Genomic DNA, 46,680 nt, shown 5'->3' with positions numbered 1-46,680 from the left:
GTCACACCTGTTCCCATGCCGAACACAGAAGTTAAGCTCTTGAACGCCGATGGTAGTTGGGACTTTGTCCCTGTGAGAGTAGGACGTTGCCAGGCTTATCATATCGCGGGGTGGAGCAGTCTGGTAGCTCGTCGGGCTCATAACCCGAAGGTCGTAGGTTCAAATCCTGCCCCCGCAACCAAAGGTCCCGTGGTGTAGCGGTTAACATGCCTGCCTGTCACGCAGGAGATCGCGGGTTCGATTCCCGTCGGGACCGCCATTTATAACATGTAGTATTGATTCGAAACAGACAGAATTGTTTCGTTTTTTTATTTATAGAGCACAAATTTATCCTTAGGAATAGCATCCTAAGGTCTTTTTTTTGTACAATGAAACTTAGGGCATCCTATAAGGGTATCTAAAACTTTATTAAAGCGAGGATCAATGATGAATAATATTGGAGAAGAAGTTTTCCACATCACTACTGAAACACCCGAGCAAACAATGAAGCTTGCTGAGAATCTTGCTCATTATCTTCAAGAGGGAAACTTAATTTTACTTGAAGGAGATCTTGGGGCTGGAAAAACGACTTTCACAAAGGGACTAGCAAAAGGGCTTGGCGTTACTCGCAACGTGAACAGCCCAACGTTTACAATCATTAAAGAGTATCAAGGAGAGAAGCTTCCCTTGTATCATATGGATGTTTATCGCCTAGGTGAAAGTATGGAAGACTTAGGGTTTGATGAATATTTTGAAGGCAATGGTGTAACTGTTGTAGAATGGGCTCATTTAATTGAAGATCAGCTTCCTCTTTCGCGTCTAGAGATAGAATTGTATCATAGAGAAGGAGATAAGCGAGAGATTTGTTTAAAAGCTAAGGGATCCCAATATATCGATCTCTGTAAGGAGTTTATAAAAGATGAAAACATTAGCAATTGATACATCAACAGATACGCTTGGAGTAGCCCTTGTTGATGAAGATAAAGTGATTGGTGAAATCATTACAAATGTAAAGAAAAATCATTCTGTACGAGCAATGCCAGCAGTAGAAACACTTTTAAAAGATTGTGGGATGAAACCTAAAGATTTAGAAAGGATTGTAGTAGCAAAGGGTCCTGGTTCTTACACAGGCGTGAGAATAGGAGTTACAATTGCAAAAACTCTCTCATGGTCTTTGAATATTCCTCTTGTCGGAGTTTCGAGCCTTGAAGTTCTTGCTGCAAATGGTCGTTTCTTTGATGGCTACATTTCTCCACTTTTCGATGCAAGACGTCAACAAGTTTACACAGGGTTATACAAATATGAAGATAAACTTTTGGAAGTAAAAGCAGATGTGAACATTTTAAATGAAGCATGGGCAACTCAATTAAAAGAATTAAATCAAAAGATTCTTTTTATAGGAAACGATGTTCCTCTACATCGTGAGGTTCTTACACATATCCTAGGAGAGAAGGCTTATTTTAGTGAAATTGTAACCCATAATCCTCGTCCAAGTGAACTTGCATTAATCGGAATGAACAAACAACCTGAAGAAGCTCATAGTCTTGTGCCAAACTACATTCGTTTAGCAGAGGCTGAAGCAAACTGGTTAGCTTCTCAAAATAAAATGAGCGAACGTTAAATGGACGTACATATTCGCTTAGCTTCTGTAGAAGATGTAAAAGCTCTTCACGAGATTGAGCTACATTCTTTCACTCTTCCATGGAGTGAAGAAGCTCTTCATAATGAATTATCTAAGAATAGGTTTGCTCATTATACGATTATTGAATACGAGGGAGAAATTGTTGGCTATTGTGGAGTGTGGATTATTGTAGATGAAGCACACATAACAAATATCGCAATTTTACCGGAATATAGAGGAAAAGGTCTAGGGGAAAAGCTTCTTCGGGCGGTTATGCAACTCGCACGTCAGTCAGGTGCATTGACAATGACCCTTGAAGTTCGGTTATCAAACGAGCCTGCTCGTTTCTTATATGAGAAGCTAGGTTTTGAACCTGGTGGAGTTCGAAAAAATTATTATGCAGACAATCAAGAGGATGCATTAGTAATGTGGGTGAAACTATGAAAAAAGAATTGATTTTAGCAATTGAAACAAGCTGTGATGAGACGGCTGTAGCCATTATTCAAGATGGAAAAGAAATTATCGCTAACGTTGTGGCATCTCAAATTGAGAGTCATAAAAGATTTGGCGGAGTGGTCCCTGAGGTAGCATCACGTCATCATGTAGAACAAATGACCATTGTGATAGAAGAAGCTCTTCAGCAAGCAAAGCTGACAATGGACGATATCGATGCTGTAGCAGTGACAGAAGGACCTGGACTTGTCGGTGCACTCCTTATTGGAGTGAATGCAGCCAAAGCACTTGCTTTTGCTCATAATAAGCCATTGATTGGTGTCCATCATATTGCAGGACACATTTATGCAAACCGTCTTGTGAAGGAAATGCAGTTTCCTCTTCTTGCTCTTGTTGTTTCAGGAGGCCATACGGAACTTGTTTATATGGAGGACCATATTACATTTGAAGTAATTGGAGAAACAAGAGATGATGCAGTTGGAGAAGCTTATGATAAGGTTGCGAGAACAATAGGTTTGCCATATCCAGGTGGCCCCCATATTGATCGCCTAGCACATGAAGGAGAGCCAACATTAGATCTTCCGAGGGCGTGGCTTGAAAAAGATTCGTTTGATTTTAGCTTTAGTGGCTTAAAATCGGCAGTTATCAACACTCTTCACAATGCAAAACAGCGAGGAGAAGAGATTAAACCCGAAGACTTAGCTGCAAGCTTCCAGGCGAGTGTTATTGATGTTCTTGTAGGGAAGACACTTAAAGCAGCTGAAAAATACAACGTAAAGCAAGTATTGTTAGCAGGAGGAGTAGCTGCAAATAGAGGGCTTAGAGAAGAACTTCAAAAAACATTTGAGCCTTTTGATAAACAGCTGGAACTTATTATTCCCCCACTTCCTCTTTGTACAGACAACGCAGCAATGATTGGTGCTGCCGCAAGCGAGCTTTACAAAAGTGGAAAAAGAGCTGCAATGGACTTAAATGCAAACCCTGGATTAATGCTATAATTCTATCCACAGTGTTATCCAGAGTGTGTGAATAGGGTAAGGTTCTTTTTTTCATTCTCTGTGAGTTTGTGAATAAAAACTGTGGATAGAATGGTTATCCACAATAAAAAAGCTCGTACAAATGTACGAGCTTTTTTTAGTCTTCAATTTGAAGTTGAAGTTCTTCCCATTCTTCCATAAGAGAGAGGAGCTCTTCATTAAGCTTGTTATTTTCTTCTGTTAAAGCATAAGCTTTTTCATGATCTTCATAAACTTCTGGTTGAAGAAGTAAATTTTCGTTTTCAGCAATTTTCTCTTCTGCTTGTGAGATGGAAGCTTCAATTTCTTCAATGCGGCGTTTATATTGACGAAGCTTCTTTTTAGCTTCTTTCTCTTGTTCATATGTTAACCTATCATTTTTTATAGGTGCTTCTACACTTTTTTGATTTTCTGAAGCTTCCATTTCTTTTAGCTCTAGCTCTTCAGCTTTCTTCTCTAAATAATAGTCGTAGTCTCCTAAAAATTCCTGAACATTAACACGTGAAAGTTCAAGCACTTTTGTAGCAATACGATTAATAAAATAACGGTCATGGGAAACAAATAAAATTGTTCCTGGATAATCAACAAGCGCGTTTTCAAGGACTTGTTTACTATCTAAATCAAGGTGGTTTGTTGGCTCGTCAAGAATAAGAAAATTGGCTTTTTTCATCATTAGTTTTGCAAGAGCAAGACGAGCTTTTTGGCCTCCACTAAGCGTGTTAACAGGCTTTAATACGTCATCTCCGCTAAACAGAAAACTTCCAAGGAGCGTGCGGATTTCTTTTTCAGGTATTGATGGATAGTCATCCCAGAGCTCATTAATAACAGTTTTAGAAGAAGTTAATGTTGCTTGTTCTTGGTCATAATAACCAACACTAACATTTGAACCAAACATTGTGTTTCCCTTTAAAAGAGGGAGACGATTGACAATGCTTTTTAAAAGAGTTGATTTTCCAATTCCGTTTGGACCAACAAGAGCCACACTTTCGCCACGTGTAATTCGAATATTTAAGTTATCCACAAGTGGATAACTTTTTTCATATCCAATTGCTCCATCTTTAAGCTGGAATACTTCATTTCCACTTTGTTTATCAATGGAGAAAGAAAATGAAGCCGATTTTTCGTCACCTGATGGTCTATCTAGCTTTTCCATCCGTTGCAGCTGCTTTTGTCTGCTTTGCGCTCTTTTTGTTGTGGAGGCTCTAGCAATATTGCGTTGAACAAAGTCTTGAAGTTTTTCAATTTCATCCTGCTGTTTCTCGTATTGCTTTATCTCTTGGTCATATTGTTCTCTTTTTTGAACGAGATAGGAAGAATAGTTTCCAACATAGCGCTTAATTTGTCGACGTGAAATTTCGTAAACGCGGTTGACTACTTTATCAAGAAAATAGCGGTCATGTGAAACAATTAAAATGGCGCCTGCATATCCTTGTAAAAATTGCTCAAGCCATGAAAGTGTTTCAATATCAAGGTGGTTTGTTGGTTCATCAAGTATGAGTAAATCTGGTTTTGTTAACAATAATTTTGCAAGTGAAAGACGTGTTTTTTGCCCTCCACTAAGTGTTGAGATAGATACGGAGTGATCTTTAAAGCGAAATCCGTGTAAAATAGAACGAGTTTCCGCCTCATACTGATATCCACCTTTATCTTTAAAAGCTGCTTGAAGAATGTCGTACTCTTGAAGGAGCTTTTCATATTTGGTAGAATCGTTTAAAAAGGTAGGATCACCCATTTTTTCTTCCAGCGAACGAATTTTCTTCTCCATTTCTTTTAGCGGTGAGAATACTGTCATCATTTCATCCCAAATGCTTAAGTCTGATTCAAGCATTGTATCTTGTCCCATATAGCCAAGTTCTACATCTTTTGGTTTTATAATTTCCCCACCGTCATAGGAGATTGCACCTGAAATAATTTTAAGCAGAGTGGATTTTCCAGCTCCATTTCGGCCAACAAGGCCAATTCGGTCGTTTGATTGTACTTCCATTTTAATATTCGATAAAATAATATCAGCACCAAAATACTTCGTGATATTATTTAGTTGTAATAAAATCATTTTTTCACCTCAGTTAATCCTTTACAATAAAGGGGAAGAGCTCAGGCAGCTATTCTAGAGCTTTCCTTAGTTAAATAATTCACATTATGTTGAAAAAAAGGCTGCTATAGGTATTCTACCATACCTATAAAGGAGAGTTAAAAAGGAACATTCATATAGGTAGAAAGTGCAAAGACAGATGACTAAAAATAGTGTATAGTCAAATATAAGGAGGAACTAAAGTGGGGTTTACTCATTTTAATGAACAAGGTCGCGCGAATATGGTCGACATCTCAGAGAAAGCTGAAACAACAAGGGTTGCAACAGCTGCTTCAAGCATTGAAGTAAACAAAGAAACATACGATAAGATTACATCACAAGAAATTGGAAAAGGTGATGTATTAGCTGTTTCTCAAATAGCAGGCATCATGGCGGCCAAAAAAACGTCTGATCTTATTCCAATGTGTCATCCTTTATTTATAAAAGGAGTAAATATTGAATTTAATTGGGCCGAAAAAGAAGGAAAATATCGCTTGCTTATTGAAGCTACTGTAAAGACAAAGGGGAGTACAGGAGTAGAAATGGAAGCGCTAACGGCAGCGTCCGTATGTGCTTTGACCGCTTACGATATGTGCAAAGCCATCGACAAAGGGATGGTTATCGGTCCAACGTATTTGCTTACAAAAACAGGTGGGAAAAGTGGAGATTTTACAAGGGAACAAGGGTTAACAGATTGGGGGGTATAGTGTGAGTACAGAACAATTAAAAATACCGCAGGCAACAGCCAAACGCTTGCCTTTATACTATCGTTTTCTTAAGAATTTACATTCCTCAGGAAAACAGCGAGTATCTTCAGCAGAACTAAGCGAAGCGGTCAAAGTAGATTCAGCAACAATTCGTCGTGACTTCTCTTATTTTGGAGCTTTAGGAAAAAAGGGATATGGTTATAACGTAAACTATTTACTTACATTTTTTAGAAAAACGCTAGACCAAGATGAATTAACAAAAATTGCGCTAATTGGTGTTGGTAATCTTGGAACGGCATTATTGAACTATAATTTTATTAAAAATAATAATACAAAAATTGAAATGGCTTTTGATGTTGACGAAAGCCGAGTAGGCCAAAAAGTTAGTAACGTGCCTATTTACCATCTTAACGATTTAGAAGAAAAGCTAGGTAACGATATAAGCGTTGTTATTTTAACAGTGCCTGCAATAGCGGCTCAAGGTATAACGGACAGATTAGAGCATACTAGTGTAAAAGGGATATTAAATTTCACACCAGCGCGCATCAATGTGCCAGATTCAATTCGCATTCATCATATTGATTTAGCTGTTGAGCTTCAAGCGCTCATTTATTTTTTACGCAACTATCCAACAGAGTTAGTCAACTGAGGGAACGTGTAACACATTCCATTTAGAGGAGGTGGGAGAAGATGCTTGGCACGGGAAGTATTATTCTCATTGTCTTTGCAGCTCTCTTAATATTCGGTCCTAAAAAACTGCCTGAGTTAGGAAAGGCGGTTGGAAAAACACTGCGTGAATTTAAGCAAGGTGCACAAGGAATTGCAGATGATGAAGGGAAAGAAAAAGCAAAAGCGGATCATACTGATGTTAAATAATGCAAGGGTGAAGCGATATGAATGAACAGAACATGTCGATTTATGAGCATATTGGAGAGCTTAGGAGAAGAGTTTTAATTGTTGCGGCCGTTTTTTTAGGTGCGACAATAGCAGGCTTTTTTCTTGCCGACAGTCTTATTGTCTATTTACAAGGTGCAGATGAAGTGAAAGACCTTGAGATGAATACATTTCGTCTGACAGATCCAGTGAAGATTTATATGCAGTTTGCCTTTATTATTGGATGTGTTCTTTCTTCACCTGTGATTCTTTATCATGTATGGGCATTTGTAAGTCCTGGATTACTTGAAAAAGAACGAAAGGTAACATTAAGCTATATACCATTCTCGGTGCTATTGTTCTTAGCGGGGGTATCATTTTCTTATTTTGTTCTCTTTCCATTTGTCGTTAAGTTTATGACAAGCTTAACAGAGCGTTTAGATGTAAATCAAGTGATTGGAGTTAATGAGTACTTTGAATTTCTTTTTCAATTTACATTACCATTTGGGATTTTGTTTCAAATGCCTGTTGTTGTCATGTTTCTCACTCGTTTAGGCATTATTACACCAATGACATTAGTGAGCATCCGCAAGTACGCATATTTTGTATTGCTTGTCATCGCAGCGATTATTACACCTCCAGAGCTTTTGTCTCATCTAATGGTGACGTTACCGTTGCTCGTTCTATATGAAATCAGTATTGGAATCTCTTATTTTTCTTACAAAAAGAGTATGAAAGTGCAAGAAGAAGAGGAAAAATTCCATGTACAATAGAATATAAAATAAAGACAGCCTCTCATAGCTAAAGCTTGTGAAAGGCTGTCTTTATCTTCTACTGCTTCTTTTTCATCTTTTTGATGCGAAAGTGAAGGATAAATGCTCTAATGGCAACTCCAATCTCTAGCGTTGCAAAAATGGTGAATACAATCGTCATAAAGTTAAAGATTGTTTCATGCGCATTTCGAATCGCAAGAAACGTAAAGATAATTCCTAAAAATGCATACATAATTCCCAAGTTGAGGGGAGTAGTTCTCATAGATGAAAGCCTCCGAAAATTTGTTGAAGTTTCTCCTGTTGTTCGATGTATTTTTCAATATCGTCTTTAAAAACGTACTGCATCATCACAACGAATGTATTCATTGAAACATGTGCGAAGATGGGAACGAGAATAGACGATGTTTTGATATAGAGAAAAGCAAATGTTAGTCCCATCGACATATAAACGAGAAGGTGTGAAAAATCTTGATGAACAAGAGCGAAGATAAAGGAACTAATAATTGCTGCGATAAAGAAGTTAGATCGCTCGTAAAGCGAACCAAAAATGATTTTACGGAATACTACTTCTTCTAAAATAGGACCTATTATAGAGACAACAGCAATTAGTAACGGAACAACCTCTACTAAGCTCATAATATTCTGGGTATTTTCTGATTCAGGGTTAACGCCGAATACTTTTGTTTCGATATTAGATGCAATTCCTTGCGCTAAAAGCGCCATAAAAACACCTAGAATTGCCCAAGATATAATTTTAGACCAGTTGTATTTCTTACGCATGTTCATATCTGGTCTTAATAAGAGAAGCGTAATGATTAAGGCAAGGATAAAGCTAATGATTGTCCAATAAATGTTGGCCGTGACAAGCTCAGATCTTGTAGAAAATACATTCATCTTCACTAGGGCATACAAAACTGGATATCCAGAAAGCTGCATTAATACGTACGTCAAAATGACATACCAGTAACGTTTAGTCAAGAAATGAAAACCCCTTTACAATATATTTGAAGGTAAAACTTATGTACATTGCAAAACAATTCACCTTAGCTATTGTAACATATGATCGAAATGAGCTAACACTAAACGCAATCAGCGGTTTATCTATTTTACGCTCTGTAGTGAACAGAAATACATAGAATATCTTGTCATGTGCGCTTGAAGTCCGCTATAAAAAGAAAACCCTTACTAAAATTTTCGGATTGAGCAAAAGTGTTTTAAATTTTTCGTACTTTTTACTTGCAAAAGATACCCAATTTATTTAATATAATAATTGTGTTAGCACTCATAGAGGTTGAGTGCTAATAAATAAAACTTACACATTATTGAGGAGGTTGTTTTACTTGTTAAAGCCATTAGGTGATCGCGTAATAGTTGAACTTGTAGAAGCTGAGGAAAAAACATCAAGTGGTATCGTATTACCAGATACTGCAAAAGAAAAGCCACAGGAAGGTAAAGTGGTAGCTGTTGGTACAGGCCGAGTATTAGAGAGCGGTGAGCGTGTAGCGCTTGAAGTTTCTGAGAGCGATCGTATCATCTTCTCAAAATATGCAGGTACTGAAGTTAAATATGAAGGAACAGAATACTTAATTTTGCGTGAAAGCGACATTTTAGCTGTTATCGGCTAAGCACGTAATTTACTTTTAAATATCATAACGTACAATACATGAATAAATACTAGGAGGTTTTTAACATGGCGAAAGATATTAAATTTAGCGAAGACGCACGTCGCTCAATGCTACGTGGTGTGGATGTTCTTGCAGACGCAGTAAAAGTAACGCTTGGACCAAAAGGACGTAACGTTGTTCTTGAGAAAAAATTTGGTTCTCCACTAATCACAAACGATGGTGTAACAATTGCAAAAGAAATCGAACTTGAAGATGCATTCGAAAACATGGGTGCAAAACTTGTTGCTGAAGTAGCAAGCAAAACAAACGATATTGCTGGGGACGGAACAACTACAGCAACTGTTTTAGCTCAAGCAATGATTCGTGAAGGTCTTAAAAACGTAACATCTGGTGCTAATCCAGTTGGCGTACGTAAAGGGATTGAAAAAGCAGTTGCAACAGCTGTTGCTGAACTTAAAGGTATTTCTAAACAAATTGAAGGCAAAGAGTCTATCGCTCAAGTAGCGGCAATCTCTGCAGCTGACGAAGAAGTTGGCCAACTAATTGCTGAAGCAATGGAGCGCGTTGGTAACGACGGCGTTATCACAATTGAAGAGTCTAAAGGATTCTCAACAGAGCTTGAAGTTGTAGAAGGTATGCAATTTGACCGTGGATATGCTTCTCCATACATGGTAACAGACCAAGATAAAATGGAAGCAGTTCTTGAAGATCCATATCTTTTAATCACAGATAAAAAGATTACAAACATTCAAGAAATCCTTCCAGTACTAGAGCAAGTAGTACAACAAGGTAAACCACTACTATTAATCGCTGAAGATGTTGAAGGGGAAGCTCTTGCAACACTAGTAGTGAACAAACTTCGCGGTACATTCAACGCTGTAGCTGTTAAAGCACCAGGCTTTGGCGACCGTCGTAAAGCAATGCTTGAAGACATCGCTACTTTAACTGGCGCAGAAGTTATTACTGAAGATCTTGGTTTAGATCTTAAATCTGCAAACATTACTCAACTAGGCCGTGCGTCTAAAGTTGTTGTAACAAAAGACAACACAACAGTTGTTGAAGGTTCTGGAGATTCTCAACAAATCGCAGCTCGCGTAAGCCAAATCCGTGCTCAATTAGAAGAAACTACTTCTGAATTTGACCGTGAAAAATTACAAGAGCGTCTTGCTAAACTAGCTGGCGGCGTTGCCGTTGTTAAAGTTGGTGCAGCAACTGAAACAGAATTAAAAGAGCGTAAACTTCGCATCGAAGACGCCCTAAACTCTACTCGTGCAGCAGTAGAAGAAGGAATCGTTGCTGGTGGTGGTACAGCTCTAGTTAACGTATATAACAAAGTAGCTGCTCTAAGTGAAGAAGGCGACGTTCAAACAGGTATCAACATCGTACTTCGTGCGCTAGAAGAGCCAGTACGTCAAATCGCACACAACGCTGGTCTTGAAGGATCAATTATCGTTGAGCGTCTTAAAAAAGAAGATGTTGGCACTGGTTACAATGCAGCAACTGGTGAGTGGGTAAACATGGTTGAAGCTGGTATCGTTGACCCAACGAAAGTAACTCGTTCAGCTCTTCAAAACGCAGCATCTGTAGCAGCTATGTTCCTAACAACTGAAGCTGTTGTAGCTGACAAGCCAGAAGAAAACGCTGGCGGCGGAATGCCTGACATGAGCGGCATGGGTGGAATGGGCGGCATGATGTAATTCATGCCTTCTACCCCTTAATATAGACGGCTTATAAAAGCTATCTGTGAGAGAAGGTCTCTCATCAGTTTACAAAACTGGTGGGAGGCCTTTTCTTTTTTTAGATTGATTTCTAACATAAAACAATTATTTTATATGGAGTTGTTTGAGCTGGAATGCTTTTAGTTGCAGCCCCATAAATAACAACTAGATCTCGGTTTACAGGTATTCTTGAAAAAAATTGTCCGTTTGTTAATAGTATTTGAGTATAGGATGCTATATTTATTTGTAATTGTCCATCACTACTCACTAACTGGCTATTAAAGTAATCTACTTTCACATTTTGACCTGTACTCTCTTTTACAATAACAAGTGCCTGGTATTGTGGTGGATAAATAAGAGGAACAGGGGCATCTCCGTCATAATATCCAGTTATATAATCTCCTACTGATACTGCAACATGATCCACAAAGTAAGTTGAAGGTCCTGCTACAAAATTTACGACCGCTCCTAATTCATTTTCTACTGAAATTAACTTGTAACACCCTGCATTGCCCTCATTCTCTCCTACATTCAAATCCGAAATCATCTTAATGACCCCATTAAAAAAATAAAAATTTGTCATCTCTATCCCTCCATTATTACACGAATGCACCGATTATTTTCTGATGTACCATATGCAAACTTATGCCTACATGACACTTATAAAGAAAATGATGGGGATGGATAAAACGCTAAAAAGACTATTCCGTCCATAAAATTTGCAACAATAATTATGATATGTAGGTAAAGGCCCATTTCTTAGCGAACAAGTTGATAGGCAAACAACCAAAGAATATGATGCAATAAGATTTGAAAATAAAGGAGTTTAATATGATGTACCCTTATCATAAAAACGTGGGTTATGACTATTTAAATCATCAACAAACACCTTCTCATTTAGACCAAAGAGGCTTTGATGCAAGACAATTCAGTGGTTTTTTTCCTTCTACACTACCTACACCCCCGCCACTGGGACCACCTGGACCTCCTAGCCAAGGCCCTACTTCCGGCCCACCAACTGCTCCACCACCAACTTTTGTTCCTCAACAACAAGTAGAAACATTTGCGGTTGATCCAGGTGGGATTGCAAGATGTTTATTCAATTATACGTATGTATGGTTAAGAGGAGCTGAACAGTTCTGGTTCTACCCAATATTTGTTGGTCGAACTTCTGTTGCAGGATATCGTTGGACTGGATTTAACTGGGTTTATTTTGGAATTGACCTGCGTCAAATTCAATCGTTTACTTGCTTTTAAACAGATATGGTCTACCATGATTTAATAAAGGTTTGTTAATAATAACAGAGGTGAAAGCTTGATATAAAAAAGTTGTTCTAAGGAAAATTAACCTTTTGGGCAGCTTTTTTTATTGTGATAAATTGAGAGTAATAAGGGGGAGTGCTCATGAATTTTATACACGATCTCACTGCAGAGTCTAAAGTTGCTACAGGTTTAATAATTGCTGAAAAACTGTTTTACATAATAAAATCTAATGAGCCTGGATATCAAACAGGCAGAGGGGCTCTTGATGACTGTTGGAAATGGCTTACAGGAGAAAATGTAACTGGAGATGATCTTTATAACTACATAGACAGTGGGGATTACATTGATATAACTGAATTTGCCAACGATGAAGAAGATAGATCAAAACAACACGCATGGTATGCCGTTTTAGATGCAGTTTCCTATACAATTTATCAAGCATATCAAAAGGAAAACGTAAAAATTGTTCCTCAAGCAATGGAAAGTATTAATGATGATGCATTGAAAACGTTAGGAGAAAATGCAATAGAATCAGGTTTATTTAATTTTGAAAGTATTCATAATATCAAAACATATATATTAGAAAATTATTCTTCAGGTTCAAAATTAAAAAGACCAACTTCTTTAATACTAAAGCAGTTATAGGTAATAAATGTTGATAGCAGTACGATGCCCGTATATAGGTTTATTAGTAGTAAGATAGAAAGAAATACTTACACTTTACTAACAAATAAAAGGATGCTCAAAAGGTTAATTAACTTTTGAGCATCCTTTTTTATTGATCTTCCTAATATTGTTCTAATAAAAAGGCTTCCTATATTACTCACTTTATTTAAGTTATCAAAAAAGAGTATAAAGGAATGGAATAAATTTATAAATATTCAATTTACAAGCAATACCTCAAACCTATATAATAAAAACCAACTAATATCACAAAAAACCATAAAATATCAACAAACTATTAACAATGTATTAATAATCACTTTACAATCGTTTTTTATAATTTGAGTAGAAAGAAAAGGAGAATGAATGATGTCTTTATTAGCTGAAGAAAGAAAGAAGAGAATTATAGAGATAGTAAATAATGAAGGACAGGTGAAGGTAAATAATCTTGCAAAGATTTTTAAAGTATCAACAGAAACTATTCGTCGTCATCTAGAAGAATTAGAAAGTGAACAAAAAATTAGAAAAGTTCACGGTGGAGCAGTAAGAGTTGAAGAAGATTCTAATGAATTGTCTATGTTTAAGAGAAGAATCCTCCATATTGATCAAAAAATTATCATTGGTCTAAAAGCTGCATCTTTTGTGGAAGATGGAGAGGTTATTTTTATTGATGAAGGAAGTACGACGTTACAAATGGCTTCTTCTATCAAACGAAAGAAAGATGTGACGGTTATTACGAACTCATTTCCTTTTGCAGCTAAGCTAATGGAATATGAGGATAATGAACATCCGTTTAAAGGAGAAATGATTTTCCTTGGAGGGCATGTAAAAGGTGATCATTTTCGTACTTCTGGTTCTTTAGCAGAGAAAATGGCTAAGGAGCTCTTTGTAGATAAAGCCTTTATTTCTATTGATGGGCTTGATTATCATGCAGGTATCACAAGTTACGATTTAGATAAATGTATGCTTTCTAATATCTTTATGGCTAATGCTAAGCAATCTTATATCTTAAGTGACTCTTCAAAGATTGGTAATATTGCTAATTACAAAATACAAGATCTAAGTGAAGTGAACTATATTATTACGAATGTACCATATGTTAAAGACTTTGGAATAAATGATTCTAAGTGGATTCAAGCTGATTAGGAGACTAAGATTGAGAGCATTTCAGCTCAATTACCTCCTAAGACATCTATAAATATTTGCGTTTAACTTTAAAGGTGGAGGTGAGTTGTTTGCTAAAGCTAGAGCAAATTAGTAAACAGTATGATAACAAGGTAGTGCTTGATAACATTAGTTTGGAAATTAATAAAGGCGAGATTGTTTCGTTACTTGGACAAAGTGGAAGCGGGAAAACAACGCTATTAAATATTATTTTAGGTCTAACAAAAATGGATAAAGGGAGAATTATTTTTGACAATGAGAATTTGACGAATGTAAAGATGAAGGATCGAGGATTTAATATTGTATTTCAAGATTATGCCCTTTTTCCTCATTTGAATGCCTATGACAACATTGTATATGGGCTGAAGAATAAACGAGGGTTAGTGACTGAAGAAGAATTAAAAGAGTATATTAATTTCCTTGAGCTAAAGCCTCATCTAAATAAAAAAATTAGTGAATTATCTGGAGGACAAAAACAGAGGGTAGCACTAGCTAGAACTTTAGTGATGAAGCCAAAACTTCTTCTCCTTGATGAACCATTAAGTGCCCTTGATGGAGTTATTAAGGAATCAATTAAAGAAAGAATTAAATCAATTGCAAAGGAATTTCAGCTCACAACTATTATTGTAACCCATGATCCAGAAGAAGCATTAACTTTATCTGATAAGATTCTTATTATTAATCAAGGGAGTATCTCTCAATTTGGGACACCTCATGAAATTATTCACCAACCAAAGAATGAATTTGTGAAAGGATTTATATTAAAACAATTACAGATTAAAAGACAAAATATCTTTCATTTATTTGGTGAGCAATATGCTTAATGTACGTACAGAAATGAGAGTGATATATGGGATAATCTTAATGATTTTCTTCTTGTTCTTGATATTACCGCTTGGAATACTTGTTGTCCGTTCCTTCGAAGGCAGTCAAGGGTTTGATATATATAATTACGTAAACATTCTGTCTAATAGTGAACTAATGACAGCTTTTGCAAACAGTATCAAGATTTCTAGTATTACAGCAGCTATTACAACTATTCTTGCTTTCTTAATAGCGTACGCGTTTCATTTTACTAATATCTTTAAGCCTTTAAAAAGTGCGATAAAAATAGGTATTTTAATTCCAATGTTGCTGCCGACCATTACATATGGGTTTGCCATCATGTACTCTTTTGGTAATCAAGGTCTTATTACACAAATATTAGGAGAACCATTATTTAATATCTATGGATTTAATGGTTTGCTGTTAGGATACGTTATTTACACATTGCCTTCAGCATTTCTCTTAATTAATAACTCATTTTCGTATATCGATAAGAAGTTTATGATTGTTAGTACATTAATGATGGATAGTTCAATAAGAAGTTTTTACAATACAATTTTAAGACCAATGCTTGGTACACTAGGAGGCGCATTTGTTCTTTCCTTTATCCTAAGTTTTACAGATTACGGAATACCAGCTTCACTTGGAGGAACATATTCTGTTGTAGCGACGCACTTATATCAAGTTATGTTAGGAACGATACCAAACTTTAGTGATGGGGCAGTTATTGCTGTATTCATGCTTTTACCAGCATTATTTGCTATTATTTTGCTCAAGTACTTAGAGCGTTTCAATTTTCACTATGATAAATTTACTCCTATTGATATTATTCAAAATCGAGTTCGAGATAGTGTTCTAGGAATCATATCTATTGGGGTAGTAGTGGGGATGTTTTCTATCTTTCTCGTCATGTTTATTGCACCATTTTTAACGAACTTCCCTTACAATTTAACATTCACATTTCAGCATTTTGTTAATGTATTTACAACGAGTGGTTTAAGCATGGTTTATAAAAATTCTGTCATTGTGGCCATTTTTACAACGGTTATAGGGATTGTAATTGCCTATTGCTCAGCTATTTTAAATACGAGGACAAGCTTAAAAGGAAGAGGGACTTTTGATCTTGTATCTATGGTTACAAATACGTTACCTGGTATGGTACTTGGTCTTTCTTATCTCTTATTATTCAATGAAAGTACCCTAAAAGGAACTTTCATTATCATAATATTCTGTAATATTGTTCACTATTTTACGACACCTTATTTAATGGCAAAAAACTCTCTGTCTAAAATGAATCCTACGTGGGAGACAACAGGTGGTCTGCTTGGTGATAGCTGGTTTAAAACAATTTATCGTGTTATTCTGCCGAACTCGGCTTCCACTGTTACCGAGATGTTCAGTTACTATTTTATTAATTCTATGGTAACTGTAAGCGGAATTATCTTTCTAGTATCTGCACAAACATCTCTTGTATCAAGTGAAATTAAGGAACTCCAGCATTTTGCTAAGTTCAACGAGATTTTCGTACTATCTTTACTCATATTTTGTACAAACATTGTAGTTAAACTCATTTGTGATTTTATACAGAAGAGGCAATTTCAAAAAACTTAATGAAGTGAGGGACAATAAATGAGGATGAAGAAAAGGCTACTTATTATATTAATTGGACTTGTCGTCATCATGGCAGGATGTGGAGCAAAATCAGCAAACAGTGGCGATGACAAAGTTGTGATTTATTCCAATGGAGATGAAGAAGCAATAGCAGCAATGGAGAAATCGTTAAAAGATGCTGGGTATGAAGGGAAATATATCATTCAATCTCTTGGTACATCTGAATTAGGAGGAAAACTAATGGCTGAAGGAGAGCAGATAGAGGCTGACTTAGTCACTATGAGTTCTTATTTTCTAGAAAGTGCCGAAGAGCAGCATTCAATGTTTAAAGATTTAACGTTTGAAACGAAAACAATTGATAAGTATCCAGCTTTTTATACTCCCATCTTAGCTAATACAGGCGCTGTATTTTTTAATACAGAAATGATGAAACAAAAAGGGGTGGATATACCCAAGTCCATTAAAGATTTAGCAAGTCCGGAATATAAGGGAATGGTTTCTATTCCTAATATTATGGATTCCTCTACAGGATGGATGTTGATCCAAGCCATCATCAGTGAATATGGGGAAGAAGAAGGAAAGAAAGTAATGGCAGGAATTGTAGAGAATGCAGGGCCCCATTTAGAAAGCTCTGGTTCAGGTTCAATTAAAAAGGTACAGGCTGGAGAAGTTGCTGTAGGGTTTGGTCTTCGTCATCAGGCAGTGGAAGTGAAGCAGTCAGGAGCACCTATAGACTTCATTGACCCTGTTGAAGGGAATTTCTCTAATACAGAATCATTAGCAGTAATCAATAAAAAAGATAAGAAGACAGAACTGGCAATGGATATGGCAAAGGTTATTGTAGAAGATGCAAGAGCTGAACTTATTAACTATTACCCTGTTCCTTTGTATGAAGGAGAGACCGTAGATGAAGAAAATAAAGCTGCTAATAATAAAGTGTTTAAAGAACCATTGACAGTTGAGCTTCTCGAAAAACATCAAGCATTTTTTAATTCTTCAAAATAAAAGGGGACGAGGATTATGAAACAATATAAACTTTTAACTCCGGGACCATTGACAACAACAGAAAACGTGAAAAAAGAGATGCTTTTTGATCGTTGTACATGGGATGATGATTATAAAATCATCACTCAGAAAATTAGAAGAGAACTTTTGGAGTTAGCCCACGCAACAAGTGAACACTATACTGTTGTATTAATGCAAGGGAGCGGTTCTTTCGCAGTAGAATCTGTTATGACAACGGCATTAACGAAACAGGACAAGGTACTAATCATTACGAATGGAGCGTATGGGGAGCGTATCGTCAAAATGGCAACATACCTAGGACTGAATTTCGTGGAGTTGGCAACAAAATATGACGAACATCCAGATGAGCAGAAAATTAGAAACCTACTGGAAGAAGATAAGAGCTTCACTCATATTGTCATGGTTCATTGTGAAACAACAACCGGGATTTTAAATCCAATTGAGATGATTTCACGTGTGGCAAAAGATTTTAATAAAAAGCTAATTATTGATGCGATGAGTAGCTTTGGAGGTATGGATATTAATGTTCCCGCATTAGGGATTGACTTTTTGATCAGTAGTGCAAATAAATGTATTCAAGGAGTTCCAGGGTTTGGGTTTGTGATAGCTAAGATTGATAGTTTAGAAGTTTGTGAGGGGAATTCTAGGAGTTTATCGCTAGATTTATATGATCAGTGGAGAGAAATGAATAAGGATGGGAAATGGCGATTTACTTCCCCTACTCATGTGGTGGCAGCCTTCTCTAAGGCTATAGATGAGCTCGCGGAAGAAGGTGGCATTTCTGCACGATATAATCGGTACGTCAACAATAATAAGCTTCTTTGTAAAAGAATGAAGGAGATGGGATTTGAATCGTACATTGGGGAAGCAAAGCAGTCTCCTATTATTACCTCATTCCTATATCCAAACGAACACTTTAGTTTTGAACCTTTTTATAGATACATGAAGGAAAGAGGGTTTGTCATTTATCCGGGCAAGTTAACAGACATAGATACATTTAGAATTGGTAACATTGGTGAAGTTTATGAAGAGGATATCCACCAGTTATGTAATATTATAAATGAATTCATGGGAGTGAAGGCGTAATGAGTAAAATAGAAGGTGTTATTTTTGATTGGGCAGGAACGACTGTAGATTTTGGATGCTTTGCACCAGTAAATGTATTTGTAGATATTTTCAAGCAAGCTGGAATCGACGTTACGATAGCTGAAGCACGTAAGCCGATGGGAATGTTGAAGATCGATCATATAAGGACTATGCTGTCCATGCCGAGAATCTCTAAGCTTTGGGAAGAGCTTTATGGAAGAGCTTTTAATGAAATGGATGTAGAGAATTTATATGAGGAGTTTGAGCCTGCATTACTTCAATCCTTATCCCAATATACAGATCCAATCCCAGAAGTAGTGAATGTCGTAAATGTGCTAAGAGAAAAAGGGCTAAAGTTAGGTTCAACTACTGGATATACAAATAAAATGATGGATGTAGTTGTACCTAATGCCTTAAAAAAAGGATACGGACCTGACTTTTATATTACAGCTGATGAAACAAACTCCTATGGAAGACCTTATCCATATATGATTTTTAGAAACATGGAAAAATTAAAAATTTCATCCGTTCGTCATGTAATAAAAGTTGGAGATACAATTTCAGATATAAAAGAAGGAATCCAGGCAGGAGTATGGTCAGTTGGTGTAATTGTTGGTAGCTCAGAAATGGGGTTATCTCAAAGTGAATTTAATGCTTTGTCTCCTGATGATAAAAAGATAGCTATTAACCAAACAAGGCAAGTATTTCTTGATAGTGGGGCCGATTTTACGATAGAAACGATGAAAGACCTTCCATTATTAATTGATAAAATTAATGGAATATTATCTAAAGATCAATTGGTAATAGAGCATAGATAAAAAAGAAAGGGTTCGGTAGATAATTTGAGCTCTGTGATTCTTAGAATTTGAGAGATTCCACTTATAATATTAATAAGTGATAAAAAAGATCAGCAATAAGAAAATGTAGATTGAGAGGTTATCTATAAGTTCCTTGAACTTTTGGTAAGCCTCTTTTTCTTGCTTTTATATCTAGGTTTTTGTCGATATAGGTTTTATTTCAAAAGCCTCGTTATTAAATAAAAAAGTCCTTAAAGTACAATATAAAGGCTTTATTGTACAAATACTTTTTCCTCGGTATTGTTTTATAATAATTTATAGAAACAGTCATTTATCTTTACTTTGAAATGATAGCGATTTCATGGAATTACTTTTTAAGGGGGAATAGGGAATGAAAACAGGATTAGTAACAGATATTTTAGGATATATGCCATTTGAAGACATGCTAGATAAGTGTGTGGAATTAGGAATAGAGTCATTAGAACTTGGATGTGGAAACTGGTCAAAGGCTCCACATATCAATGTTGATGAATTATTAGAAAACGCTATCAAAAGGGAGCAGTTTATGGATTCCTTAAAGAAAAGAGGAATTGAGATTGCAGCACTCAACTGCTCAGGAAATCAGTTGAATCCATCACAAGAGGGAAAAATGCACAAAGTAGGTGTCGAAAAAACGTTTCAGCTTGCAGGACTTTTAGGAGTTGAGACTGTTGTGATGATGTCTGGTTGTCCTGGAGGAGGGCCGGATGATAAAACACCAAACTGGATCACACATCCAATCTTACCGCAGCACTTTGACATGCTCCAGTGGCAATGGAATGAAGTAGCCTTCCCGTATTGGGAAAAAGCTGTGAAATCGGCAGAGGGATACGGAGTTAAAAAAATTGCAATTGAAAATTTAGGATATAATCTCGTGCACAATGCAGAAACAATGTTTAAGCTTCGTAATGAAGTAGGAAATATGGTAGGTATGAACTTTGATCCTAGCCACTTGTTCTGGATGGGTGGGGATCCTATAACAACAGTTCGAACATTAGGCGATGCTATCTATCATATCCATGCGAAGGATGTTCGGTTAGAACGAGGAATTGTTGATGCGCAAGGATTAATTGATGTAAAACCAATGGAAAGCTTTGCATCTCGTTCTTGGAATTATGTTGCACTTGGATATGGCCATGATAGTGCATGGTGGAAAGAATTTTTCACAGTTATAAAAATGACAGGCTATAAGGGACCTATTGTTTTAGAGATGGAAGACTTAACAATGGAACCAATCACAGGTGTAAGAAAATCAATGGATATATTAAAAGAAACGTTACCAAGAGAATTTGAAACAAAAGCTAGTGTCTCCGTAACAATATAAGGTTGATAGAGCTCGGCATAGAAAGCAAGAGACTTTAAGAGGAGAGATCAATATGGGTGGAGAGAGGAAACAAAAGTCATTCTTAACTACTATTATTGTTATTTCAACCTTCGGAGGACTTCTTTTTGGTTATGATACAGGAGTTATTAACGGTGCTTTGCCTTTTATGTCTGAAACACTTGGACTTAATGCATTCACAGAAGGAGTCGTCGCTAGTTCGCTCCTTCTGGGCGCCGCGATAGGAGCTATTGTTGGAGGTAGGCTATCTGATTACATGGGAAGGCGAAAGAACATTATCTATCTTGCTGTTTTGTTCTTTGTTGGAACGCTTGGATGTACATTTGCTCCTAATGTAACGGTGATGGTCATCTTTCGTTTCCTATTAGGGCTTGCTGTTGGAGGGGCATCTGTTACGGTTCCTACTTATCTAGCAGAAGTATCGCCTGTAGAGCGAAGAGGAAGAATGGTTACACAAAATGAGTTAATGATCGTAGGAGGACAATTATTAGCTTTCACTTGTAATGCTGTATTAGGAAACATGATGGCTGATGATGTTAACGTTTGGCGCTATATGCTAGCCATTGCATCCTTACCTGCTGTATTTCTATTCATCGGTATGTTAAGAATGCCTGAAAGTCCACGTTGGCTTATTTCAAAAGGAAAAAACGAAGAAGCTTTAACCGTGCTCCAGAAAATTCGTACAAGAGATCAAGCTCAGATTGAGCTTGATGAAGTTAAGGGAACGGTTTTAAAAGACAGTAAGCTAAAGCAGGCTTCTTTAAAGGATCTATCTATCCCTTGGATACGACGTATTGTATTTTTAGGAATTGGGATTGCAGTTGTTCAGCAGATTACAGGCGTTAACTCAATTATGTATTACGGTACTCAAATTTTAAGGGATTCAGGCTTCGAAACAGAAGCAGCTCTAATTGCCAATATCGCAAATGGCTTAATTTCTGTTATTGCGGTATGTATCGGGATTTGGTTGCTTGGCAAAGTACGACGCAGACCAATGCTTTTAGTTGGTCTTGCTGGAACTACTACTTCCCTTTTACTTATTGGTATATTCTCTAATGTACTCGCTGGAAGTGATATGCTTCCTTATGTGGTTCTATCACTAACAGTAACATTCCTCGCCTTTATGCAAGGTGCTGTTGCACCAGTAACATGGCTTATGCTTGCTGAGATTTTTCCTTTACGTATAAGAGGATTAGGAATGGGAATTAGTGTTTTCTGCTTGTGGATCGCTAATTTCTTTATTGGCTTAACATTTCCGGTGCTTCTTGAGAAGATTGGCTTATCAACAACCTTTTTCGTTTTCACAGCTCTAGGAGTAATAGCAATCGTATTTGTAAAAGGCTTCTTACCTGAAACAAAAGGTAAAACGCTAGAAGAGCTGGAGTCTCAATTTCGTTCTCATGGAGACAAATATAGTCAAAAAGAAGCGTCTGAAGAAGTTCTTTAATTCTATTTTCGTAGGTGTTTTAAAATAGAAATGGATTTACTGAAAGAGGAGGATGCTTAATGAGTTTAGCAACTACTATTCGAACTTTACAACGTGGAGCCAGTTGTTGTGTCGGACGGGACCTTTCTATCCGTGTACACTATTGGGGAGCTGACAGGAAACATCCTGGTACTCCAATCCATAAGCATTCATTCTTTGAGATTTGCTATGTTATAGATGGAACTGGGCTTTATTCTGAGAATAATGAGGATTTTCTTCTTGAGAAAGGAACGTTCTTTCTTTCGCGTCCTCATCACCTTCATAGAATTCATAAAGGAAATAACTTATTTCTCTTTTGGGTTGCCTTTGAAATAGAGAAGGAAAATACCTCAGAAAAACAGCAGCTTCTCTTTGAGAAATTAGCCATTGAAGACAGTATCTATATTCCAAATAGCGAGGATAATGCAACTGTTTTGCTATGGAAGTCGTTAATGCAGCATGCTGAGCAAACATCTTCGGCTGATATTTTAAACACTCTGGGTGTATCGCTTATATTGTCTTTGCAATCTCTATTTTGTGGAATAGAAGATGATCAACGCCCTAAGCCTTCTTACGATAAAGGAAGAAAGATTGTAGAAGAAGCTCAAAGGTTTATCAAAGATAATTTGGACCAACCTCTTTCACTAAATGATGTAGCATGCTTCTTTCATATTTCTCCACGCCACTTGTCGCGCTTATTTAGTGAGACAGTAGGGATTCCCTACACTTACTATGTACGACATGAAAGGATTAGAGAAGCAACAAAGAAAATTCGCTCAACAAGTCACTCTATACAATCTATTGCAGATGAGTGTGGGTTTACTTCCGTCCATTATTTTTGCCGCGTATTTTTACAAGAGACAAGCATCACTCCTGCTGAATATAGAAGGAGAAATCAAGTCTAGGTACTGAGCTATGTTAGAAGAGCAAGTCTAAAAAATGACCTTAAAAGACAAAAAATCGACTTCATAATCTAAAGAAAAATATCAGATTATTCTTATAATTATAGTTGCATATAAACAGTTTTGCTTATTTCACTCAATAATTCAACAATGAGAGGAGTTTTTAATATGATAAATGGTGAAAGAAAGATTTCAAGACCTTTACGCTGGGGAATGGTAGGTGGAGGAAGACTTGGACAAGTTGGATATAAACATCGTATTGGGGCTTTGCGTGACAACACAGCTTTTATATTAAAGGCAGGAGCTTTTGATATTGATCCTGAACGTGGAAAAGATTTTGGGATAAATATTGGAGTTGAAGATTCCCGCTGTTATCCAAACTACCAAGCTATGTTTGCTGAGGAAGCTAAGCTGGAAGATGGTGTAGAAGTTGTATCAATTGCTACACCAAACGGAACTCATTATGAGATTACAAAAGCAGCGTTAGAAGCTGGCCTTCATGTTATTTGTGAGAAGCCGTTATTCTTTACATCAGAAGAAGGAGAAGAAATTAAACGTCTTGCTGAACAAAAAGGAAAGATTGTTGGTGTGACTTATGGATTCTCTGGAAATCAAATGCTACTTCAAATGCGCGCTATGATTGAACAAGGAAAAATCGGTGATATTCGAATTGTAGATCTTCAGTATACACACGGTTTTAGTTCAACAGAAGATGCAGATAAATTTAGCGATGCTCAAAAGTGGAGAGTAGATCCTAAAATAGCAGGACCAACATTTGTATTAGGTGACTTATCAACACACACTTATTATATGTCTCAGCTTATTATGCCACATATGAAAGTTAAAAAATTGCTTTGTGACCGACAAAGCTTTATTCATAGCAGAGCACCACTAGAGGACAACGCATTTGTCTCCATGCACTACGAAAACGGAGCTGTTGGCCGACTTTGGACTTCTTCAGTTAATGCAGGCTGCATGGATGGACATCGAATTCGAATTGTCGGTTCAAAAGCAAGCCTAGAATGGTGGGACAGCAAGCCTGGTGAACTACGCTACGAAGTACAGGGAGAGCCTGTTCAAACTTTAATTCGTGCGATGCCATACCTTGATGAGCAGTGTAATGCTGACGAACGATTGGGGGCTCTTCATACAGAAGGTTTATCAGAGTCATGGGCAAATATATATTTGAAATTTGCAATGGCAATTGATGCGAAAAATCATGATGATGAAGAAACACTAAGAAGCTTAGTTTATCCTGATATCGATGCTGGAATTGACGGAATTCGCTGGCTTGAAAATTGTGTACGCTCAGCAGAAAACGGATCTGTATGGGTAGACTTTGCTGACCGTCCACTATTAGATGTAAATTAAGTGTAGGAAAAGTATAATTTAGCTGTCTGGGGAAAGGGTTCTCCAAGGTTGCCTGAACCTTGGAGAACCCTTTTTCTATTATCTTGCTCGCAAACACATAAATTTTATTCTTGTATAATCAATAAGTTCGTGGTATTCTATTTGTGTAAACGGTTACATAAACTTAGAGGAGGGGAGCAAATGGCAACAATTCGAGATGTAGCGAAAGTAGCAGGTGTATCAGTTGCTACCGTATCTCGTGTTCTAAATGAAAATGGATATGTCCATGAAGATACAAGAAAACGAGTGGAAACTGCCATGGAAGAGCTCAATTATAGCCCCAATGAAGTAGCCCGCTCCCTTTATAAAAAGAAGTCAAAGCTGATTGGCTTATTGCTGCCAGACATTACAAACCCATTCTTCCCACAACTAGCACGAGGGGTAGAAGATGAAATACAAAAAGAAGGGTTTCGCTTATTGTTTGGAAATAGCGATGAACAGCCTGAAAAAGAACTCGATTATATTCATACATTTGTTCAAAATAACGTAGTTGGTATTATTTCAGCTACAAATGATAGAAGTGATACAAATTATAAAGATTTATCAATTCCAGTTGTGTTTCTAGATCAAACGTCGAAAGACTATCCATCAGTTTATGGAGATGGAAGAGAAGGCGGTAGAACAGCAGCCAAGGAAATGGTAAAACGAGGGAGCAAACGAATAACTATACTAAAAGGCCCAGCTCATATCCAGCCTGCTCAAGATCGATTTCAAGGAGCGCTAGAATACTTGAGTGAATCAAATGTTGATTTTTATGTGATGGGAACAACATCCTTTGCTTTTGAAGAAGCTAAAAAATGGGCAAAAGAATTGTTTGAAACATACCCAGATACAGACGGAGTCCTCGCAAGTAATGATATTGTGGCAACAGCAGTTTTACATGAAGCCCTTCGTCTTGGGAAGTCTATTCCGAAAGAGGTTCAAATCATTGGGTTTGATGATATTCCGCAGAGCAGCCTGCTTTTTCCGTCTCTATCAACAATGAGACAACCTGCTTATGAAATGGGCAAAGAAGCTGCTTGTCTCTTAATCAAGTTAATGAGGAAAGAATATGTTGAGCAAAATCATGTTGAAATGCCTGTGACATTTATTGAACGAGAAACGACAAGAGAGGTTGAGGTAAATGAGTGAAATTGTAGTTATTGGAAGTTCATCAATGGACTTAGTTGTAACATCTGCAATACGGCCAGGGGCTGGAGAGACCGTTCTTGGAGAATCATTTAAAACAGTACCAGGGGGAAAAGGGGCAAACCAAGCGGTTGCAGCTGCTCGATTAGGAGCAAACGTAAAGATGATTGGCTGTGTAGGAGATGATCACTACGGAAAAGAAATCCTAGTTAACTTTAAAGAAAATCATGTTAATGTAACCAATGTGAAACCGGTTACAGGTGTGGGAAGCGGAACGGCTCATATTGTATTAGCAGAAGGTGATAATAGCATTGTTTTTGTCAAGGGAGCTAATGATTATATTACACCTGAATATGTGAAGAGTGTGATTGATGACATTAAGAAAGCTAAAATTGTTCTCATTCAACAAGAAATTCCAGAAGAAACAGTAGAATATGTGAGTGACATTTGTGAGGAGTATAATATCCCACTTCTCCTTAATCCAGCGCCAGCTCGCCCGCTTTCTCAAGACGTGATTAACCGCGCCACATATATTACGCCAAATGAACATGAAGCAGCAGTGTTATTTAACAATTTAAGTATAGAAGAAGCATTAAAAAAATATCCAAACAAATTATTTATTACAGAAGGAAAGCAAGGGGCTCGTTACTATGACGGAGAGAAAGAAATCCTTGTTTCATCCTATACTGTAGACGCTGTTGATACGACAGGGGCAGGAGATACATTCAATGCAGCACTAGCTGTAGCCTTAGTAGAAGGAAAAAACATTGAAGAAAGTTTACAATTTGCTAATCGTGCTGCATCCTTATCTGTTACAAAGTTTGGAGCACAAGGTGGTATGCCAACGCGAGAAGAAGTGGAGGGAGCGCTATGAAACGAAAAGGAATATTAAATAGCCATATCTCAAAAGTGCTCGCAGATCTAGGACATACAGACCTCATCGCTATTGCCGATGCAGGTCTTCCCATTCCAGATCATGTACCTCGTATTGATCTAGCTCTTACATTAGGTGTGCCAAGCTACAGAGATGTGGTGAATGCGGTTACGGATGATATGGTCGTTGAAAAAGTGACAATTGCAAGTGAGATGAGTACTCAAAACCAGGATGTTATGCAGTATATGCAAGAGAGGTTCACTAACACGGATATTCAAGAAGTTTCTCATGAAGAGTTCAAACATTTAACAAACAACGTCAAAGCCGTTATTCGAACAGGTGAAGTTACTCCATATGCTAACTGTATTTTACAAGCAGGTGTAATCTTCTAGAAAGAGGTGAGCGTTATGCATATTAAAATGAATGGAATTCATAAAGCATTTGGAACAAACCAAGTGTTGTCAGGAGTAGATTTCGAATTGAAAGAAGGTGAAGTTCACGCTTTGATGGGTGAGAACGGAGCTGGAAAATCGACAATGATGAACATCTTAACGGGTCTTCATAAACGTGATCAAGGAACCATTTTCATTGATGGAAAAGAGACATATTTTAAGAGTCCAAAAGAAGCAGAGCAGTATGGTATTGCGTTTATTCATCAAGAGTTAAATGTTTGGCCAGATATGACTGTACTCGATAACTTATTTATTGGAAAAGAGCTGAAAACACCGCTTGGGTTTTTAAAGATGAAAGAAATGAAATCGCTATCAAAAAAGCAGTTTGAAAAACTTTCGGTTACAATTCCACTGGAGCAAGAAGCAGGGCTTTGTTCAGTTGGTCAGCAGCAAATGATTGAAATTGCTAAAGCACTAATGACAAATGCAAAAGTCATTATCATGGATGAGCCAACTGCTGCATTAACAGAACGTGAGATTCAGAAACTTTTTGAAGTAATCAATGCTCTTAGAAAAGAGGGAGTTTCCATTGTCTATATTTCGCACCGGATGGAAGAGATTTTCACCATTTGTGATCGCATTACAGTAATGCGAGATGGTAAAACCGTTGATACGAAGGCAATTAGGGAAACGAACTTTGATGAGGTTGTCCAGAAGATGGTTGGACGCGAATTAACTGATCGTTTTCCAGAACGAGCACCAACGCTTGGTGAAAAGGTGTTAGAAGTTCGCAATGCTACGAGAAATGGAGCTTTTCAAAAGGTAAGTTTTTCTGTGAAAGCAGGCGAAATCGTTGGAGTATCAGGGTTGATGGGAGCAGGCCGAACCGAGATTATGCGAGCCTTGTTTGGATTAGATAAATTAGACGATGGCGAGATATTAGTGAATGGTCAGAAAGTATCGATTAAAAACCCATATGAAGCCGTCAAACTAGGAATTGGATTTATTACTGAAGACCGTAAAACAGAAGGGCTTATTTTAGATTTTTCGATTCGGGATAACATGGCGTTGCCGAACTTAAAAAGCTTTTCTAAAAAAGGGCTCATTGATGATAAGACAGAGAGTGAATTTGTCGACCTATTAATTAAGCGCTTACAAATCAAAACAGAATCAGGAAAAACAAGTGCGAAAAACCTTTCTGGTGGAAACCAGCAAAAAGTAGTTATTGCTAAATGGGTTGGTATCGGTCCAAAAGTGTTAATTTTAGATGAGCCAACGCGAGGAGTCGACGTTGGCGCGAAACGTGAAATTTACCAGTTAATGAATGAACTAACAGACAGAGGTGTTGCCATTATTATGGTCTCATCTGAGCTTCCTGAAGTACTTGGCATGAGCGATCGTATCCTCGTTGTTCATGAAGGTAGAATTACAGGAGAATTAATGAAGGAAGAAGCAACACAAGAAAAAATCATGACATTTGCAACAGGAGGGAATTAACATGAAAACAGCTATAAACAAAGTAAATCATGTTGATAATTTACTGCAAAAGCTTGGACCATTACTCGGATTTATTATTTTAGTTGCTATCGTGTCAATTTTAAATCCAAGCTTTTTAGAACCACTGAATCTATTAAATTTACTGCGTCAAGTTGCGATTAATGCGCTTATTGCCTTTGGAATGACATTTGTTATTTTAACGGGTGGGATTGATTTGTCAGTAGGATCAATTTTGGCTCTATCTAGTGCGCTAATTGCTGGAATGATTGTATCAGGTATTGACCCGATTTTAGCTATTTTAATTGGATGTATCTTAGGTGCAGTCATGGGGGCGATTAATGGTCTTCTTATTACAAAAGGAAAAATGGCGCCATTTATCGCAACGCTTGCAACAATGACAATTTTCCGTGGTTTAACGCTTGTCTATACAGATGGAAACCCAATTACAGGTCTTGGCGAAAACTATGCCTTTCAACTATTTGGACGTGGTTATTTCTTAGGTATTCCAGTTCCTGCAATTACAATGATTATTTCATTTGCAGTGCTGTGGGTGATTTTACACAAAACATCATTTGGCCGTAAAACATATGCCATTGGTGGAAATGAAAAAGCAGCTCTTATTTCAGGCATTAAAGTACCACGAGTAAAAGTGATGATTTATGCGCTAGCAGGACTTTTATCGGCACTAGCGGGAGCGATTTTAACATCTCGTTTAAACTCAGCGCAGCCAACAGCAGGAACTTCTTATGAGTTAGATGCGATTGCGGCTGTTGTATTAGGTGGAACAAGTTTATCTGGTGGACGTGGTTTAATTGTTGGAACATTGATTGGTGCTTTAATTATTGGAACGTTAAATAATGGTTTGAACTTATTAGGTGTATCATCATTCTTCCAAATGGTTGTAAAAGGTGTTGTTATCTTGATTGCGGTGTTAATTGATCGTAAAAAATCAGCATAGGAGGGGTTCTCATTGAAAAAGGTCTTACTTGTACTCATGTCGTTTTCACTTCTTATTCTAGCGGCTTGTTCATTAGAGCCTCCAGAATGGGCAAAACCAAAGAAAAAAGGAAATTTAGAAGATATTAAAATTGGCTTATCGGTTTCTACGTTAAATAACCCGTTCTTTGTTTCATTAAAAAATGGAGTTGTAAAAGAAGCGAAAAAGCAAGGAATGGACGTTGTGATTGTTGACGCACAGAACGATTCAGCTAAGCAAGTTAACGATGTTGAAGATTTACTACAACAAGGTGTTGATGTTTTACTAATTAACCCAACAGATTCAGCAGCTATTTCAACAGCCGTTCAATCAGCTAATAATATTGGCATTCCTGTTGTTACATTAGATCGTTCAGCAGATAAAGGAAAGGTCGAAACGTTAGTTGCTTCTGACAATGTAAAGGGTGGCGAAATGGCAGCTGATTACATTGTTGAAAAGTTAGGTGAAGGAGCTAAAGTAGCTGAACTTGAAGGAACTCCAGGAGCATCTGCAACACGTGAACGAGGCAAAGGATTTCACAATATAGCAGATCAAAAACTTGACGTTGCGGCAAAACAGTCTGCGGATTTTGATCGTACAAAAGGTTTGAATGTAATGGAGAACTTACTGCAAGGAAACTCAGATATTAAAGCAGTATTCGCTCATAATGATGAAATGGCATTAGGAGCTATCCAAGCAATTAACAGCTCAGGGCGAGATGTTCTTGTTGTTGGATTTGACGGAAATGAAGATGCCGTTAATGCTGTAAAAGAAGGGAAATTAGCAGCAACTGTAGCACAGCAACCAGAATTAATTGGTGAGCTAGCTGTTAAAGCTGCAAGTGATGTTCTAAAAGGCAAGAAAGTTGAAAAGAATATTGCAGCACCGTTAAAGTTAATGACGAAGAAATAATGAAAAAGCATCATGCGCCCTTTAGGGGAGTATGATGCTTTTAAAATTGTACAAACGTTAGAAGTTAAAATATAATAATATTGACAATAAATATTTTACAGGGGAACTCATACGAGTTGAGAAGGTAAAAACCTGACCCTTTGAACCTGAGAGTTAATACTCGCGTAGGGAGTAAAAGTATACAGTTTGTACATGAAGAATGTTCAGCCCTTTTACTTTTGCCGAGTGAAAGGGCTTTTTTGTATTCACTCTCTCTTTCAAGTTTATTGTAAATATAGGATTGAAAGGAATTTATTCGATGAAAAACTTTAAAGGAATTGCATTAGTAACAGGAGCAAGTAGAGGATTAGGATCTGAAATTGCAAGAACGTTCGTAGAAAATGGATACGGCGTTATTGTGAATTATTATCAGAACAAAGAAAGGGCCGAAATGTTAGTAGATGAGTTAGGGAAAGAAAATGCAATCGCACTTTATGCTGATATTACAAATAAACGTGATGTTGAAGAGTTAGTGAACCAAACGATTCAGCATTATGGATGTATTAATATCATTATTAATAATGCTCTGGTAAATTTTAGATTTGATCCAAATGCACAGGAACCTGTCCATGAGTTAAGCTGGGGGAAATATGTAGAACAGTTTGAAGGGTCTGTTCATGGAGCATTGAATACTATTCAAGCAGCTTTACCATATTTGAAAGAAACAGATAATGCGAGAGTCGTAAATATTGGTACAAATTTATTTCAGAGTCCTATTGTTCCTTATCATCAATATACAACAGGAAAAGCAGCTCTAGTTGGATTTACGAGAAACATGGCAAAAGAGCTTGGACAATATGGTATTACGGTCAATATGGTATCAGGTGGTCTTTTACAAACAACAGATGCTAGTGCCCTTACAACAGAGGAAGTGTTCAACATTGTCGCAAGTAATTCTGCTTTAAATCGTGTCACTACCCCAAAAGACGTAGCTGAAACAGTGGTATTTTTAGGGTCTGACAGAGCTAAAGGAATTACAGGACAAAATATTGTAGTTGATAGTGGTTTAACAATGAACTAAAGATGCATTTCATAAAGGGAACGGAATATACTATTAAAATGGCGTATAGGATATTTTATAAACATATGAAAGGAATGAAGAGAAATGTATTATTCTCCTTATATGTATTCCTATCCTTATTACGTACAGTATCCAGTATTTCAGGCAGCGTATAGGTTTAATCCATATGAAGTTTATTCCCATTGGTACACCAGAGAAAAAATTGAGTTAAAAGATTACGGAAGACAGCCGTTTGTGGTGAATATTAAGGAAGCCACTAAGCAAAATAAAACGTTCCGTACAGCCTTATGGACAGGACGTCATCTGCAAGTTACATTGATGAGTATTAAACAAGGAGAAGACATTGGGCTTGAAACTCATCCGAAAACAGATCAATTTTTAAGAGTTGAAGAGGGTCAAGGACTTGTTCAGATGGGAAAAACAAAAAACAACTTATCTTTTCGAGAAAGAGTTTCTGATGATGACGCCATTATGGTACCTGCGGGGACATGGCATAATGTTACAAATACGGGGGATAGGCCATTGAAGATTTACGCTATTTATGCGCCTCCTGAACATCCGTTTGGTACGGTGCATCGCACGAAAAGAGAGGCAGAGGCTGCTGAACGAAAAAATGAATTAGTGTAATTTGCATCTATAAATATATATTTATAGGAAAGATAGAGAGAAATATGGAAGAAGGCTGTTTCTTTATTAGAGAAACAGCCTTTTTTTATATGGAGTTTAAAATTAACAGACTTTTTTAAAAAATATAGACAACAAAAATGATTACCTGTATACTTGTATTGTAAGTTAGTTGTAATACAAGCATACAGGTTGGTGTTCTTATAAAATATTTGATATAGGAATTGCAGAATAAAATGTAGCTGAAATTGCAGTAGGACTTGTAACAAGTAAAATTTATTTTGTAAGCACTTACAAAATGTTTAATTTACATCGAATAACAGAGCAGATTAGAAAGGAAGTTTATTATCAGCATTACAGTCGATAATAGCATCGAAACAACAAAAGAAATGCTGTAGTAATACAAACACAACTAAATAATAAAGGAAGGGGAGAAGAGAATGCTTAGTTTAATTGAAAGCGCTTAATTGGGGATAGTTGATGCCAGAGGGATAAGGTAGCAAGGTTAAAAAAGGCCAAAAAAGCCCAAAAGGGGGATTTATCTTGAATCAGGTTGATTTAGAACGTTCTACCACAAGGAAAGTAACACTTCGACTAATTCCATTTCTATTCCTATGTTTTATTATTGCAATATTAGATAGAGTAAATATTGGGTTTGCTGCACTACAAATGAACGAAGATCTTGGGTTTTCCAATGCTGTCTTTGGTTTAGGAGCAGGAATTTTCTTTATTGGCTATTTTCTATTAGAAGTTCCAGGAAGCGCTATGATGACAAAGATTGGGGCAAGAAAATGGATTAGCCGCATTATGGTAACATGGGCGATTATTGCTGTTTTCATGGCATTTGTCCAAACTCCTACGCAGTTTTATATTGCTCGTTTTCTTTTAGGGGTGGCGGAAGCTAGTTTCTATCCTTGTATGGTTTATTATTTGAGCGGTTTCTTCCAAACAAAACATCATGCCAAGGCTATTGCAGGATTTATGCTTGCTATTCCAGGAGCAAATGCTATAGGTTCGCCTCTCTCTACGTTTCTATTAGGAATTGACTGGTTTGGTTTAGCAGGGTGGCAATGGCTATTTATTTTAGAGGCTATTCCAGCATTAATTTTAGGTATTATTTGTTACTTTTATCTCGATGACAGGCTTGAAGACGTAAACTGGTTAAATCATGGGGAAAAGGAATGGCTAATGAGTGTGATTGCAAAAGAAAGACAGGAAAAGGAAGAAGTGAAGCATTATACTTTTGCCCAAGCTTTAAAAGATCGGGATGTATTGATCTTATCAATTGGATACTTCTGTTGGATGGTCGGCTATTACGGCATTAATATGTTTCTCCCTACCATTTCTCAAGGTCTAGCAGAAGCAACATCCCTAAGTACACAAGGTATGGGGTGGGTACTAGGGTTGATGTATACTATTGCAATGTTCGTAATGATTATGGTTGGTAATCACTCTGATAAAAAGAATGAAAGACGTTGGCATGTGGCGGTTTGTTTAACGACTAGTGCAGTGGCTATGATTGCGAGTAGCTATGTAGCAAGCACAAGCATTGTCTTATCATTTATCTTTTTAACTATTGCTTTATGTGGAGCATTTGGAGCATACTCTCCATTTTGGGCTATTCCTCCTTCATTTCTAACAGGAGCAGCTGCAGGAGGAGCAATTGCGCTCATTAACAGTGTGGGAAATCTTGGTGGTTTCTTTGGTCCTTATATCGTTGGGTATATTAAAGATGTTACAGGCTCTTTTAATACAAGTATGATTTTTCTAGGAGTTAGTTTAGTAATTGGAGCAGCGATTATTCTATTTTTAGTAAAGCAATCAGGTAAGGCGGTTAGTCATAAAGTGGAGGAAGATATTGAACAATCTGATTTAAAGAATTCTATCAATACATGATTATTAAGAGTCTTTGTTGGCTTATTTTATAAAAGAGTGTAACGTTCTTCATACAAAAAGGATGCACATAAGGTGCATCCTTTTTGCTAGCTCAAAGAACGAGCCCAGATCTTCAAACTTTTCTTCGAGGAACGGTTTACACTTTCCAGTACCGCTCAAAAAGGTTTTTCATATGAGAAGTCATCGTTTCAACAGCTTTCTTCTCATTACGATTTTCAATTGCCTCAATAAGCATTTTGTGCTCCTTAAAATTCACTTCTCGATAATCTGGACGAGTTACTGTACGATCGCGAATAAATTGCCACATTTCTTGTTTTTTCATCGCGTTACTAATATCCGCCATGAAAGTAATAAACAGATCATTGTGAGAAGCTTTTGCGATCCCTTTATGTAGTTTCTCATCTGTTTCAGGCACATAAATTCCTTGTTTTGTTTCTTCTTCCATCATATCAATGGTTTTTCTTAAATCTTCGATATCTTCAGCAGTAGCTCTCATTGCTGCAAATTTAACAATAAGAGGTTCAATGGTCATTCTTGCTTCCACAATATCCTCAGGAGATACATTTTCTAAAAGAGAAGAAGATTGAGAAGTGCCCGTTGTAATTGTTGTGTTTTTTACAAAAACCCCTTCACCTTGTCTTGAATAAATAATTCCATTCATTTCAAGTGCACTTAATGCTTGTCTTACAGGTGCACGACTAACACCGAAGTTTGCGCACAGCTCTCGTTCAGAAGGCAGTTTATCTCCAACTTTGAATGTACCCAGTTCGATTTGTGAAAGAATTTGATCATAAATTTGGATATATAATTTCTTGTTTGATACAGGATTAAAACTGATAAAAATCACTTCTCTCACTATAGATTCATCGTTACCAAAACGTAGTTTTATTATATACTTTTCTGTTTTGAAGGGCAAAAAATTCTCTATTTCATAAGTCTGTTGGCTTGCTTTTGCTATAACAAATGTGCTGAGATTCATACTTAATACTCTATATAAAGTTGACTGTTGTAAAAATTAAGATTATTATTCAGTTTTATACCTTAGTAGGTAAGTGCACAAATGGGTGAAGAAGAGAGAATGGTAACTTTGATTTTTCATATTTGTAATACAGTTATTGATTATTTGGAGAATGAAAAAGTTCATTATCTTTATACAGTATGCAAGTGTAAAACGTGTCTTGGATAGGATGAAGAAAATCATAACTAGTTTCTTGTTCTGATTTGAAAAGGTTTACAAACCAGAAGGATTACCTTTATTATTAGTGTATAAGTTAAAGGGATAATTAAATCATTAAAACAGATAAAGCCCTGTACAAGTAGGAGTGAAAATCATGAAAATCGTCATTGCCTCTGATCACGGAGGGATAAACATCCGCAAAGAAATCGTTTCTTTGCTTGAAGAAATGAAGGTAGAATATGAAGATATAGGATGCTCATGTGATACATCTGTTGATTATCCAGACTATGCTCTTCCAGTTGCAGAAAAGGTGTCAAATGGAGATGCAGACAGAGGGATCCTAATTTGTGGGACAGGTATTGGAATGAGTATTGCAGCGAACAAAGTAGAAGGGATTCGCTGTGCTCTTGTTCATGATACATTTAGTGCAAGAGCAACAAGAGAGCATAACGATTCAAACGTGCTTGCGATGGGAGAGCGAGTTATTGGTCCAGGACTTGCACGTGATATTGTTAAAATTTGGTTGGGAACACCTTTTGAAGGTGGAAGACATAAAGTACGAGTTGATAAAATTAGTAACATAGAGAAGGAATATAGTTCGAACTAAAAAAACCCCTGTTCCTTAAATAAGGAATGGGGCTTTTTTAGTTGATTATCTTTGTGAAACACGATATCCATGATTCTCTGCTTCGCTTGTTGAGCAAAACATTTCTTCTGCAATTGTTCGGTCGTAATAAGCACCGCCTGGCATATGATAAATCTTTTCTCCAGAGCTTGAAATATTTCCTTTAATAGTACAAGAACCTGTTTCTTTTGCAGGCTCTGGCGTATTTTGCGTTGAAGAGGTAGTGTTGGTAGATCCCTTTTCTGATGATTGAGATGAAGATTGATCAGAAGAATATGTACTTCCAACAACCGTATCATTATATCCCTTATCTGTTACATAGTTTTCATATTGCCAGATGCCTAGTTTAGCGACTTTTGCTTTTTGTTCAAGGGCTTTAAACTCATCAAGATAGCGGGTATTTGGCGGGAAAACGGCCACACGAGCTAAGCCTTTTTCAATAAGCGTTTTATTGAACATTTTTCCATCTACATAGATATATGCTAAAAGGCGACCATACTGATCACGTTCTTGAACACCAGGTTCAATTTCAATTTTTTTATTTGAAAGCATCTTTTTCGTAAAAGAGGATGCTTCAGGTCCTACGGGTTGAACTGGTTTGGAAGGGTGAACTGTTTCTGGTGTATCAACAAGAATTAGGCGAACTTTTTCTTCTTTTCCATTCACGGTTGCTCTTAACGTATCTCCATCAACTACGCGCGTAACAGTTGCTTGAAGACGAGAAGATGCGGTTTCCGATTCTTTTTCCGTGTCTTCATCTTTCTTCTCCGTACTTTTATCAGCATTTGATGAAGATGAAGCGTTTGAGCTGCTTTCCTCTGTGGTAGTTGAGGAAGTTGAAGTCGAATCGGATGATGTACCACAGCCAGTTAAAGCTACAAAAAGGCTAAGCATCAAAACAACACAAAGCAAATAATGTTTTTTCAAAAAGAATCCTCCTTTATTCTCCTTACAGTATAGAAAAAAGAAGGCGTAAATATCACCTTCTTTATAACTACGATTATTAATATTACTGCTAATTTTTGTATAAGTAAATGGTTTTAAAGTTATTTTATTCTAGAAGAGAAGAATCAAACCGGCAGCAGCAGGTGTAGCAAAAATTGCGGTTTTTAAAAGGGATTTTGGAGCTAGATTTGTGAATTTGGCTCCAATATAGGCACCAGACATTGTACCAATTAGCACTTTTAGAAGGAGAAGAAAATCAACATATCCTTCTGTAATATAGCCAAGACCGCCGCCAAGTGAAATTGGAATAATAACGAGCATTGTTGTTCCAACAGATTGGCGAACAGATAAATTTAATAACATAAGAAGGCCAAGCTGAATAAAGGGAGCTGAGCCAATTCCAAATGTTCCAGACATAATGCCTGTTATAATTCCAAGAATAATACTCTTTATCCAAAGTTCAGCATTACCCATTAATTTTTGGTTTGCTGTATCTTTTAATAAAAACAGTTTTACTAAAATGAGAATAGCAGATAAGAAAAGCATACTAGCAGTAAGGTAATGTAGGAAATCTGCAGGAATGAGAGCAGCAAACTTAGCTCCAATAAAGGACCCGATTGCAGCAAAAATCCCAACAATAAGACCAATCTTTAAATGAATATTTTTCTCTTGAAAATGACTATAAGCTCCTGATAGGCTAGTAAAAGACATTGCAGCAAGAGAGGTACCAAGTGCTGTATGAATATCAATACTAAAGACAACGGTTAAAAGAGCAATTACGAACCCAGCACCTCCAGCTCCAATGAAGCCAAGGAGAGCTCCAAGCACGAGCATGGTAAAAATAATAAGCATGTTGTATATCCTCCTAATGAAATAATTAAAAGAACAGAGGAGGAAAAAAGTAAAGTTGATAATTCCTGACCGTTCCTCTTATACTTTTATAGTCGACTGAATCTTGTCGACCAATAATCATTTTACAAAACGAATCTTATTTATACAAGAAGAGAAAAAGAAAAGAGGGATAAAGTGAGTGACTTTAAAGTTCAAAAGCCATTACCATATTATGAGCAATTTTATAATCAAATAAAAAAATTGATTTTTACAGGGAAGTTTAAACCAGGACAGCGTATTGTAGAAACTCAGCTTGCAAAAGAGTTTAATGTAAGTAAAAGTCCGATTCGAGAAGCGATTCGTCTTTTAGAAAAGGAAGGGCTTGTGCATGTTGATGAAAAATCGAGAGTTATGGTCTACAATCCAACAGTACGGGATGTAGAAGAGATTTACTTTTGTCGTATGGCTCTTGAATCATTTGCGACAAAGTTAGCAACTGAAAAAGCAAGTGAGGAAGAAATCTCTCAATTAGAACACATCTTGAAGGAGACAGAAGAAGCAGCCGTAAAAGAGAATTGTCAAGATGAGCTGATTCACCTTAATGAATCTTTTCATTATATGATTGTTGAATATACAAAGAATGCTCGTTTAAAGAAACAGATTGATGAGCTTAATTCTCTCGTCCACTTTTGTCGTATTTTAAACTTTCGAGGAGAAGAACGAACAAGCATTATTTTAAGTCAGCACTACGATATTTTTGAGAAAATGAAAAATCGGGACAATGAAGGGGCTTCTGCCTCAATGGTACAGCACCTTGAACACGATTTGGCTCATTTAAAAGAAGTATTAGCAGAACAAGATTATAGTTAATGTTAAAAGACTCTTTCTCAAGATGGAAAGAGTCTTTTTTATTACAAAGTCCTAATAAAAAGCAGGAAAACTAGAGTGGTGTCGGACGTTTAAATAGTAAAATAAGCGTAAATAATATAAGATGATAGAAAATAAAGTAAGTTTTGAAAATTATAAAACAAAAGGATTTCATTGATAATTATATGTAAAAAATAGCAAAAATTAAAAAAAGAAAGAAACGAACATGATAGACTAGTAAATAGGTAAATATTTGGAGGTTAGGTGATGATACAAGCGCAGTTTGTTCAAAGAAAAGCGGAAGAAATTATAAATAGTATTGAAACGATTCTAGTTGGAAAAAGAGATGTTGTAATGCTTAGTTTGGTTGCTCTTCTTTCTAAAGGTCATGTTCTTCTTGAAGATGTTCCAGGGGTTGGAAAAACAAAAATGATGAAAGCATTAGCAGCATCAATTGGAGCAGATTTCAAAAGAATTCAATTTACTCCAGACCTTCTTCCATCAGACGTGTTAGGGGCCTCCATTTACAATCAACGTGAGAACGAATTTGAATATAGACAAGGTCCAATTATGGCTCAGTTTGTGCTAGCTGACGAGATCAATAGAACATCTCCCAAAACCCAATCGGCTCTTTTAGAAGCAATGGAAGAAGGATTTATTACAGTTGATGGAGTAACGCGTCCTTTGCCAGAACCTTTCTTTGTAATGGCAACACAAAACCCCGTTGATTTTGAAGGAACATATCGTCTTCCTGAAGCTCAGCTTGATCGATTTCTACTTAAAATTAAGATGGGATATCCAACGCCAGAGCAAGAAATGAATATTTTAAAAACATCGCTCACATCCCATACAAGCATTAATTTACCTTCTATTATTACAATGGATGAACTAAAAGAACTGCAAAAGGAAGTTCAGTTTGTTCATGCAAGTGATTTAGTGAAAAGATATATTGTAAGCATTGTAAATAAAACAAGAAACCATCCGTTCATTCAATTAGGTGTAAGCCCTCGTGGTTCTATTGCTCTTTTAAAAGCCGCTCAAGCATTTGCGTTACTTCAAGGAAGGGATTATGTCATTCCAGATGATGTCCAACTTCTTGTTCCATCCATTTTGTCTCACCGAATTACTGTTAATGCACAAGGAAGCTTTGAACGTAAAGATGCCGCAGACGTTCTTCAAGAACTTTTGCATGAGACATCTGTACCTGTAATTGGATAGGAGAGGTGTGCTTTGAAGATTTTGAAAACGATTCGTGAACATTATATAACTCAGCTTTTCACAGTAATTTTTATGGTAGGATTTCTTTTTTCGTATGCGATGTTTCAAGGTGGGTTTGTAAGTTGGTTTTTGCTTTATAGCTTTTCTCCTATTCTGCTTTATAGCTTTCTTTTGCTTTTGTATCCGGTAAAGAAAGTGAAAGTGAAGAGAAGTCTTGAAAAAACATCCTATTTTTACGGAGAAACAGTGAAGTTTTCCATAGAAATTGAGCTCAAGAGATTCTTTCCAATCGCATTTCTCATTGTGGAAGAGAAATGCCCTCAAGGATTAGAGGGAGAAACAAATAAGCTAAGAAAGATCTATTCGCCATTTTTTAAGCGTCATATCATATTTCACTATGAAATCCCGAAGGCTAGAAGAGGGGAACATGAGTTAACAGAACTTACGATTAAAGCAAGTGATTTATTTGGTCTTGTTTTTAAAAAAGGAAGAATTAAAACTGAAGATTCTTTTATTGTGTTGCCAAATGTTCTAGATGTTCAGCCGTTTATTCAAAGCTATAAAGAACAAGAAGGGGAAAAGCTAAGTCTTCACAAAGGAAATCAGTCAAATATTGTTTCGGGAGTGCGAAATTACATTGCAGGGGATAAGTTTTCGCAAATTCACTGGAAAGCCTCCGCTCGTGTTCAAGGACTTGTTTCAAAAGAATTTGAACCAAGAATAGAGGAAGATGAAGGGATTGGACTTTTAGTAGATTTACGAAATGACAACTACTTTGAACAGCGAATGTCGCTTGCAGCTTCCTTTATGTATTGGATGGCTACAAATGATCAAAAATTTCAAATTCTCCTTATTGGACGAAAGGGATACAGTGGAAAAGTAGAAAGTCTTGCTGAAATGAAGCAGGTTCTCTATTATTTAGCAACTGTCAAAAGCGAAGAAGACTACCCATTTTGGGAGCGAGCTCCACATGAACTTCAGAGGTGGAGTCGAATGAGAGAATTACTCGTTTTTCCAAGTGAGCAAGGAATAAGAGAAGCTGCAATGCTGGAAAAAGCACCAGCAGCAAAACTCCATATGATTATTCCGAACGAGGGAGTGCAGCGTAGTGCCCTGAAGTCCTCTTCGTTTGTTTTACATGAAGTAAATATGGATGCTTTTGAAAATGGAATAATTGAGGTGAATCGACAGTGGGGTAACAGCGCGTAACAAAATGAATGTTTTTACACAGCTTCTTTTATATTTTGGCTCATTTTTTCTCTTATGGGAATGGTTAAAACCACTCGAAACCGTTACGAATACAGGAGGCATTCATTATTTTCTAGCCTTCATCATCTTGAACTTTCTGCTAGCGATCTTTGTGCCGTCTCTTCTTATTAAGTGGACAGTCAAACTTGTTTATATGTATTGGAGCCTTTATCAAATGTTTGGAGAAGGAGGAATTGCTGACTTTTCCCTGCTTTCTATCTTGATTGAAAATCTTTCAAACGATTTTGCGAGTTCTTCATGGATGGATGTTTATAATTTAACAACTTTATCAAGAACAGTTCTGTTTTTTCTCATACTATGGGTAATGTGTTACGTTATCTACTATTGGGTGATTTTACAAAAAAGCATCTTCTTTTTCTTACTCTTAACGCTTATATACGTTACAATTCTTGATACTTTTTCACCGTATGAGGCCTTTGTGCCAATCATTCGTATCGTATTTATTGGTCTATTTTTACTGAGCTTTTTGCATTTTGAACGCTTAAAAGAAATCACAGAGAATAGAAGAATAAGTCGGAAGATGACGGTGTTATCCCTAATCATTATTATGATTTCTATGACCGCAGCATATATTGCGCCAAAACCTTCTCCAAAGTGGCCTGATCCTGTACCATATCTCCAAGGATATGCAGAAGGGGTATACAATGGTGACTCAGGAAGCGGTCAAAAGAAAGTTGGGTTTGGAGAAGATGATTCGGAATTAGGGGGAGGATTCTCAGGAGATGATACGCTTGTCTTTACAGCAGCTACAACTCAAGATAACTACTGGAAAATCGAAACAAAGAACACCTATACAGGAAAAGGATGGGTTGCTAGTGAAGATGAGACGAATAAATATGAGCTTGATAATTTAAAAGGCATTTTTCAGTACAATAAAGAAACGGTGCCAAATGAAAAAGCAGAAGCAGAGCTTACGTTTGCTAATCCTTCTTCACTAATTATGTATCCAGCTTCTTTTAATACAATTAGCAGTAATCCTGAGAGCGACTTTTTAGTTCAATCAGTTGAAAAAGAGCGTATTATTTCAGAACAAGGAGAAGTGAATTCTCTTCAATATACGTATGATGATCCTGAGTATAAAGTAGAAATATTACGAGGCCTTGGAAGTGAGAAGGATGAAAAAGAAGATAATCCTTTATTTCAGCAAACATATACACAGTTGCCTGAAAACGTACCACAGCGTGTACGAGATTTAGCTGTTGAGATTACAGGTGATCAAACTAATCGTTATGATAAAGCAAAAGCTATTGAATACTACTTTTCAGAAAATCCGTATGTGTATGATACAGAAGATATTGCGGTACCGAAAGAAAATGAAGATTATGTTGATCAGTTTCTGTTTGAAACGAAAAGAGGATACTGTGACAATTTCTCTACCTCAATGGTTGTGTTACTTCGCTCTGTTGATATTCCAGCTCGTTGGGTGAAAGGATATACACAAGGGTCTTATGTGGAGACAAAGGGAGACAAAGATATTTATGAGGTGACAGAGAACAATGCTCACTCATGGGTTGAAGTTTATTTTCCAACGCTTGGTTGGGTTCCATTTGAGCCAACAAAAAGTTTTAGTAATCCGTATGATTTCACATACGACCTAGAAGAAAATGAAAATGCAGCAGTAGAAGAAAGTGATGATACAAGAGCAACTCCAGCAGCTGCACAACCGGTTCAAGAAGAAGAAAAAAGCACTGCAAAGGAAACGAAAGAGAGTGGAAATAGCTTGTTATCATCTGTTAGTATAGATAAAATTTGGATAATCCTTCTTTTCTTGATTGCTCTAATTGGAGTTCTCCTTTATGTAACAAGACAGAAATGGATGCCAACATTTTTAATTAGAATGTACCGCCCAAAAGACGATAAAGCATCTTTCAATAAAGCGTACAAATCTCTTTTAAAACAGTGGCAGCGTAAAGGGGTAGAAAGGGAAAAAGGACAAACTCTTCGTCAGTTTGCTGCAGAAGTTGATGAAAGAATTGGAACAAAAGAGATGAGCAAACTAACGTTTTATTATGAAGAAATGGTTTATAGGGAACAGTATAAAAGAGAAGATTCAACAGTAATAATTGAATTGTGGGAAAATTTAATTAAAAAGGCAAGTTCTTGACCGTCTTATCGCACATTGATAGAATAATGTCAATTGATACAGTAGACAAGCTTAACGTATAGACGAACATGTTCCGCTTTGCTCTGTTGCATCGTTTGAAAAGAACGGTTGTCCTTCATATATACTCGATAATATGGATCGAGAGTCTCTACCGGAACACCTTAAACGTTCTGACTATGAAGGCAGAAGATTTAGATTGAGGTTTTCTCAAGCTAGAATTCTGCCTTTATTTTTTTATGAAGGTAAGAGTTCTAGCTTTTTATTTTTATTCTGTTTTTATGTTAGGTACAACTGTGTGACAAATTTACTGAAGAGGTGAACGTTGTGGAAGGCATGATTCTTGTTTTAGACTTTGGGAGCCAATACAATCAGCTAATTACTCGTCGAATTCGCGAGTTTGGTGTGTATAGTGAGCTTCATCCTCATACAATTACTCCTGAGGAAATTAGAGAAATGAATCCAAAAGGAATCATTTTATCAGGTGGACCAAACAGTGTGTATGGAGAAAACGCATTCCGCTGTGATCCAGAAATTTTTGAACTAGGCATTCCAGTGCTAGGTATTTGCTATGGAATGCAACTTATGACTCATCATTATGGTGGAAAAGTAGAAGGAGCAAAACATCGTGAGTACGGAAAAGCATCTATCCAAACTCAAAATGAGTCTCTTTTATTTAAAGACTTACCAGATGAGCAAATCGTTTGGATGAGCCACAGCGACCTTGTGGTTGAAACTCCTCCAGGATTTGATATTGATGCAATTAGCCCAGCTTGCCCGATTGCTTCTATTAGCAACAAAGATAAAAATCTTTATGCAGTACAATTCCATCCAGAAGTGCGTCATTCTGTATACGGAAATGAACTATTAAAGAACTTCGTGTTTGAAATTTGTCACTGTGAAGATAACTGGTCAATGGAGAATTTTATCGAGATTGAACTCGAAAAAATTCGTGAACAAGTCGGCGATCGCAAAGTTCTTTGTGCACTTAGCGGTGGCGTAGATTCTTCTGTTGTTGCTGTTCTTATTCATAAAGCAATTGGTGATCAGCTTACATGTATCTTTGTTGATCATGGTCTTCTTCGTAAAGGTGAAGCAGAAGGCGTTATGAAAACATTCAGCGAAGGTTTTAATATGAATGTTATTAAGGTTGATGCAAAAGAGCGCTTTATGAGTAAACTAGAAGGCGTTTCAGATCCAGAGAAAAAGCGTAAAATTATTGGTAACGAGTTCATTTATGTTTTCGATGATGAAGCAGCTAAACTAGAAGGTATGGATTTCCTTGCTCAAGGAACTCTTTATACAGATATTATTGAGAGTGGTACAGCAACTGCTCAAACAATTAAATCACATCATAACGTAGGTGGTCTTCCAGAAGACATGCAATTTACGCTTATTGAACCATTAAACGCGTTATTCAAAGACGAAGTACGTGCACTTGGTACTGAGCTTGGTATTCCAGACGACATCGTTTGGCGTCAACCATTCCCAGGTCCTGGCCTAGGAATCCGTGTACTTGGAGCAATTACTGAAGAGAAGCTAGAAATTGTTCGTGAATCAGATGCAATCTTACGTGAAGAAGTAAGTAATGCTGGATTAGAACGTGATATCTGGCAATACTTCACAGTTCTTCCTGATATTCGCAGCGTAGGAGTTATGGGAGATGCACGTACGTATGACTATACAATTGGTATTCGTGCGGTAACATCTATTGATGGTATGACATCTGACTGGGCTCGTATTCCATGGGATGTACTTGAGAAAATCTCAACGCGTATTGTTAATGAAGTATCACACATTAACCGCGTTGTGTACGATATTACAAGTAAGCCCCCTGCAACAATTGAGTGGGAATAAGATTAAAAAAATGTAAAAGCGAACGAAAACGAACATTCTTTATAAGAATGTTCGTTTTTTTATTGCGCTTTATTTAAAACCCTGCTAAACTAACTAAGGATAATAAAATAATGTTCTCTTTCCATCGTATAATTTGGGGAATATGGCCCAAAAGTTTCTACCGAGCTACCGTAAATGGCTTGACTACGAGGTGCAACAAAACAAGGGGAAAACCTCTGTCAATTTTGTTGTTCTTTGCGTCAGCTTTAAGTACTTTCGGTATAGGAAGTGCTTTTTTTGTTTTTTAAAGACGCTATATCTAGGAGGAAAATATATAATGAAGAAGTATTTTGAGTTTGATAAGCTTCAAACTACGTTTCGAACAGAGACATTAGCAGGTTTTACAACGTTCTTGTCTATGGCTTATATTTTATTTGTAAACCCAAGTATTTTATCATTAGCAGATACAAAAGGACTTCCAGATTCAATGCATATGGATCAAGGAGCAATCTTTACAGCAACAGCTTTAGCTGCTGCATTTGGTTCGATTATGATGGGGATTTTAGCAAAATACCCAATCGCACTAGCACCAGGGATGGGGCTTAACGCATTCTTTGCTTATTCAGTTGTTCTTGGTATGGGTGTTCCATGGGAGACGGCTCTTGCAGGTGTTTTTGCTTCAGGGCTTATCTTTATTTGCTTAACTGTTGGTGGAATACGAGAAAAGATAATTAATGCAATTCCAATTGAGCTAAAATATGCAGTTGGAGCAGGGATTGGACTCTATATTACGTTTATCGGGATGAAAAATGCGGAAATCATTGTAGCAAGTGAAAGTACATTTGTTGCTCTAGGAGATTTAGCAAAAGGATCAACGCTTTTAGCTGTATTTGGACTAATTGTTACGATTATTCTATTAGTATTGAGAGTTAATGGTGGAATTTTTATCGGGATGATCGTTACTGCTATTGTTGGGATGCTTACAGGATTAATTAATACCCCAACAAGTATAATTGCTCCAATTCCAAGCATTGAGCCAACATTTGGAGTAGCAATTTCTCACTTTGGCGATGTTTTTAACTTAGATATGCTTGTTGTAATTTTAACGTTTTTATTTGTCGCTTTCTTTGATACAACAGGTACACTTGTTGCGGTAGCAACACAAGCGGGACTTATGAAAGATAATAAGCTTCCAAGAGCAGGAAAAGCATTGTTAGCAGATTCAACAGCAGCTGCTGCTGGAGCTTTATTTGGAACATCAACAACAACAGCTTACATCGAATCAACAGCAGGAGTTGCGGCAGGAGGACGAAGTGGATTTACATCGGTAGTAACAGGGCTATTCTTCCTAGTAGCATTATTTTTCTCACCTTTACTAACTGTTGTTACTTCAGCTGTAACAGCACCTGCATTAATTGTTGTAGGCGTTCTTATGGTAGCAAGTCTTCGTCTTATTAAGTGGGATGAATTTGAAACAGCTGTACCAGCCTTCTTTACATTAATTATGATGCCATTAACGTATAGTATTGCAACAGGAATTGCGATTGGCTTTATCTTTTATCCTATTACAATGTTGTTTAAAGGAAGAGGAAAAGAAGTGCATCCAGTGATGTACGGATTGTTTGTTATCTTCCTGCTATACTTTATTTTTCTTGAATAGAACAGTAATGTCGAGAAAGCCTTCTTTATTAAAAGAAGGCTTTTTTGTATCTAATCTAAAAGTTTTGTGAATGAAGGGAAAGAGAAGGGGCTTATTTTATAGGAGAAAAATATGAAAAAAGGTATTGACCATTAAAAATGCTCGTGGTATATTATTAAACGTTGCTGCAAAACAAACAGTAACTTTAAAAAAAGAAATAAAAAAAGTTGTTGACACCAAGTTTTAATGGTGATAACATAGTAAGAGTCGCTAACAACGGCACAGGAAAGATTGACCTTTGAAAACTGAACAAAATACGTCAACGTTAATTCTATTTTATTTTTAAAACAACGTTTCTTATTAGAAACAAAAAGCTATGGACAT

46 protein-coding genes, 2 tRNA genes, 1 rRNA gene and 3 riboswitches are annotated in these 46,680 nt (G+C 36.8%); of the genes, 42 read left to right on the top strand and 7 right to left on the bottom strand.

Annotation, left to right across the window (positions count from 1 at the left end; genetic code table 11):
- The 7 genes from rrf to tsaD all read left to right on the top strand — a co-directional run.
- Window positions 1–95: ribosomal RNA gene (gene rrf, locus B9N79_RS25050) — 5S ribosomal RNA — on the top strand; the annotation flags it as partial.
- Window positions 96–104: 9 nt separating this feature from the next.
- Window positions 105–181, top strand: a tRNA-Met gene (locus B9N79_RS25045).
- Window positions 182–183: 2 nt separating this feature from the next.
- Window positions 184–259 (top strand) — tRNA-Asp (locus B9N79_RS25040).
- Window positions 260–426: 167 nt separating this feature from the next.
- Window positions 427–918, top strand: coding sequence for a tRNA (adenosine(37)-N6)-threonylcarbamoyltransferase complex ATPase subunit type 1 TsaE (gene tsaE, locus B9N79_RS25035; RefSeq protein ID WP_019390681.1), 492 nt, complete (start codon window positions 427–429; stop codon window positions 916–918).
- A complete protein-coding gene (gene tsaB, locus B9N79_RS25030) occupies window positions 899–1,600 on the top strand; it encodes a tRNA (adenosine(37)-N6)-threonylcarbamoyltransferase complex dimerization subunit type 1 TsaB (protein WP_019390680.1) in 702 nt (233 codons plus the stop codon). Before tsaE ends, tsaB begins: the two co-directional genes overlap by 20 nt.
- Window positions 1,601–2,044: a ribosomal protein S18-alanine N-acetyltransferase gene (rimI, locus tag B9N79_RS25025; protein ID WP_019390679.1), complete on the top strand. Its 444-nt coding sequence runs from the start codon at window positions 1,601–1,603 to the stop codon at window positions 2,042–2,044.
- Window positions 2,041–3,051, top strand: coding sequence for a tRNA (adenosine(37)-N6)-threonylcarbamoyltransferase complex transferase subunit TsaD (gene tsaD, locus B9N79_RS25020; RefSeq protein ID WP_094041350.1), 1,011 nt, complete (start codon window positions 2,041–2,043; stop codon window positions 3,049–3,051). Before rimI ends, tsaD begins: the two co-directional genes overlap by 4 nt.
- A gap of 136 nt (window positions 3,052–3,187) precedes the next feature.
- Here the strand turns inward: tsaD and B9N79_RS25015 are convergent, their stop codons facing one another.
- Window positions 3,188–5,122, bottom strand: coding sequence for an ABC-F family ATP-binding cassette domain-containing protein (locus B9N79_RS25015; RefSeq protein ID WP_019390677.1), 1,935 nt, complete (start codon window positions 5,120–5,122; stop codon window positions 3,188–3,190).
- Between the two features lie 221 nt (window positions 5,123–5,343).
- Between B9N79_RS25015 and moaC the strand changes: the two genes are divergently transcribed.
- From moaC to tatC, 4 genes are read left to right on the top strand one after another with little or no spacing between them, the layout of a single operon-like run.
- Window positions 5,344–5,847 (top strand): cyclic pyranopterin monophosphate synthase MoaC, encoded by a 504-nt coding sequence (gene moaC / locus B9N79_RS25010; RefSeq protein WP_019390676.1) that lies wholly within the window; start codon window positions 5,344–5,346, stop codon window positions 5,845–5,847.
- A 1-nt stretch (window position 5,848) separates the two neighbouring features.
- Window positions 5,849–6,496, top strand: a complete 648-nt coding sequence (locus B9N79_RS25005; protein ID WP_019390675.1) for a redox-sensing transcriptional repressor Rex — start codon at window positions 5,849–5,851, stop codon at window positions 6,494–6,496.
- A gap of 41 nt (window positions 6,497–6,537) precedes the next feature.
- Window positions 6,538–6,723, top strand: coding sequence for a twin-arginine translocase TatA/TatE family subunit (locus B9N79_RS25000; RefSeq protein ID WP_019390674.1), 186 nt, complete (start codon window positions 6,538–6,540; stop codon window positions 6,721–6,723).
- A 17-nt stretch (window positions 6,724–6,740) separates the two neighbouring features.
- Window positions 6,741–7,493 carry a twin-arginine translocase subunit TatC gene (gene tatC / locus B9N79_RS24995; protein ID WP_085119310.1) on the top strand — a complete coding sequence of 251 codons (753 nt, stop codon included), beginning with the start codon at window positions 6,741–6,743 and terminating at the stop codon, window positions 7,491–7,493.
- A gap of 58 nt (window positions 7,494–7,551) precedes the next feature.
- Here tatC and B9N79_RS24990 read toward each other — a convergent pair whose 3' ends face one another.
- A complete protein-coding gene (locus tag B9N79_RS24990; RefSeq protein ID WP_019390672.1) occupies window positions 7,552–7,755 on the bottom strand; it encodes a YdiK family protein in 204 nt (67 codons plus the stop codon).
- Entirely contained in the window at window positions 7,752–8,471 is a 720-nt protein-coding gene (locus B9N79_RS24985) for a CPBP family intramembrane glutamic endopeptidase (RefSeq protein WP_019390671.1), read from the bottom strand. The genes B9N79_RS24990 and B9N79_RS24985 overlap by 4 nt, the downstream gene beginning before the upstream one ends.
- Window positions 8,472–8,833: 362 nt before the next feature.
- Here B9N79_RS24985 and groES point away from each other — a divergent pair, with 362 nt between their 5' ends.
- Window positions 8,834–9,118, top strand: coding sequence for a co-chaperone GroES (groES, locus tag B9N79_RS24980; RefSeq protein WP_019390669.1), 285 nt, complete (start codon window positions 8,834–8,836; stop codon window positions 9,116–9,118).
- A gap of 65 nt (window positions 9,119–9,183) precedes the next feature.
- Window positions 9,184–10,815 (top strand): chaperonin GroEL, encoded by a 1,632-nt coding sequence (gene groL / locus B9N79_RS24975; protein WP_019390668.1) that lies wholly within the window; start codon window positions 9,184–9,186, stop codon window positions 10,813–10,815.
- Between the two features lie 112 nt (window positions 10,816–10,927).
- On the opposite strand, the gene B9N79_RS24970 is transcribed toward groL, so the two are convergent.
- A complete protein-coding gene (locus B9N79_RS24970; protein WP_040058569.1) occupies window positions 10,928–11,419 on the bottom strand; it encodes a hypothetical protein in 492 nt (163 codons plus the stop codon).
- A 251-nt stretch (window positions 11,420–11,670) separates the two neighbouring features.
- On the opposite strand from B9N79_RS24970, the gene B9N79_RS24965 reads away from it, so the two are divergent.
- The 21 genes from B9N79_RS24965 to B9N79_RS24870 all read left to right on the top strand — a co-directional run bounded on the left by B9N79_RS24965 (window position 11,671) and on the right by B9N79_RS24870 (window position 33,788).
- Entirely contained in the window at window positions 11,671–12,093 is a 423-nt protein-coding gene (locus tag B9N79_RS24965) for a hypothetical protein (protein ID WP_040058568.1), read from the top strand.
- 147 nt (window positions 12,094–12,240) lie between these two features.
- Window positions 12,241–12,744, top strand: coding sequence for an Imm6 family immunity protein (locus B9N79_RS24960; RefSeq protein ID WP_040058567.1), 504 nt, complete (start codon window positions 12,241–12,243; stop codon window positions 12,742–12,744).
- A 387-nt stretch (window positions 12,745–13,131) separates the two neighbouring features.
- Window positions 13,132–13,908, top strand: coding sequence for a DeoR/GlpR family DNA-binding transcription regulator (locus B9N79_RS24955; protein ID WP_040058566.1), 777 nt, complete (start codon window positions 13,132–13,134; stop codon window positions 13,906–13,908).
- 89 nt (window positions 13,909–13,997) lie between these two features.
- Window positions 13,998–14,750 (top strand): ABC transporter ATP-binding protein, encoded by a 753-nt coding sequence (locus B9N79_RS24950; RefSeq protein ID WP_040058565.1) that lies wholly within the window; start codon window positions 13,998–14,000, stop codon window positions 14,748–14,750.
- Window positions 14,743–16,362, top strand: coding sequence for an ABC transporter permease subunit (locus B9N79_RS26670; RefSeq protein WP_040058564.1), 1,620 nt, complete (start codon window positions 14,743–14,745; stop codon window positions 16,360–16,362). Before B9N79_RS24950 ends, B9N79_RS26670 begins: the two co-directional genes overlap by 8 nt.
- An 18-nt stretch (window positions 16,363–16,380) precedes the next feature.
- A complete protein-coding gene (locus tag B9N79_RS26665; RefSeq protein WP_205208651.1) occupies window positions 16,381–17,367 on the top strand; it encodes an extracellular solute-binding protein in 987 nt (328 codons plus the stop codon).
- A gap of 15 nt (window positions 17,368–17,382) precedes the next feature.
- Complete coding sequence (gene phnW, locus B9N79_RS24940; protein ID WP_040058563.1) at window positions 17,383–18,474, top strand: 2-aminoethylphosphonate--pyruvate transaminase; 1,092 nt, start codon at window positions 17,383–17,385, stop codon at window positions 18,472–18,474.
- Complete coding sequence (phnX, locus tag B9N79_RS24935; protein ID WP_040058562.1) at window positions 18,474–19,292, top strand: phosphonoacetaldehyde hydrolase; 819 nt, start codon at window positions 18,474–18,476, stop codon at window positions 19,290–19,292. The genes phnW and phnX overlap by 1 nt, the downstream gene beginning before the upstream one ends.
- A gap of 370 nt (window positions 19,293–19,662) precedes the next feature.
- Window positions 19,663–20,634, top strand: a complete 972-nt coding sequence (locus tag B9N79_RS24930; RefSeq protein ID WP_040058561.1) for a sugar phosphate isomerase/epimerase family protein — start codon at window positions 19,663–19,665, stop codon at window positions 20,632–20,634.
- A gap of 52 nt (window positions 20,635–20,686) precedes the next feature.
- A complete protein-coding gene (locus B9N79_RS24925; protein WP_040058560.1) occupies window positions 20,687–22,099 on the top strand; it encodes a sugar porter family MFS transporter in 1,413 nt (470 codons plus the stop codon).
- A 59-nt stretch (window positions 22,100–22,158) separates the two neighbouring features.
- The gene (locus tag B9N79_RS24920) at window positions 22,159–23,022 is read left to right on the top strand and encodes an AraC family transcriptional regulator (protein ID WP_046218564.1); all 864 of its coding nucleotides are present in this window, start codon (window positions 22,159–22,161) and stop codon (window positions 23,020–23,022) included.
- Between the two features lie 165 nt (window positions 23,023–23,187).
- Window positions 23,188–24,390, top strand: a complete 1,203-nt coding sequence (locus tag B9N79_RS24915; RefSeq protein ID WP_048896676.1) for a Gfo/Idh/MocA family protein — start codon at window positions 23,188–23,190, stop codon at window positions 24,388–24,390.
- Window positions 24,391–24,570: 180 nt separating this feature from the next.
- Window positions 24,571–25,560, top strand: coding sequence for a LacI family DNA-binding transcriptional regulator (locus B9N79_RS24910; RefSeq protein WP_046218567.1), 990 nt, complete (start codon window positions 24,571–24,573; stop codon window positions 25,558–25,560).
- Window positions 25,553–26,431, top strand: a complete 879-nt coding sequence (rbsK, locus tag B9N79_RS24905) for a ribokinase (protein WP_048896677.1) — start codon at window positions 25,553–25,555, stop codon at window positions 26,429–26,431. The genes B9N79_RS24910 and rbsK overlap by 8 nt, the downstream gene beginning before the upstream one ends.
- Window positions 26,428–26,823, top strand: a complete 396-nt coding sequence (rbsD, locus tag B9N79_RS24900) for a D-ribose pyranase (protein WP_019390652.1) — start codon at window positions 26,428–26,430, stop codon at window positions 26,821–26,823. The genes rbsK and rbsD overlap by 4 nt, the downstream gene beginning before the upstream one ends.
- Window positions 26,824–26,838: 15 nt before the next feature.
- Window positions 26,839–28,320: a sugar ABC transporter ATP-binding protein gene (locus B9N79_RS24895; protein WP_040058556.1), complete on the top strand. Its 1,482-nt coding sequence runs from the start codon at window positions 26,839–26,841 to the stop codon at window positions 28,318–28,320.
- A gap of 1 nt (window position 28,321) precedes the next feature.
- Window positions 28,322–29,278, top strand: coding sequence for a ribose ABC transporter permease RbsC (gene rbsC, locus B9N79_RS24890; protein ID WP_019390650.1), 957 nt, complete (start codon window positions 28,322–28,324; stop codon window positions 29,276–29,278).
- A gap of 36 nt (window positions 29,279–29,314) precedes the next feature.
- A complete protein-coding gene (gene rbsB / locus B9N79_RS24885; RefSeq protein ID WP_372450211.1) occupies window positions 29,315–30,208 on the top strand; it encodes a ribose ABC transporter substrate-binding protein RbsB in 894 nt (297 codons plus the stop codon).
- An 89-nt stretch (window positions 30,209–30,297) separates the two neighbouring features.
- A riboswitch (TPP riboswitch) is annotated at window positions 30,298–30,396 on the top strand.
- Window positions 30,397–30,506: 110 nt separating this feature from the next.
- On the top strand, window positions 30,507–31,268 hold the full coding sequence (locus B9N79_RS24880; protein ID WP_046218570.1) for a 3-oxoacyl-ACP reductase: 762 nt from the start codon (window positions 30,507–30,509) through the stop codon (window positions 31,266–31,268).
- Window positions 31,269–31,352: 84 nt separating this feature from the next.
- The gene (locus B9N79_RS24875) at window positions 31,353–31,895 is read left to right on the top strand and encodes a cupin domain-containing protein (protein ID WP_040058553.1); all 543 of its coding nucleotides are present in this window, start codon (window positions 31,353–31,355) and stop codon (window positions 31,893–31,895) included.
- A 540-nt stretch (window positions 31,896–32,435) separates the two neighbouring features.
- On the top strand, window positions 32,436–33,788 hold the full coding sequence (locus B9N79_RS24870; RefSeq protein ID WP_046218571.1) for an MFS transporter: 1,353 nt from the start codon (window positions 32,436–32,438) through the stop codon (window positions 33,786–33,788).
- 136 nt (window positions 33,789–33,924) lie between these two features.
- On the opposite strand, the gene B9N79_RS24865 is transcribed toward B9N79_RS24870, so the two are convergent.
- Window positions 33,925–34,635, bottom strand: a complete 711-nt coding sequence (locus B9N79_RS24865; protein WP_026009438.1) for a FadR/GntR family transcriptional regulator — start codon at window positions 34,633–34,635, stop codon at window positions 33,925–33,927.
- 213 nt (window positions 34,636–34,848) lie between these two features.
- Here B9N79_RS24865 and B9N79_RS26995 point away from each other — a divergent pair, with 213 nt between their 5' ends.
- Window positions 34,849–34,974 (top strand): GapA-binding peptide SR1P, encoded by a 126-nt coding sequence (locus tag B9N79_RS26995; RefSeq protein WP_108745543.1) that lies wholly within the window; start codon window positions 34,849–34,851, stop codon window positions 34,972–34,974.
- Window positions 34,975–35,119: 145 nt separating this feature from the next.
- Entirely contained in the window at window positions 35,120–35,572 is a 453-nt protein-coding gene (gene rpiB, locus B9N79_RS24860; RefSeq protein ID WP_046218572.1) for a ribose 5-phosphate isomerase B, read from the top strand.
- A gap of 45 nt (window positions 35,573–35,617) precedes the next feature.
- On the opposite strand, the gene B9N79_RS24855 is transcribed toward rpiB, so the two are convergent.
- Window positions 35,618–36,517 (bottom strand): thermonuclease family protein, encoded by a 900-nt coding sequence (locus B9N79_RS24855; protein ID WP_048896678.1) that lies wholly within the window; start codon window positions 36,515–36,517, stop codon window positions 35,618–35,620.
- Between the two features lie 129 nt (window positions 36,518–36,646).
- Window positions 36,647–37,387 (bottom strand): sulfite exporter TauE/SafE family protein, encoded by a 741-nt coding sequence (locus B9N79_RS24850; RefSeq protein WP_040058550.1) that lies wholly within the window; start codon window positions 37,385–37,387, stop codon window positions 36,647–36,649.
- Between the two features lie 174 nt (window positions 37,388–37,561).
- Between B9N79_RS24850 and B9N79_RS24845 the strand changes: the two genes are divergently transcribed.
- From B9N79_RS24845 to B9N79_RS24820, 6 genes are all read left to right on the top strand, one after another.
- Complete coding sequence (locus B9N79_RS24845; RefSeq protein ID WP_040058549.1) at window positions 37,562–38,236, top strand: GntR family transcriptional regulator; 675 nt, start codon at window positions 37,562–37,564, stop codon at window positions 38,234–38,236.
- 264 nt (window positions 38,237–38,500) lie between these two features.
- Window positions 38,501–39,451: an AAA family ATPase gene (locus tag B9N79_RS24840; RefSeq protein ID WP_019390639.1), complete on the top strand. Its 951-nt coding sequence runs from the start codon at window positions 38,501–38,503 to the stop codon at window positions 39,449–39,451.
- A 12-nt stretch (window positions 39,452–39,463) separates the two neighbouring features.
- Window positions 39,464–40,660, top strand: a complete 1,197-nt coding sequence (locus B9N79_RS24835; RefSeq protein WP_040058548.1) for a DUF58 domain-containing protein — start codon at window positions 39,464–39,466, stop codon at window positions 40,658–40,660.
- Window positions 40,661–40,664: 4 nt separating this feature from the next.
- Window positions 40,665–42,824: a transglutaminase TgpA family protein gene (locus B9N79_RS24830; protein ID WP_046218573.1), complete on the top strand. Its 2,160-nt coding sequence runs from the start codon at window positions 40,665–40,667 to the stop codon at window positions 42,822–42,824.
- Window positions 42,825–42,919: 95 nt separating this feature from the next.
- Window positions 42,920–43,021: riboswitch (purine riboswitch) on the top strand.
- A gap of 136 nt (window positions 43,022–43,157) precedes the next feature.
- Window positions 43,158–44,678: a glutamine-hydrolyzing GMP synthase gene (gene guaA / locus B9N79_RS24825; RefSeq protein ID WP_040058573.1), complete on the top strand. Its 1,521-nt coding sequence runs from the start codon at window positions 43,158–43,160 to the stop codon at window positions 44,676–44,678.
- A gap of 104 nt (window positions 44,679–44,782) precedes the next feature.
- Window positions 44,783–44,884, top strand: a riboswitch (purine riboswitch).
- 110 nt (window positions 44,885–44,994) lie between these two features.
- A complete protein-coding gene (locus B9N79_RS24820; RefSeq protein ID WP_019390635.1) occupies window positions 44,995–46,317 on the top strand; it encodes an NCS2 family permease in 1,323 nt (440 codons plus the stop codon).
- The last annotated feature ends 363 nt before the right edge of the window (window positions 46,318–46,680 follow it).

This window comes from Priestia filamentosa, from assembly GCF_900177535.1.
In the GTDB taxonomy this organism is placed as follows: domain Bacteria; phylum Bacillota; class Bacilli; order Bacillales; family Bacillaceae_H; genus Bacillus_I; species Bacillus_I filamentosa.
This window is presented reverse-complemented; position numbering and strand designations above follow the sequence as displayed.

Bases quoted from the DNA above. Each gene is read 5' to 3' on its own strand.
- B9N79_RS24895 (WP_040058556.1), top strand. From the start codon at position 26,839: ATGCATATTAAAATGAATGGAATTCATAAAGCATTTGGAACAAACCAA.
- rpiB (WP_046218572.1), top strand. From the start codon at position 35,120: ATGAAAATCGTCATTGCCTCTGATCACGGAGGGATAAACATCCGCAAA.
- B9N79_RS24990 (WP_019390672.1), bottom strand. From the start codon at position 7,755: ATGAGAACTACTCCCCTCAACTTGGGAATTATGTATGCATTTTTAGGA.
- phnW (WP_040058563.1), top strand. From the start codon at position 17,383: ATGAAACAATATAAACTTTTAACTCCGGGACCATTGACAACAACAGAA.
- tsaB (WP_019390680.1), top strand. From the start codon at position 899: ATGAAAACATTAGCAATTGATACATCAACAGATACGCTTGGAGTAGCC.
- B9N79_RS24830 (WP_046218573.1), top strand. From the start codon at position 40,665: ATGAATGTTTTTACACAGCTTCTTTTATATTTTGGCTCATTTTTTCTC.
- B9N79_RS24875 (WP_040058553.1), top strand. From the start codon at position 31,353: ATGTATTATTCTCCTTATATGTATTCCTATCCTTATTACGTACAGTAT.
- rbsB (WP_372450211.1), top strand. From the start codon at position 29,315: ATGTCGTTTTCACTTCTTATTCTAGCGGCTTGTTCATTAGAGCCTCCA.
- B9N79_RS24970 (WP_040058569.1), bottom strand. From the start codon at position 11,419: ATGACAAATTTTTATTTTTTTAATGGGGTCATTAAGATGATTTCGGAT.
- guaA (WP_040058573.1), top strand. From the start codon at position 43,158: ATGATTCTTGTTTTAGACTTTGGGAGCCAATACAATCAGCTAATTACT.
- B9N79_RS24880 (WP_046218570.1), top strand. From the start codon at position 30,507: ATGAAAAACTTTAAAGGAATTGCATTAGTAACAGGAGCAAGTAGAGGA.
- rimI (WP_019390679.1), top strand. From the start codon at position 1,601: ATGGACGTACATATTCGCTTAGCTTCTGTAGAAGATGTAAAAGCTCTT.
- B9N79_RS24910 (WP_046218567.1), top strand. From the start codon at position 24,571: ATGGCAACAATTCGAGATGTAGCGAAAGTAGCAGGTGTATCAGTTGCT.
- B9N79_RS24820 (WP_019390635.1), top strand. From the start codon at position 44,995: ATGAAGAAGTATTTTGAGTTTGATAAGCTTCAAACTACGTTTCGAACA.
- B9N79_RS26670 (WP_040058564.1), top strand. From the start codon at position 14,743: ATGCTTAATGTACGTACAGAAATGAGAGTGATATATGGGATAATCTTA.
- B9N79_RS24965 (WP_040058568.1), top strand. From the start codon at position 11,671: ATGTACCCTTATCATAAAAACGTGGGTTATGACTATTTAAATCATCAA.
- tatC (WP_085119310.1), top strand. From the start codon at position 6,741: ATGAATGAACAGAACATGTCGATTTATGAGCATATTGGAGAGCTTAGG.
- B9N79_RS24960 (WP_040058567.1), top strand. From the start codon at position 12,241: ATGAATTTTATACACGATCTCACTGCAGAGTCTAAAGTTGCTACAGGT.
- B9N79_RS25000 (WP_019390674.1), top strand. From the start codon at position 6,538: ATGCTTGGCACGGGAAGTATTATTCTCATTGTCTTTGCAGCTCTCTTA.
- rbsC (WP_019390650.1), top strand. From the start codon at position 28,322: ATGAAAACAGCTATAAACAAAGTAAATCATGTTGATAATTTACTGCAA.
- B9N79_RS25015 (WP_019390677.1), bottom strand. From the start codon at position 5,122: ATGATTTTATTACAACTAAATAATATCACGAAGTATTTTGGTGCTGAT.
- tsaE (WP_019390681.1), top strand. From the start codon at position 427: ATGAATAATATTGGAGAAGAAGTTTTCCACATCACTACTGAAACACCC.
- rbsD (WP_019390652.1), top strand. From the start codon at position 26,428: ATGAAACGAAAAGGAATATTAAATAGCCATATCTCAAAAGTGCTCGCA.
- B9N79_RS24850 (WP_040058550.1), bottom strand. From the start codon at position 37,387: ATGCTTATTATTTTTACCATGCTCGTGCTTGGAGCTCTCCTTGGCTTC.
- B9N79_RS26995 (WP_108745543.1), top strand. From the start codon at position 34,849: ATGGGTGAAGAAGAGAGAATGGTAACTTTGATTTTTCATATTTGTAAT.
- B9N79_RS24920 (WP_046218564.1), top strand. From the start codon at position 22,159: ATGAGTTTAGCAACTACTATTCGAACTTTACAACGTGGAGCCAGTTGT.
- B9N79_RS24955 (WP_040058566.1), top strand. From the start codon at position 13,132: ATGTCTTTATTAGCTGAAGAAAGAAAGAAGAGAATTATAGAGATAGTA.
- B9N79_RS24930 (WP_040058561.1), top strand. From the start codon at position 19,663: ATGAAAACAGGATTAGTAACAGATATTTTAGGATATATGCCATTTGAA.
- B9N79_RS24915 (WP_048896676.1), top strand. From the start codon at position 23,188: ATGATAAATGGTGAAAGAAAGATTTCAAGACCTTTACGCTGGGGAATG.
- B9N79_RS26665 (WP_205208651.1), top strand. From the start codon at position 16,381: ATGAGGATGAAGAAAAGGCTACTTATTATATTAATTGGACTTGTCGTC.
- phnX (WP_040058562.1), top strand. From the start codon at position 18,474: ATGAGTAAAATAGAAGGTGTTATTTTTGATTGGGCAGGAACGACTGTA.
- groL (WP_019390668.1), top strand. From the start codon at position 9,184: ATGGCGAAAGATATTAAATTTAGCGAAGACGCACGTCGCTCAATGCTA.
- B9N79_RS24840 (WP_019390639.1), top strand. From the start codon at position 38,501: ATGATACAAGCGCAGTTTGTTCAAAGAAAAGCGGAAGAAATTATAAAT.
- tsaD (WP_094041350.1), top strand. From the start codon at position 2,041: ATGAAAAAAGAATTGATTTTAGCAATTGAAACAAGCTGTGATGAGACG.
- rbsK (WP_048896677.1), top strand. From the start codon at position 25,553: ATGAGTGAAATTGTAGTTATTGGAAGTTCATCAATGGACTTAGTTGTA.
- B9N79_RS24925 (WP_040058560.1), top strand. From the start codon at position 20,687: ATGGGTGGAGAGAGGAAACAAAAGTCATTCTTAACTACTATTATTGTT.